Annotated in this window: 45 protein-coding genes and 1 pseudogene (1 of these 46 only partly in view); 24 read left to right on the forward strand and 22 right to left on the reverse strand. The window is 69.0% G+C overall.

All coding sequences use genetic code 11. The features are described from left to right. On the reverse strand, nucleotides 1–1,545 hold the 5' portion of the coding sequence (locus tag OHN74_RS00470; RefSeq protein WP_327692470.1) for an RICIN domain-containing protein. It extends 258 nt beyond the left edge of the window; the window shows 1,545 of its 1,803 coding nt (coding positions 1–1,545); the start codon lies at nucleotides 1,543–1,545; the stop codon falls past the left edge of the window. 477 nt (nucleotides 1,546–2,022) lie between these two features. On the opposite strand from OHN74_RS00470, the gene OHN74_RS00475 reads away from it, so the two are divergent. The 6 genes from OHN74_RS00475 (at nucleotide 2,023) to OHN74_RS00500 (ending at nucleotide 10,491) form a co-directional block, all read left to right on the forward strand. Then, nucleotides 2,023–4,023, forward strand: a complete 2,001-nt coding sequence (locus tag OHN74_RS00475; protein WP_327692471.1) for a DUF4978 domain-containing protein — start codon at nucleotides 2,023–2,025, stop codon at nucleotides 4,021–4,023. 124 nt (nucleotides 4,024–4,147) lie between these two features. Further along, nucleotides 4,148–5,845 carry a substrate-binding domain-containing protein gene (locus OHN74_RS00480; protein WP_327692472.1) on the forward strand — a complete coding sequence of 566 codons (1,698 nt, stop codon included), beginning with the start codon at nucleotides 4,148–4,150 and terminating at the stop codon, nucleotides 5,843–5,845. A 286-nt stretch (nucleotides 5,846–6,131) separates the two neighbouring features. Further along, nucleotides 6,132–7,259, forward strand: a complete 1,128-nt coding sequence (locus tag OHN74_RS00485; RefSeq protein ID WP_327692473.1) for a Gfo/Idh/MocA family protein — start codon at nucleotides 6,132–6,134, stop codon at nucleotides 7,257–7,259. Beyond that, the gene (locus tag OHN74_RS00490; RefSeq protein WP_327692474.1) at nucleotides 7,252–8,175 is read left to right on the forward strand and encodes a PmoA family protein; all 924 of its coding nucleotides are present in this window, start codon (nucleotides 7,252–7,254) and stop codon (nucleotides 8,173–8,175) included. Before OHN74_RS00485 ends, OHN74_RS00490 begins: the two co-directional genes overlap by 8 nt. Before the next feature lie 26 nt (nucleotides 8,176–8,201). Next, nucleotides 8,202–8,906 (forward strand): cupin domain-containing protein, encoded by a 705-nt coding sequence (locus tag OHN74_RS00495; RefSeq protein ID WP_327692475.1) that lies wholly within the window; start codon nucleotides 8,202–8,204, stop codon nucleotides 8,904–8,906. Nucleotides 8,907–9,000: 94 nt separating this feature from the next. Next, nucleotides 9,001–10,491, forward strand: coding sequence for a glycoside hydrolase family 43 protein (locus tag OHN74_RS00500; protein ID WP_327692476.1), 1,491 nt, complete (start codon nucleotides 9,001–9,003; stop codon nucleotides 10,489–10,491). Between the two features lie 471 nt (nucleotides 10,492–10,962). On the opposite strand, the gene OHN74_RS00505 is transcribed toward OHN74_RS00500, so the two are convergent. After that, the gene (locus OHN74_RS00505) at nucleotides 10,963–12,327 is read right to left on the reverse strand and encodes a pyridoxal phosphate-dependent decarboxylase family protein (protein WP_327692477.1); all 1,365 of its coding nucleotides are present in this window, start codon (nucleotides 12,325–12,327) and stop codon (nucleotides 10,963–10,965) included. Between the two features lie 162 nt (nucleotides 12,328–12,489). Here OHN74_RS00505 and OHN74_RS00510 point away from each other — a divergent pair, with 162 nt between their 5' ends. The 4 genes from OHN74_RS00510 to OHN74_RS00525 all read left to right on the forward strand — a co-directional run bounded on the left by OHN74_RS00510 (nucleotide 12,490) and on the right by OHN74_RS00525 (nucleotide 17,509). Then, a complete protein-coding gene (locus OHN74_RS00510; RefSeq protein ID WP_327692478.1) occupies nucleotides 12,490–12,972 on the forward strand; it encodes a MarR family winged helix-turn-helix transcriptional regulator in 483 nt (160 codons plus the stop codon). Between the two features lie 366 nt (nucleotides 12,973–13,338). Next, entirely contained in the window at nucleotides 13,339–15,534 is a 2,196-nt protein-coding gene (locus tag OHN74_RS00515) for an MMPL family transporter (protein WP_327692479.1), read from the forward strand. Nucleotides 15,535–15,624: 90 nt separating this feature from the next. Then, nucleotides 15,625–16,818, forward strand: coding sequence for a sensor histidine kinase (locus OHN74_RS00520; RefSeq protein ID WP_327692480.1), 1,194 nt, complete (start codon nucleotides 15,625–15,627; stop codon nucleotides 16,816–16,818). Nucleotides 16,819–16,831: 13 nt separating this feature from the next. Then, entirely contained in the window at nucleotides 16,832–17,509 is a 678-nt protein-coding gene (locus tag OHN74_RS00525) for a response regulator transcription factor (RefSeq protein ID WP_327692481.1), read from the forward strand. A gap of 117 nt (nucleotides 17,510–17,626) precedes the next feature. Here OHN74_RS00525 and OHN74_RS00530 read toward each other — a convergent pair whose 3' ends face one another. Together OHN74_RS00530 and OHN74_RS00535 are read right to left on the reverse strand one after the other, a co-directional pair. Then, entirely contained in the window at nucleotides 17,627–18,286 is a 660-nt protein-coding gene (locus OHN74_RS00530; RefSeq protein ID WP_327692482.1) for a response regulator transcription factor, read from the reverse strand. Next, the gene (locus OHN74_RS00535) at nucleotides 18,283–19,479 is read right to left on the reverse strand and encodes a sensor histidine kinase (protein WP_327692483.1); all 1,197 of its coding nucleotides are present in this window, start codon (nucleotides 19,477–19,479) and stop codon (nucleotides 18,283–18,285) included. The genes OHN74_RS00530 and OHN74_RS00535 overlap by 4 nt, the downstream gene beginning before the upstream one ends. A 162-nt stretch (nucleotides 19,480–19,641) precedes the next feature. On the opposite strand from OHN74_RS00535, the gene OHN74_RS00540 reads away from it, so the two are divergent. Together OHN74_RS00540 and OHN74_RS00545 are read left to right on the forward strand one after the other, a co-directional pair. After that, nucleotides 19,642–20,361 carry an ABC transporter ATP-binding protein gene (locus OHN74_RS00540; RefSeq protein WP_327692484.1) on the forward strand — a complete coding sequence of 240 codons (720 nt, stop codon included), beginning with the start codon at nucleotides 19,642–19,644 and terminating at the stop codon, nucleotides 20,359–20,361. Then, nucleotides 20,358–22,367: an FtsX-like permease family protein gene (locus tag OHN74_RS00545; RefSeq protein ID WP_327692485.1), complete on the forward strand. Its 2,010-nt coding sequence runs from the start codon at nucleotides 20,358–20,360 to the stop codon at nucleotides 22,365–22,367. The genes OHN74_RS00540 and OHN74_RS00545 overlap by 4 nt, the downstream gene beginning before the upstream one ends. Nucleotides 22,368–22,657: 290 nt before the next feature. Here OHN74_RS00545 and OHN74_RS00550 read toward each other — a convergent pair whose 3' ends face one another. Beyond that, on the reverse strand, nucleotides 22,658–23,209 hold the full coding sequence (locus OHN74_RS00550; RefSeq protein WP_327692486.1) for a snapalysin family zinc-dependent metalloprotease: 552 nt from the start codon (nucleotides 23,207–23,209) through the stop codon (nucleotides 22,658–22,660). A gap of 488 nt (nucleotides 23,210–23,697) precedes the next feature. On the opposite strand from OHN74_RS00550, the gene OHN74_RS00555 reads away from it, so the two are divergent. After that, a complete protein-coding gene (locus tag OHN74_RS00555) occupies nucleotides 23,698–24,456 on the forward strand; it encodes an SDR family NAD(P)-dependent oxidoreductase (RefSeq protein WP_327692487.1) in 759 nt (252 codons plus the stop codon). Nucleotides 24,457–24,758: 302 nt separating this feature from the next. Continuing rightward, entirely contained in the window at nucleotides 24,759–26,324 is a 1,566-nt protein-coding gene (locus tag OHN74_RS00560) for a hypothetical protein (protein WP_327692488.1), read from the forward strand. 223 nt (nucleotides 26,325–26,547) lie between these two features. Here the strand turns inward: OHN74_RS00560 and OHN74_RS00570 are convergent. From OHN74_RS00570 to OHN74_RS00590, 5 genes and pseudogenes are all read right to left on the reverse strand, one after another. Next, a pseudogene (locus OHN74_RS00570) lies at nucleotides 26,548–26,845 on the reverse strand (IS110 family transposase); the annotation flags it as partial. A gap of 53 nt (nucleotides 26,846–26,898) precedes the next feature. Continuing rightward, entirely contained in the window at nucleotides 26,899–27,150 is a 252-nt protein-coding gene (locus tag OHN74_RS00575; protein WP_327692489.1) for a hypothetical protein, read from the reverse strand. A gap of 60 nt (nucleotides 27,151–27,210) precedes the next feature. Beyond that, nucleotides 27,211–28,026 carry an SDR family NAD(P)-dependent oxidoreductase gene (locus tag OHN74_RS00580; protein ID WP_327692490.1) on the reverse strand — a complete coding sequence of 272 codons (816 nt, stop codon included), beginning with the start codon at nucleotides 28,024–28,026 and terminating at the stop codon, nucleotides 27,211–27,213. Next, a complete protein-coding gene (locus OHN74_RS00585; protein ID WP_327692491.1) occupies nucleotides 28,023–29,462 on the reverse strand; it encodes an APC family permease in 1,440 nt (479 codons plus the stop codon). Before OHN74_RS00585 ends, OHN74_RS00580 begins: the two co-directional genes overlap by 4 nt. 763 nt (nucleotides 29,463–30,225) lie before the next feature. Beyond that, nucleotides 30,226–30,405 carry a hypothetical protein gene (locus OHN74_RS00590; RefSeq protein WP_327692492.1) on the reverse strand — a complete coding sequence of 60 codons (180 nt, stop codon included), beginning with the start codon at nucleotides 30,403–30,405 and terminating at the stop codon, nucleotides 30,226–30,228. Nucleotides 30,406–30,568: 163 nt separating this feature from the next. Here OHN74_RS00590 and OHN74_RS00595 point away from each other — a divergent pair, with 163 nt between their 5' ends. Beyond that, nucleotides 30,569–31,954: a glutamine synthetase family protein gene (locus OHN74_RS00595; protein WP_327692493.1), complete on the forward strand. Its 1,386-nt coding sequence runs from the start codon at nucleotides 30,569–30,571 to the stop codon at nucleotides 31,952–31,954. A gap of 1,104 nt (nucleotides 31,955–33,058) precedes the next feature. Further along, on the forward strand, nucleotides 33,059–33,946 hold the full coding sequence (locus OHN74_RS00600; RefSeq protein WP_327692494.1) for a helix-turn-helix domain-containing protein: 888 nt from the start codon (nucleotides 33,059–33,061) through the stop codon (nucleotides 33,944–33,946). A 31-nt stretch (nucleotides 33,947–33,977) separates the two neighbouring features. On the opposite strand, the gene OHN74_RS00605 is transcribed toward OHN74_RS00600, so the two are convergent. The 6 genes from OHN74_RS00605 to OHN74_RS00630 form a co-directional block, all read right to left on the reverse strand. After that, nucleotides 33,978–34,442, reverse strand: a complete 465-nt coding sequence (locus tag OHN74_RS00605; RefSeq protein WP_327692495.1) for a molybdenum cofactor biosynthesis protein MoaE — start codon at nucleotides 34,440–34,442, stop codon at nucleotides 33,978–33,980. 35 nt (nucleotides 34,443–34,477) lie between these two features. Next, the gene (gene moaA, locus OHN74_RS00610; protein ID WP_327692496.1) at nucleotides 34,478–35,467 is read right to left on the reverse strand and encodes a GTP 3',8-cyclase MoaA; all 990 of its coding nucleotides are present in this window, start codon (nucleotides 35,465–35,467) and stop codon (nucleotides 34,478–34,480) included. 8 nt (nucleotides 35,468–35,475) lie between these two features. Continuing rightward, nucleotides 35,476–36,630 carry an XdhC family protein gene (locus tag OHN74_RS00615; protein ID WP_327692497.1) on the reverse strand — a complete coding sequence of 385 codons (1,155 nt, stop codon included), beginning with the start codon at nucleotides 36,628–36,630 and terminating at the stop codon, nucleotides 35,476–35,478. A gap of 143 nt (nucleotides 36,631–36,773) precedes the next feature. Next, entirely contained in the window at nucleotides 36,774–38,981 is a 2,208-nt protein-coding gene (locus OHN74_RS00620) for a xanthine dehydrogenase family protein molybdopterin-binding subunit (RefSeq protein ID WP_327692498.1), read from the reverse strand. Further along, nucleotides 38,978–39,958, reverse strand: a complete 981-nt coding sequence (locus tag OHN74_RS00625) for an FAD binding domain-containing protein (RefSeq protein ID WP_327692499.1) — start codon at nucleotides 39,956–39,958, stop codon at nucleotides 38,978–38,980. Before OHN74_RS00625 ends, OHN74_RS00620 begins: the two co-directional genes overlap by 4 nt. A 6-nt stretch (nucleotides 39,959–39,964) precedes the next feature. Then, nucleotides 39,965–40,618 carry a (2Fe-2S)-binding protein gene (locus OHN74_RS00630; protein WP_327692500.1) on the reverse strand — a complete coding sequence of 218 codons (654 nt, stop codon included), beginning with the start codon at nucleotides 40,616–40,618 and terminating at the stop codon, nucleotides 39,965–39,967. 857 nt (nucleotides 40,619–41,475) lie between these two features. Between OHN74_RS00630 and OHN74_RS00635 the strand changes: the two genes are divergently transcribed. Further along, complete coding sequence (locus OHN74_RS00635) at nucleotides 41,476–43,341, forward strand: amidohydrolase (protein ID WP_327692501.1); 1,866 nt, start codon at nucleotides 41,476–41,478, stop codon at nucleotides 43,339–43,341. A gap of 209 nt (nucleotides 43,342–43,550) precedes the next feature. Here OHN74_RS00635 and OHN74_RS00640 read toward each other — a convergent pair whose 3' ends face one another. The 4 genes from OHN74_RS00640 to OHN74_RS00655 form a co-directional block, all read right to left on the reverse strand. Further along, entirely contained in the window at nucleotides 43,551–44,348 is a 798-nt protein-coding gene (locus OHN74_RS00640) for an alpha/beta fold hydrolase (protein ID WP_327692502.1), read from the reverse strand. A 402-nt stretch (nucleotides 44,349–44,750) separates the two neighbouring features. After that, nucleotides 44,751–46,133, reverse strand: a complete 1,383-nt coding sequence (locus tag OHN74_RS00645; protein WP_327692503.1) for an MFS transporter — start codon at nucleotides 46,131–46,133, stop codon at nucleotides 44,751–44,753. Nucleotides 46,134–46,361: 228 nt separating this feature from the next. Continuing rightward, nucleotides 46,362–46,970, reverse strand: coding sequence for a carboxymuconolactone decarboxylase family protein (locus OHN74_RS00650; RefSeq protein WP_327692504.1), 609 nt, complete (start codon nucleotides 46,968–46,970; stop codon nucleotides 46,362–46,364). After that, complete coding sequence (locus OHN74_RS00655) at nucleotides 46,967–48,232, reverse strand: CaiB/BaiF CoA transferase family protein (protein WP_327692505.1); 1,266 nt, start codon at nucleotides 48,230–48,232, stop codon at nucleotides 46,967–46,969. The genes OHN74_RS00650 and OHN74_RS00655 overlap by 4 nt, the downstream gene beginning before the upstream one ends. A 112-nt stretch (nucleotides 48,233–48,344) precedes the next feature. On the opposite strand from OHN74_RS00655, the gene OHN74_RS00660 reads away from it, so the two are divergent. Beyond that, complete coding sequence (locus tag OHN74_RS00660; RefSeq protein ID WP_327692506.1) at nucleotides 48,345–48,971, forward strand: glutathione S-transferase family protein; 627 nt, start codon at nucleotides 48,345–48,347, stop codon at nucleotides 48,969–48,971. 24 nt (nucleotides 48,972–48,995) lie between these two features. On the opposite strand, the gene OHN74_RS00665 is transcribed toward OHN74_RS00660, so the two are convergent. Further along, complete coding sequence (locus tag OHN74_RS00665) at nucleotides 48,996–49,727, reverse strand: GntR family transcriptional regulator (RefSeq protein WP_327692507.1); 732 nt, start codon at nucleotides 49,725–49,727, stop codon at nucleotides 48,996–48,998. A gap of 180 nt (nucleotides 49,728–49,907) precedes the next feature. On the opposite strand from OHN74_RS00665, the gene gshB reads away from it, so the two are divergent. The 6 genes from gshB to OHN74_RS00695 all read left to right on the forward strand — a co-directional run bounded on the left by gshB (nucleotide 49,908) and on the right by OHN74_RS00695 (nucleotide 55,504). Beyond that, on the forward strand, nucleotides 49,908–50,849 hold the full coding sequence (gene gshB / locus OHN74_RS00670) for a glutathione synthase (protein WP_327692508.1): 942 nt from the start codon (nucleotides 49,908–49,910) through the stop codon (nucleotides 50,847–50,849). 93 nt (nucleotides 50,850–50,942) lie between these two features. Further along, nucleotides 50,943–51,749, forward strand: coding sequence for an enoyl-CoA hydratase-related protein (locus OHN74_RS00675; RefSeq protein WP_327692509.1), 807 nt, complete (start codon nucleotides 50,943–50,945; stop codon nucleotides 51,747–51,749). Between the two features lie 5 nt (nucleotides 51,750–51,754). After that, complete coding sequence (locus OHN74_RS00680) at nucleotides 51,755–52,528, forward strand: dienelactone hydrolase family protein (protein WP_327692510.1); 774 nt, start codon at nucleotides 51,755–51,757, stop codon at nucleotides 52,526–52,528. Next, nucleotides 52,525–53,259 (forward strand): enoyl-CoA hydratase/isomerase family protein, encoded by a 735-nt coding sequence (locus OHN74_RS00685; RefSeq protein WP_327692511.1) that lies wholly within the window; start codon nucleotides 52,525–52,527, stop codon nucleotides 53,257–53,259. The genes OHN74_RS00680 and OHN74_RS00685 overlap by 4 nt, the downstream gene beginning before the upstream one ends. After that, complete coding sequence (locus OHN74_RS00690) at nucleotides 53,256–54,122, forward strand: 3-hydroxyacyl-CoA dehydrogenase family protein (protein WP_327692512.1); 867 nt, start codon at nucleotides 53,256–53,258, stop codon at nucleotides 54,120–54,122. The genes OHN74_RS00685 and OHN74_RS00690 overlap by 4 nt, the downstream gene beginning before the upstream one ends. 164 nt (nucleotides 54,123–54,286) lie before the next feature. Further along, entirely contained in the window at nucleotides 54,287–55,504 is a 1,218-nt protein-coding gene (locus OHN74_RS00695) for a serine hydrolase domain-containing protein (RefSeq protein WP_327692513.1), read from the forward strand. Nucleotides 55,505–56,251: 747 nt separating this feature from the next. Here OHN74_RS00695 and OHN74_RS00700 read toward each other — a convergent pair. Next, entirely contained in the window at nucleotides 56,252–57,364 is a 1,113-nt protein-coding gene (locus OHN74_RS00700; protein WP_327692514.1) for an alkene reductase, read from the reverse strand. Nucleotides 57,365–57,671 lie beyond the last annotated feature (307 nt).

Genomic DNA, 57,671 nt, shown 5'->3' on the forward strand with positions numbered 1-57,671 from the left:
CGAGTGCCGGGAAACGAACCGGTAGTAGCCCGCGCCGAGTTCGTGCTGCCGCCACCGCTGGTCGTCGACGCGCGAGCAGCCCGCCTGTTCGATCTCGGCGCCGGCGGCGGTCGAGGAGGCGACCGCCTCTGCACACTTGCCCGAATGCCGGGCCTCAAGCGTCGTCGTGCCGGCCAACCGGGACAACTCCGACGAGAGCACGGGGGCGTAGAAGTCGGTGATCCCGGCGATGTTCGGATGTGTGCCGCTGCCACCGCTGCCCGGATAGCCGTCCACGAGTCCGTCGAAGGTGTACGCCACCCGTTGAGCGTCGACACGCGTGTCGAGCGCCGCGTCCCCGAACACGTCGGCCACCGCGACGCCCCACTTCTGGGCGGCCTGCAACTGCACCTGGCGCAGGGCGAGCTGGGTGTCCCAGTCACGCGAGCCCATCTTGTGGACGGCCACGTAGACCAGTTGGGCGGTCGGCCACTTCTGCCGCATTGTGTAGATGGTGGTTTCGAGTGCCCCGGCGTAGGTGCCGGGGTCGAGGGTGGCGGGGTCCTGGGAACCGCCGACCGCGCCGAGCTGGTAGGTGTGCGTGTCGTGGATCTCGATCGCGTCGTTCGTGCCGCCGTCGAAGACGACGAAGTCGGGCGCCTGCGAGCTCGCCGCCTTCACCTGGTTCAGGATCTGTCCACCGGTGGCGCTGGGCGCCGGTCCCACCGTCGCTCCGTTGCGTGCGTACTTCGTCAGCGTCATGCCCTCGCGTTCGGCGACGAAGTTCACGAAGCTGCGCGTGTACTGGTGCCCGTGGACGATGCTGTCGCCGAAGGCGTACACGGACGAGCCGGCGAGGGATCCGTGGGCGGGGTGCGCGGGCCGGGTCAGGCGGAAGTTGTCGATCGACTGCGCACCGGTGCCGTAGTAGTTGCAGGCGACGAGCTTCGCCAGGTTCTGTCCGGTGATGCTCCTGGTGGTGGAGACCAGGACCTTCGGCGCGGCTTCCTTGCTGGTGACCGTGTACTGGACCGTGCCGAGGGTGAAGTCCATGTGCAGGTCGACCGTGTACCACTTGGTCCGGTCGAAGCTGATCCTGGTCCAGGCGGGGTTGAGCGCGTCCGGGGCGGAGGCGGAGTCCGAGTCGGGGCCGGTCGCGGCGTGGCGGAACTCCGCGCCGGTCGCGGACATGCCGAAGACCAGGCGTCCGGCGCTGTCACGCAGTTCCAGGCCGGTCTTCATCCCGGTGCTGTTGATGGCCGTCTTCCAGTCGAACCGCAGGTCGAGCGTCTTCTCGTGGGTGATCGAGGACGTGAACGGCCGTACCGACGTGGTGTAGTCGCCCATGCCCTTCGTGACGTCCAGGACGCCGTTGCCGATGGCGGCCCCGACCGGAAACCCGAAGTTCGCGGGGTCCGTCTGAGCGTCGAACGTCTCGTTGACCAGCGTCGCGCCCGGCATCTCCACGGCGGAAGCCGCCGGAGCGGCGAGGAAGGCCGCGAGGAGCAGAATGCCGGCGGTCAGGGAGCCGGCCCGTCTTCGGGGCCCACGACCCGTTCTGCGCATGACCGTATACACGTGATCTCCCTTGATCTCTGGTGGTACCGACCGATGCCCGGCGGGGAGGAGAGGGCCCGGTCGTGACTCGGCCCGAGGACGTACAGAACAGCCACGAAGTACCGGGAGCGATGAGGCGTCCGGCGACAGCAGGGGCAACTTAGTGATCGTTCACCTGAGCGGTCAAGATGTATGCGGGTGATCGTTCACTACGCGAGGTCCCGACGATGCCACCGGATCCGACCTGCGCCGCCCCGCAACGAAACTCGCCCCGTCCACACCATTGACACGCAAGCGTTACAGCCAGTCTTATGTGCGCCATCGTTGGTTTCGGTCACCATCTGAACGCCAGGGCCCGCCGTCACCTGTCGGCTCGATCGCGCTGCGCCCGGCACCCCAGCTCCGAAGGTTCCTGACGGGCGCCGTCGAACCACATCGTGATCGTTCACTGTCCGGCAGGACTCCACCCGCCACGGAGGTAGCGCAATGAAGTCGAACACCAGCCCCTGGTCGCGCCGCAGATTCCTCGCCACGAGCGGGGCCGCGGCCCTCGGAGGCATGGCGCTGAACCTCGCCGGCGGCCTCCCGCGGGCCGCAGCGGCCGGCGGCGTGGTGTCCTACGTCGACACATCGAGAGCCACGTACGACAAGATCGTCCTGATGGTGGACGGCAAGCCCTTCTTCCACAGTGGCGTCCAGTTCCGGTACGAGAAGCACAAGTACACGTTCGGCTGGACGGACGCGCAGTTGAAGCCGGTGCTCGGGATGATCCGCGACGACGGGTTCACCGTGGTGAACATTCCGATCTGGTGGTCGCAGGTCGAGACCTCGAAGGACACCTTCGACTGGACCGAGATCGACCGCTACCTGGCCTGGTGCGGGGAGTACGGCCTCAAACTGGAACTCCTGTGGTTCGGCCACGAGTCGACAGGCGCCTCCCTCGCGCCGCGGATGCCGGCCTACGTGATGAACGACTACCAGTACGTGGTCAGGCCCGACGGCACCAGGCTGTCCCTGAACGGCAACCCCCTCCTGGACAAGACCGATCCGAACCTGCTCGCCAGGGAGAAGTTCGTACTCGGCCGGCTCATGACGCACCTCGCGTCCGCCGACACCGCTCACACCGTCATGGGCATCCAGGTGCTGAACGAACCGAACGTGGCGAACCAGCAGGGCGGTTCGTCCCTCGACCGGAGCTACAGCACCTCCAGCACCGCCCGCTGGAACAGCGGCGGGTACACCGACGCGTCGAAGTTCCGCAAGGACGTACTGCTGGACTACCTGACCCAGCTGGGACAGGTGATCAAGCAGTCTGAGCACTCGGTGTACACGCGGGTCAACATCGCCGGCAGCGGGGACACGGTGCCGGTCGCCGAGAACGAGGCCCTCAGGAGCCAGGGGACGTCGACCATCGACTTCTTCGGCAAGGACCCGTACTCCTCGAACCTCGACACGCTCTACAACTACGGGCAGGACGCCGTCTGGGCCCAGGGGAAGAACTTCCCCATGATCATGGAGAACTTCGGTGGCTCCCCGGCGGCGGACGTCGAGAAGTTCAACGGCATCGCCGGCAACACCGCCTTCAATCTCTATGCCTTCCTGGACCCGGATGCCGCCACGGGCAGCAGCAACCTCGGCCTGTACGACTTCAATCCCACCACCAAGGTCGTCACGCGCAAGGCCGTCTCGGACAAGGTCGCCCGGCTCAACCACGTACTGAACAAGATCCACAGGGACCTCGCCTCCAAGGCACCGGTGGAACGCGGCGGAACCAACCTGCAGACGTTCAACCGGAACGCGACCGCCTCCAGCACCACCACCAAGCCCCTGGGTGGCGTCAACATCACGTTTACGACATCGAGCGGTGCGCAGGCGTTCGGCGTCAGTCGCGGTGCGGCCGAGTTCGCCTTCACCAGCACGACCCAGGCCACGTTCACCCTGCCGGGAACCATCGGTGTCGTACGGTCCGTCGAGACCGGCCGGTACGACGCGAACGACACCTGGGTGAAGTCCGGCACCAAGGCGTACAACACCGTGTCCGGGGACACCGTCATCGCCCTGGCGGCCGGCGAATGCGTGCGGGTCACCCACCTCGTCAGCGGCGCGCGGTACAAGCTGAGGAACACGTCCTCGGGCAAGTACCTCGACACCGATGCGAACGGCGCGGTTGTGCTCGCGTCCGCGACCACCTACGACGACCAGGACTGGATCGTCACGAAGGACCCGTCCGGAGCCTGGACCATCAGGAACGCGCGCACCGGACGCCTCTACCTGGAAGCCGGCGCCGCCGACGACAGCGTCGTCTGGAACTCCGGCACCGTCGCCGACGCCTCGCTCTGGACCCTGGAAGGGGTCGCGGCAGGCGGGCTCCGTGCCAGGAACACCCGCACGGGAAGTGCCTACCTGTACGGGAACTCCGCGGACGAGGCGAAGTGGAACACGGGAACGCAGGACGCGAGCACGGTCTGGGAGTTCCAGCCCAGGTAGATCCCTCCCGCCGCCCCGCACTTCCGCCGCCCCCTCTCCGGCGAGGCCGCAAAGCAATCCGGGCAAGGCAGGCGATACAGGCGGGGCAGGGGACGACCCAAAGTGCTCGTGTAATGATTGCCGCATGACTCAGGCCGACGTATTGCGGGCTCTGGACGCCAGGGCCGCCGGCCAGTGGGGGCTGGTGACCACCACGCAGGTGAAGCCGGACGGCGTGCAGGGCGTGCAGTTGCTGCGGCTGGAGCGGGCCGGGGCACTGGAGAACGTCGGCCACGGGGTGTACCGCCTGGTCTCCTCTCCCCCGCCGGAACACCTCAGGATCAAGGTCGCGTGGCTGCGGCTGGACCCCGGGACCCCGGTACGGGACCGCCTCACCGACGCCCCTGGATCGGGCGTCGTCTCCCACACCTCCGCGTGTGCGGTGCACGGCCTGGGCGGCCTGCCCACAGACCCCGTGGAGCTGACGGTCCCGTCCCGCCGCACCACCCGGGACGAGACCGTCGTGCTGCACCGCGCGGCCATGGACGCCGACGACATCACCGTCGTCGACGGACTGCCGGTGACCACTGTGCCGCGTACCGTCGTCGACCTGCTGGACGACCGTGCCGACGCGGCCCGTACGGGCGTGTTCGTCGCCGAGGCCGCCGCCCGCGGCCTGGTGCGCGTCGACGACCTCGCACCACGGGTCGCGGCCTTCGCCGGTGCCTACGGGCTGCCCTCGGAGGCGACCGGCGCGGATCTGCTGGAGTTCCTGTGCGAGCGGGCGGGGCGTGCGCTGCCGGCGCGGAAAGGCGGTCGGCCCGCCGCCAGGGCCTCCGCTCCGGAGAGGAAGCGGCCGACCATCTGGGAGGTCGCCGAGCGGGCCGGCGTGTCGCACCAGACCGTGTCCCGGTTCCTGAAGAACGACAGCGGCATGAAGCCCGCGACTCGGGCGAGGGTCGAGCAGGCTGTCGCCGAGCTGGACTACCGGCCCAACCTCATGGCGCGGTCGATGCGCACACGGCGGACCCACCGGATCACCATCGTGCTGCCCGAGCTGAGTGGATTCGTTCCGATTCCCCTGCTGAGGGGCGCCTCCGCCGCGGCGCATGAAGCCGGGTACATGACCGACGTCGTCGGGCTGGAAGGCGGCGAGTCACGGCGCGCCAGCAGCGCATTGTCCCTGCTGGAGACCCGGCAGACGGACGGGGTGCTGTCACTGGTTCCGCTGGGGGACCTGGCCGACGGCCCGGCCGACGAGCGGCGGCCCGTGGTGGTGCTGGGCGAGTACGACGACAACCTCCAGTCCCGGGGACGGCTGGCCGACGGACGGCCCTCCGAGGAGATCCTGCGTCACCTCGCGGACCAGGGCCACCGCCGGTTCCTCCACGTCGCCGGATCGCAGGACTGGGCTTCGGCACGCAACCGGCGTGCGGTGTACGTGGAGGCGGTCGAGCGACTGGGCCTTGAGTCCTTCGGCGTCGTCGACGGGGACTGGTCCGTTCGCTCCGGCTACGAGGCCGCTCGGGATCTGCCCGCCGATTCCGGTGTGACGGCCGTGCTGGCAGCGAACGACTACGTCGCCCTGGGCGTGCTGCGCGGCTTCCAGGACCGCGGCGTCCGGGTGCCCGAGGAGATGAGCGTCTTCGGCTGGGACGACGAGGAGTTCACCCGGTACTTCTCACCGAGCATCTCCACCGTGCACGTCAACAAGGAGGAGGTGGGCCGCCAGTCGATGCTGTCGCTGCTCGCCCTTCTGCGCGGCGAGCCCGAGCCGAGGTCCGAGGTGACGGATCTGTTCCACCTCGTGCCGCGAGGGTCGAGCGGCCCGGTCGGCCGCTGAGCCAGGCGGGCGACGGGCGGCGGGCGTTCCAGATAGGGCGCCACACACAATGTGAACGATCACCACGCAACTCTTGACCACGAAGGTGATCGTTCACTACGTTCTGACCGTCGCCCCGGTTCGTCGCGGCGAGCACGAGTTCACCCGACGGAGCAGTCCCCCTCTTCCGCACGGTCACGCGCGTAACGCCGTGGGCCGAACCGATTGAGCCGGCCTCCTCCGTCAGCGGTCGACGAACCCCCGGTGCCGCGCCCAGGCACCGCCGAGCTTCCACGAAAGAGTCTCAATGACCGAGTACAGCCAGCCCGTGCGGGTGGCGATCGTCGGTGCCGGAAACATCGCCGAGGGCTGCCACATGCCGGCCGTCGAGGCCCAGAACGGCGAGGCGACCGTCATCGCCGTGGTCGACGTCGACCTGCCGCGCGCCGAGGCGTTCGCCGCCCGCTGGAGCGTTCCCGCCGCCTACGACAGCCTGGACCGGATGCTCCGGGAACAGCAGCCGGACCTGGTCGTCGTCTGCACGCCCCCGATCGCCCACGGCGAGGCCATCACCGCCTGTCTGGACGCCGGTGCGTCGGTGTGGTGCGAGAAACCCCCCACCCTCTCGGTCGCCGAGTACGACGACGTCGCCGCCCACGAGCGCGAGGGCGGCCCGTACGTCTCCTACGTCTTCCAGCACCGGTTCGGGTCCGGCGCCCGGGCCCTGCGGGAGCACATCCGCACCGGCCGCCTCGGCGCTCCCCTGGTCGGCGTCTGCCACACCCTCTGGTACCGGGACGACGCCTACTTCGAGGTGCCCTGGCGCGGCAGGTGGGAGACCGAGGGCGGCGGTCCCACCATGGGCCACGGCATCCACCAGATGGACCTCATGCTGTCCCTGATGGGCGAGTGGACCGAGGTCCGCGCAGCCATGGGCACGCTGGCCCGCGACGTGGAGACCGAGGACGTGTCCATGGCGATGGTCCGCTTCGCCGGTGGCGCCATGGTGTCCATGGTCAACAGTCTCCTCTCGCCCCGGGAGACCAGCTACCTGCGCTTCGACTTCCCCGAGGCCACCGTCGAGCTGAACCACCTCTACGGCTACGACAACTCCCACTGGACCTGGACCCCCGCGCCCCACCGGGCCGACGCCACGGCCCAGGAACTGGGAGCGCCGCTGGATGACGAACCCAGTTCGCACGCCGCGCAGTTGCGCGCCCTGGTGCGGTCGCTGCGCGCCGGGGAACGCCCCGAAGCCAGTGGTGACGACGGCCGCCGCGTCCTGGCTTTCATCGCAGCCCTGTACGAGTCGGCGGCGACCGGGCGACCCGTCACCCCGGACATGATCACTCCGGACGGTCCCTTCTACCACTCCATGAGCGGTCGCGTCGGCGCCGCCCGGGACAGCGTCGACAAGGAGCCGAGCCGTGTCTGACACCCCCTTCCGCATCGAGCACGACAACGCCGGGACCGAATTCGTGGTGTCCGCCGCGGGCAGGGACCTCGCCACGTACGTCTACCGGCCGGACACACCCCTCGAAGAGTCCCCCAAGCCCTACTTCTACCCGTTGAAGACCCTCTCCGGCGCACCCGTGGGCGTCTACCGGCCCTGGGACCACCGCTGGCACAAGGGCCTGCAGATGACCTGGTCACACCTGTCCGGCGACAACTTCTGGGGCGGGCCCACCTTCGAGGAGGGTGCACCCGGCCACGGCTACGTCTGGCGCGAGAACCACGGCAGTCAGGTGCACCGGGCCTTCGCCTCGCAGGAGGCGAGCGGCAACGAGGTGACGGTCGTCCAGAACCTCGACTGGATCGCCTCGAGCGACGAGGTGTGGCTCGACGAGACCCGCACCCTGCGCTTCCACGGCGCCGATGCCCGCGATGGTGTCTGGGCGCTGGACTTCACCACCGCCCTGACCAACATGCGTCACCAGCCCCTGGAACTGGGCAGTCCCACCACACACGGCCGCCCCAACGCCGGTTACACAGGGCTGTTCTGGCGCGGGCCCCGGTCCTGGACCGGGGCGGACGTCATCGCCGACGGGGGTCATGAGGGCGACGCCGTCATGGGCACGCGGGGCGCCTGGGCAGCCATCAGCGGCGAGCACGACGAGCTGGACGGCGGCGCCACGGTCCTTGCCTACGCCGGCACCACCAGCGCCGCCACCCCGCTGACGTGGTTCGCCCGCAGCAGCGCCTTCGCCTGCCTCAACCCGTCGCCCGCCTTCGACACGGAGATCAAGCTGGAACCCGGTGAGACACTGTCCCTGAGCCACCGCTTCGTGTTCGTCGACCGCGTGCTGGGTCGTCCCGAACTGGAGCCGCTCGCGCGGGAGTTCGCGCTGTGACAGGCCGGTCAGAATTTCCCGGAGCCGTGGGACTCAGCCGGCTCGAGGTGTATCCGTGGCCCACGGCGGACGAGGAGCACGGCGGCTCGCCCCACATGCACCTGGCCTGCGCGGAGTGTTACGTCGTCGTCAGCGGCCACGGCCGGCTGGAGACCCTCGACCACCAGGGGCCCGCGACGACCGAACTGCTCCCCGGTGACGTGGTCTCGTTCACCCCCGGCACGATCCACCGAGCGGTCAACGACGGGGATCTGCGCGTGATCGTCGTCATGCAGAACAGCGGCCTCCCGGAAGCGGGCGACGCGGTCATGACCTTTCCACCCCAGTACCTCTCCCCCGACGCCTATCCGGCCACGGCCTCTCTCCTCGACGCCGACGGCAGCCCCAGCCCCGAGCGCGCACGGGCCCGCAGGGACTTGGCCGTCGAGGGATTCACCGAACTGAAGCGACAGTGGCGGCTCGGCAACCACTCCGCGTACGAGGACTTCTGCGCGGCAGCGGTGCGGCTGGTCCAACCCCGCCTGGACACCTGGGAGAAGACGGTCAACGACGGCGCGCTGACCGCCGCGCGGACAGCGCTGCGGCAGATCGACGCGTTGAGGCACGACGACTTCCACCACCTGTCCGACGCGAAGGTGTCGCGTATCGCCCAACCGCCCCGGCAGACCCTGGGCATGTGTGGCTTCCTGCACGCCTACGTACAGGAAGCCGGGACCGGCACAACGACCTGACTCACATGACCGGCGCACATGGTCGGCCGACGTGGTGGAAGAACGGGCCCCACAAAACTGGCCGCCCGGGGCCGAACGCAGGAAGGTGGACCCGATGAGTTCGATACGGCCGGAAGGCGGTGGGCACGCCGACGCGGCGACCACTCCGATCCTGTCCGGGATGTACCCCGACCCCTCGGTGTGCCGGGTCGGCGAGGAGTACTACCTGGCCAACTCGTCGTTCGAGTACAGCCCCGGTGTGCCGATCTGGCGTTCCCGGAACCTGGTCTCGTGGCGTCAGATCGGCAATGCCCTGACGAGGGACGAGCAGTTTCCTGCGGGCCGTTCGCCGTCGAGCCGTGGCATCTACGCCCCGACACTGCGCCACCACGCGGGACGGTTCTGGCTGATCACCACGAACATCGACGACGCCCGTGGCGGCCATCAGATCTACCACGCGAGCGACCCCGCCGGACCGTGGTCCGCGCCGGTGTGCCTCACCGGACTCGACGGCATCGACCCCGACCTGGCCTGGGACGACGAGGGAACGTGCCTGGTCACGTACTGCTCGTGGTCGGAGTCCGAGATCGGCATCAGACAGGTCGCGGTCGATCCGGAGAAGGGCCACGTCCTCGAAGAGCCGCGGTGGATCTGGCACGGCACCGGCCTGGCCCACTCCGAGGGGCCGCACCTGTACCGGCGCGGCGACCGGTGGTACCTGGTCATCGCCGAAGGCGGCACCGACCGGGGCCACGTGGTGTCGGTCGCACGCTCCGGGAGCCCCCGAGGACCGTTCGAGGCCGCCCCGCGCAATCCGGTCTTCACCCATCGCAGTACGGCTCATCCCGTCCAGAACGTCGGTCACGCCGATCTGGTCGAGCGTCCCGACGGGACGTGGGCGGCGGTGTATCTCGGCACACGGCCACGCGGCCGCAGTCCCCGCTTCCACGTCAACGGGCGGGAGACGTTCCTCGCCGACGTCTCGTGGGTGGACGGCTGGCCCCGGTTCGAGGCGGCGAGACGCCATGTCCCCACGGGACAGCGGGACTTCGAGGACGACTTCTCCGCGCCCGGACCGGATCCCAGGTGGGTCTCCCCGGGGCAGCGTCCCGACCGGTTCGTCCGCGGTACGCCGGAAGGGGTGGTCGTGGGTCACGCACCGAGCGGGACCGGCGAGCCCTCGGGTCTGTTCACGCGGGTCGGCGGAGACCACTGGGAGGCCGACTTCGTCGTCGATCCGGGCGAGGGCGCGTGCACCGTCGCCCTACGGCTCGACGGTTCCCACTGGTACGGCCTGCGCGTCGCCGACGGCGAGGTCACCGCCGTCGCACGGGTCGGACAGGTCCGGTCAGCCCTGGGATCCCGCCCACTGCCCGACTCCCCTGTCACCCTCCGCGTCCGATCCACGGAGCCCACCTGGAACGGGCCCGACGACATCGAACTGGGTCTGGACGGCGCGGGCGGCTTCGACGTCCTCGCCCGCCTCGACGGACGCTATCTCTCCACCGAGGTGGCCGGTGGGTTCACCGGACGCCTGGTCGGTGTGTGGACCGAGTCGGGGGAGGTCCTGGTCCGCCGTGTCCGGTTCACCGAGCGGCGCGCATGACACCACACCGCACCGGAGTCACGCCTGGACCCCGGCCTCGGCCTCAGCCTGTGCGGCGAATTCCGTTCCGGACCCGGGCCGCGTGAAACTGTCCGGGAAACGGGCAGGCGACGGTCCGCGGCGAAGAAAGTCCTGGCGTGCGCCAGCGCGTCGGCATCCTTCAGGATGTCACCTGGTGCGGTGTCGTTGACGTACAGGATGCCACCGGAATTCGTGCATGTACGCGGCCAGGTTGTCGAGGGTGTTTCTGCTCGACCGTCGCGGCCTCCGGCGACGGATCCGCCTGGTCATCGGCGGCCACGAACTCGGTCACGTGTCAGTCGCTTGACGCCTCTTCCATGATCGTCAATTGCACCGGTGAGCGTACAGACCCGGGTGGGCACGCCGAGGTGGGCGATCACCGGCCTCGAAGCTTGGACGATTCGAGGCGAGGGCCTACGGGGCGTTCATCACGCGGTCACGGTGCCCCGGTCAGTCCGACCGGACGAGTTCCTCGACCCGGGCGATGAGTTGCTCCGCATACTGCTCGGACTCCGGCTTCATCAGGACGCTGCGCAGGACGCGAGCGCCGTCGGTGTCCGCGGTGATCTTCGGGTGGCGTGCCGTGAACGCCTCGCGGCCGGCCTTGAGGGTGCTCAGGAAGACGGGGGTGGCGCTTTTCATGCCGTTGGTGAGGGCGCGCGCGGACTCGGCGTCGATCGCGCTCAGCGTGGCCGGGTCGGTCGAAGGGAAGTAGCTGACGATGTCCATCTCGGGCCGCTGGTACAGCTCCAGGAGGTCGGACGCCGTGATCAGGTCGGACCAGTGAAGTGCGGCGCGTCGGCCCGCGGCCAGTACGCGGCCGAGGCCGGCGGGCGTGGGCGGAAGGAGCTGGAAGGTGAGCCACAGGGCCGCGGCGGCGGCACCGGCCCGGGAGCACTCCAGGCTGATCTCGCCGAGGTGGAGTTCGCTGGACGTGAAGTAGGTGTACGGCGAGTCGTGGAGGTAGAAGCGGCCCACCTCGGGGTCGCGGAAAAGAACGGCACCACAGCCGTAGGGCTGGAGTCCGTGCTTGTGCGGGTCGATCACCAGGGAGTCACACTCGGCGATCGCCCGCCAGGGTTCCGCGGGAATCCCTTCAGGACCCTCGGCGCCTGCCAGCAGGGTGAAGAAGCCGCCGTACGCGGCGTCGACGTGCAGCCGGACACCGTACCGCTCCCGCAGGGCCAGGGCGTGGTGTACCGGGTCGACGGCGCCCAGGCCGGTGGTGCCGGCGGTGAGCACCACCGTGCCCACCTCGCCTCCGCGCAGGAGGTCCTCCAGGGCGTCGAGCCTCATCCGGCCGTGGTTGTCGGTGGGGACCGGGTGGCCCTTCAGGCCGAGGACGTGACACATTCGGCCGTGGGTGTAGTGGGCGTCGGCGCTGTATGCGACACCCCGGCCGGGGTGCAGTTCCCGGGCGACGAACAGCGCTTCCAGGTTGGCGATCGTGCCGCTGGTGGTCAGGTGGCCGAGGTGGGTGTCGTATCCGAACATCGCGGCGAGCTGTGCGACGACCTCACGTTCCATCCTGGCGGTGGCGGGTCCGCCGTCGAGGGCGTGGTTGTTGGGGTTGATCAGCATGGCGGTGAGGTAGCCGACCACGGCGGCCGGGTGCGGCGGCTTGAGCATCTGTCCCGCATAGTGCGGATGGAAGAAGGGGTAGTTGTCGCCCAGCCGCCCGGTGAACTCCTGGAAAGCGGCGGCGAAGCGGTCGTCGTCTATGTGGAGTGACGGATGCGGCTGATAGGGGCCGAAACTGTCGGCCCACTCCTGTACCGCTTCGGTGGCTCGGCCCAGCCAGTGCTTCAGGTCCACGGGTCTTCCCTTCTACGAATCCCGCCGGTGGGTGCCCAGCATAGGACTTTGTTGACTGGTCAGCAATTGACTGGTCAGCAATTGAGTAGTTGGTAGGTGAGGACGCAGTAAACTGTCGAGTCGAAGCAGGACGGACCATCAGCACAAGAGAGCGAGGACAGGTTGGATGCCACTACCCGGTGGGGCGCTGAGGCCGCCCGTGCCGCCAACAGCCCGGGCGTGCACGACTTCGGGCTGCTGATCAAGACGGCCACCCGGCTGGAACAGCGGATCGACACCGCCTTGCGGCGTGAGTGCGGGATCAGCCACTCGATGTTCGAGGTCCTCATCCGGCTCTGCCGACAGCCGGGGGAGGAGGTCCCCCAACGCGAACTCGCAGACGACCTGACCCTGACGAGCAGCGGTATCACCCGGCTGGTCGACCGTATGGAAGAAGCGGGTCTGGTACGCCGCACGCCCGCCCCGGGTGACCGTAGAAGCGTCCTGGTGGAGCCCACCGAGCACGGTCACACCGCGTTCCTCCAGGCCGCCGCCGTGCACTCGCAAGCCGTCGAGCGCTACTTCGTCAAGCCGTTGTCCCGCACCGACTACACGCGGCTGACCAGCTCACTGGGCGCGATCCACGAAGCCCTTCGCGAGGGATAGAGCAGCGCCCACAGGGTCACCCTGGACAGGCCAGCCAGACCGGAGCCGCATCCACTCACGGGGCACGCCGATCACACCAGAACCGGGACTGAAGGGTTCCAGCCGCCCGTCGGCCCCTGACTGAACGACCCCACCTCGCCGACAGGAGGCCGGAGTGGTCTGTGAGACAGGTGCGCTCCAGTGATTCGGCCGCCACGACATGCTTCGGCGAGAGCCTCCAAAACGTCCGCACCTCGTCTACTGCGAGCGCAGTAGACACAAGTGTCTGCGATCGCCCAACGACAAGAGATCGCAGGACTGTGAGCGTAGGGGTGGGCCGAAATCACCGGCCCGGTCGCGTGTGTGCATTGCTGGAAAGGCTCGTCCATGTCTCCTCTCGCCCGCTGGTGTCACAGGCACCGGCTCGCCGTCGTCCTGATCTGGGCGGGCTTGTTGATCACCCTCGGCGCGGCTGTCGGCGCGGCCGGCAGCGCGTTCGGCAACAGTCCGACCTCGCAGGACACCGACTCGGCCAGGGCCACGACTCTGCTCCAGAAGGCCTCGAACAGCGCGGCCGGGAAGAGCGGCCGCGTCGTGTGGCAACTGGAGGGCGGCAAGGTCACCGACCCCGCTGCCCAGAAGGCGATGACCGGTGCGCTGGACCGCATCGCCGACGCCCCGGGCGTCGCCGCGGTGAGCAGTCCCTACACGCCGGAGGGCAGGACGCAGGTCAGCAAGGACGGCGAGACGGCGTACGCCACGATCGCCTTCGACCGTGACGTGGCCGATGCCCAGGTCGACCACGTGACGGAGCTCGCCACCGCCCCGGAGTCGGGAAGCCTGCGCATCGCGCTCAACGGACAGGCCTTCACGATCAATCCCGCGCCGAACCCGGTCGCCGACGTGATGGGCATCGCCCTCGCCTTCCTGGTCCTGCTGTTCGTGTTCCGCGCGGTGTGGGTGGCCGCGCTGCCCATCATCACGGCCATCATCGGCGTGGGCACCTCCGCGGTCGCGGTCATCCTGCTCAGCCACGCCATCACCCTGTCCGACACCACACTGACTCTTGGTTCTCTGATCGGCCTCGGCGTGGGCATCGACTACGCCCTGTTCGTCGTCAACCGCCACCGCACCAACCTGATGGCGGGCATGCCCGTCGCCGATTCGGTCGCCAAGTCCCTCAACACCTCGGGCCGCGCCGTGGTGTTCGCCGGGCTGACCGTCGTCGTCGCCCTGCTCGGCATGCTCACCCTGGACGTCGGCATCATCAACGGCATGGCCATCGGCGCGGCCGTCACCGTCGTCCTCACCGTGCTGGCCGCGATCACCCTGCTGCCCGCGCTGCTCGGCATGATCGGGCCACGGGTACTCAGCCGCGCCGAGCGCCGGGAACTGGCCGGAGAGACGTCGCGTCGAGTAGCGCCCCGACCCGGACTGTGGGCCCGGTGGGCCGTACAGGTCCAGTCCCGGCCCAAGGTGCTGGGTGCTGTCGCGCTGGCCATTCTGGCGGCACTCGCCCTGCCCACGCTGTCACTGCGCCTGGGCACCTCCGACGACGGCAACCTGCCCACGACCTCGACCAACCGCCAGGCCTACGACATGATCGCGGACGGTTTCGGCCCCGGATTCAACGGTCCGCTCGTCCTCGCCGTCCAGGCACCCACCGCTGCTGACAGGGCGGCCGAGGCACAGCTCGTCACCACGCTCCGGCAGGTCGACGGAGTCTCCAGTGCCGCCGCGGCCCCCATGAAGGAGGGAGAGACGGTCGGCGTCATTTCCGTCGTGCCCACGACCTCCCCCCAGTCGGCCGCCACCTCCGACCTGATCAGTCACCTGCGGGACAAGGTCATCCCGTCGGCTGAACAGGGCACCTCCATGAAGGTCTACGTCGGCGGAGTCACCGCGAGCAACGACGACTTCGCGTCCGTACTGATGAACAAACTCCCCCTGTTCGTGCTCGTGATCGCCGCACTCGGTTTCCTGCTCCTGACCATCGCCTTCCGCAGCCTGCTCATCCCCGCTGTGGGGGCCGTACTGAACATCCTCAGCATCGGCGTGGCCTTCGGTGCCATCGTCGTCGTCTTCCAGTACGGCTTCGGCGCAGGTCTCCTCGGACTCGGCGCCGGTGGTCCCATCGAGTCGTTCGTGCCGATCCTGGTAGTCGGCATCATGTTCGGCCTGTCCATGGACTACCAGGTCTTCCTCGTCAGCCGGATGCGCGAGGAATGGGCCCACACCGGCGACAGCCGCCGTGCGATCCGTGTCGGCCAGGCCGAGACCGGCAAGGTCATCGCCGTTGCCGCCACCATCATGTTCTGCGTGTTCGGCTCCTTCGTCTTCGGCGGCATGCGGGTCATCGCCGAGTTCGGCGTCAGCCTCTCCCTGGCTGTCGCCGTGGACGCACTGCTGATCCGCATGGTCGTCGTCCCCGCACTCATGCACCTGTGCGGCCAGTCCAACTGGTGGCTGCCCCGACGCCTGGACAAGGCACTGCCGAATGTGTCCGTCGAAGGGCCGACGGACGAGCCGGCACCCACGCAGCGCTGGTTGCGCCAGCCCCAGTCCACCGGTGTGGCCGACTAGGCCACGGCTCGACGGACACAGCGACCCCCGGCTCCGGCGCAGAGCGGGTCCCCCGGTCTGCGCCGGAGCCGCTTTGCCTACAGTGAGGGAATGGACGTGAGGAATGTGTGTCGGCAGTGGCTGGCCCGTCACGACCGGGTCAGGGACATGCTCCCCGCGGTGCCGCTGATCGTGATCACCGCGGCAGCGACCGCCGTCGGCACGTCCGCTTGGCACGAGCCTCACTGGGGCGAGGTGGTGTGGATGGGACTGTCCTGCGCACCGCTGGTCGTCCGCAGCCGCTGGCCACTTCAAGTCGCACTGGTCACCCTGGCGGGCGACCTCACGCTGATGACCATCGCCTCCCACACCTCCCTGACTCCGGCAGCGAGCCTGATCGCCCTGTACACACTCGCCACCCTCGGCACCCGGCGCATCGCCTGGACCGTGGGCCTGGTCGCCGCGCTGGCGATCACCGGTGTCTACGCGGCCACCCATGCCGAGTCCGTGGTGGGCGGGGCGAGTCTGCTGCGACTGGACTTCGCGATCGCGGCAACCGCGCTGGGGCGGGTTGTCCGCAGTCGCCGTGACCACCTCGCAGAGGCCAGGGCACGCGTCGAACTCGCGGAGCGCACACAAGAGCAAGAGGCACGGCGCCGGGTCTCCGAGGAACGCGTACGCATCGCGCGCGACCTGCACGATGTCGTCGCCCATCACATCACCCTGGTCAACGCCCAGGCCGGAGTGGCCCACCACCTCATGCGCACCAACCCCGACCAGGCGTACGAGGCCCTGGCCCACATCAAGGACACCAGCCGGGCCGCCCTCGACGAACTACGCGCCACCGTCGGCTTGCTGCGCCATCCCGACGACGCGCCCGGATCACGAGCGCCCATCCCCCGTCTGGCCGATCTGGACACCCTCGTCAGCGGGTTCCGGGCCAGCGGGCTGGTGGTCTCGGTGGACGTCACCGGCACCGCCGCGCCCCTGGCACCCGCCACCGAGCTGACTGCCTACCGCATCATCCAGGAAGCCCTCACCAACACCCACAAGCACGCCTCCGCGAGCCGGGCCACCATCCTCCTGGACTACGGTCCGCACCTGCTGCGGGTCAGCGTGACGGACGACGGGCGCCCCGGCGCCCCCAAGGGCGCCGGCACCGGGCACGGACTGATCGGCATGCATGAGCGTGCCGTCGCCATCGGCGGAACCGTCACCGCCGGCCCGCGACGCGACGGCGGCTTCCAGGTCCTTGCCGAACTTCCGCTCTCGCTCACCGACACCACTGTCTCGAACGCCTCCTGAGGACACTCCGCTGATGACCATTCGCGTCCTGCTAGCCGACGACCAGGCCCTGCTCCGCGGCACCTTCAAACTGCTCATCGACGCCCAGCCGGACATGGAGGTCGTCGCGGAGGCATCCAACGGCCGTGAGGCGGTTCAGTCGGCACGGTCCGAGCGCGCCGACCTCGTGGTGATGGACATCCGGATGCCCGAGGTCGACGGGATCGAGGCCACGCGGCTGATCGGCCAGGACGAGGACCTGGCCGGGCTCAAGGTCCTCGTCCTGACCACCTTCGAGGAGGACGAGCTCGTCATCGACGCACTCCGAGCCGGGGCCAGCGGTTTCCTCGGCAAGGGCGTCGAACCAGCACAGCTCCTCGACGCGATCCGTCTCATCACCGCGGGAGAGTCCCTGCTCTCCCCCGCCGCCACCAAGGGCCTGATCTCCCGAGTCCTGTCCCAGCCTTCCCCGGGAGACCTCGTCGACCGAGAACGTCTGGCCTCGCTGACACCCCGGGAACGCGAGGTGCTGACGCTGGTGGCCGCGGGCCTGTCCAACGACGAGATCGCCGAACGCATCTTCGTCACCCCGGTCACCGTCAAGACCCACGCCAACCGGGCCATGGCCAAACTCGGCGCCCGCGACCGCGCCCAACTCGTCGTCATCGCCTACGAAAGCGGCCTGGTCCGCACCGGGGAGCGGCGGAGCTGAGCCTCTTTCAGCAGCCTGCGGCGGATGCGAGGGGGACTTGCCAGTCGCACACCTGCTCACAGCCTCACCCGCCTGCTGTGCCAGGGCCGGCCCGGACATTGGTCCGTGCTGCTTCCCCTACCGCTCTCGCACCTTGCCGGACTCCCACGCCCAGGCGGCGATCTCGACCCGGTTGCGGGCATCGATCTTCTGCTGGATGTTCGCCAGGTGCGTCTTGACGGTGGACAGCGAAACCACAAGTTGATCGCAGATCTCTTGATTGGTGCGGCCCACCGCGACGAGGCGGGCCACATCCAGCTCTCGTTCGGTCAACGGGGAGGGAGAATCAGGGTCGGGCCGCGTGGCGGACAGTTCCTTCAGCAGTCGAACGGTGACGGCGGGAGAGACCAGCGCGTCTCCGCGGGCGGCAGCCCGCACCGCTTCCACCAGCAAACTGGGCGGGGCGTCCTTGAGCAGAAAGCCGCAGGCGCCGTTGCGCAGCGCGGTGTGCACGTAGTCGTCCTGGTCGAACGTGGTGATGACGACAACCCGCATCGGATTGGGAACTCCCGGGCCTGCCAGCGCCCGCGTCACGTCCAGGCCGTCCAGTTTCGGCATCTTGATGTCGACCAGGCACACATCCGGCCGCAGCCGACGGGCGAGTTCCACACAGGCCGCGCCGTCGCCCGCCTCCCCTACCACCTCGATGCCGGGCTGGGCGGTGAGGATGAGCCGGAAGCCCATGCGGACCAGCTCCTGGTCGTCCGCGATCAGCACGCGGATCACCGTGTCGTTCACGCCGGTGATCCTGCCACAGCCGCCAGCACCGGAAGGGCAGCGACCACCCGCCAGCCCCCGTCATCGGTGAGGGCGGCGGTCAGCGTGCCTTCCACCGCCTCGACGCGTTCTCGCAGACCGACAAGACCGAAGCCGCCACGCCCACCGACCGGGGCGGGGTGGCGTGCGGCCGGTGCGGTGTTGAGCACCTCGACCCGCAGCCGATGCCGGTCCGCGTCGACTCGTACGGCCACTGCGGCGCCGGGCGCGTGTCGGCGTACGTTGGTCAACGCCTCCTGCACGACGCGGTGCACGGAGGTCTCCACCTCGGGGGCGAGGCGCGCCTCTCGGGCTGCCGCAGCCACGTGCAGTTGAGCTTCCGCCTCGTCCGCGGAGAACGCGGAGACCAGCCGGGCGAGCTCCGCCCACACCTCACCGGGCCGGATACCCGCGTGGGCGTCTTCGCGCAGGACTCGCACCAGACGGCGCATCGAGTCCAATGCTTCCGATCCGGACCGGGTGATGTTCTCCAACAGCGGTGTGATCTGCTCCGGCGCGGTGTGCTGCAGGGTCAGCGCGGCATTGGCCTGCACGATGATGCCGGTCACGTGATGGGCGACGAAGTCGTGCAGGTCGTGAGCGAGTTCCAGGCGCTGGCGCTGGCGTACGGCTGCGATGTCGCGAGCCCGCTGCCTTTCCAGCAGCCGGGTGCGTAGGCCCCAGGCCACCGCGGTGCCTGCGGCGAGCGTCATCAGCAGGGACAAGGTCACGGCGGTATCGCTTCTGTTCACGTAGTCCGGGTCGAACAGGCGCAGCGGAATCGCGATGGCCGCGACAGTCAGTACGGTTGCGACGACCGCCGTGGTTCTCGGACCCGGCACCGCCCCCACCGCCCGGGACAACAGCACCAGCAGAACGATGCTCTCCAGCACCCCCCAGGTTCCGAAGTCGAGCGGGCTTGTGAACACGGCGCTCCCGACCGTGAGGAGCAGTGAACCACCGGCCACGAGCACAGCACGTACCTGCACGCTTGGCCGGTGGCGAGGCCACAACAGGGCCAAGCAGGCCAACGGGCCGGACACGACCGGCAACTCGCTCGTCCAGGAGTAGTCGGGCGGCTTGCCGGCAAACACGTCCACCAGGCCTGCCAGGCCGAGGATGATCCAGCCGGCAACGATCAGCACCCGGCGGACCAGCGGATTTTCGAAGTTCACGCCCCGCAGGATACGGAAGGGGTGCTTTCGGACGCGCTCGGCCGAATGGCTGATGTCCGGCCACAACAACCGGCCGTTCGGCCGAACGCGCCGGGCCTCACGCGCCCCGATCGTGGACGGCATGCACCTGATGACCACCGTCCTCCACGCGGAGTCCCACCGATGAACACATCCACCGTCCTGACCGGCTCCGGCCTGTTCAAGTCCTACGGCATGACCCGCGCCCTGGCAGGAGTCGACATCGACGTGATGGCCGGCGAGTCGCTGGCCGTCATGGGTCCCTCCGGTTCCGGCAAGTCCACCCTGCTGCACTGCCTTGCGGGGATCGAACGACCCGACTCCGGTGAGGTCCTGCTGGGCGGCCAACGGATCGACCAGCTGCGTGAACCGGACCGCAGCGAGCTGCGCCGCACCGCGTTCGGCTTCGTCTTCCAGTCCGGCCAACTGCTGCCGGAACTGCCCGCCGACGAGAACGTGGCCCTGCCGCTGATGCTCGACGGCACGGCGCGCCGGGCGGCCGTCGAGCAGGCCCGGCAGTGGTTCGGTCCGCTGGGCCTGCAGGGCCTGGAGGAAAGGCGTCCCGGGCAGTTGTCCGGAGGCCAGGCGCAGCGGGTGGCCATCGCCCGTGCCCTGGTCGGCCGCCCGAAGGTGATCTTCGCGGACGAGCCGACCGGCGCGCTGGACCAGGCCACCGGAATGGAGGTGATCCGTCTGCTGACGGAGGTCAGTCGCCGCCAGGGCGCCGCCCTGGTCCTGATCACCCACGACACGAACGTGGCCCGCTGGTGCGACCGCACAGTGCACGTCCGCGACGGACGGCTGGGCGGAGAACGAGCTGCGGCAGAGACCGGGATCGGCGCGAAGCAGGGGGACCCGCGATGAGGGCACTGGACCGAACCACCTGGACACTGACGTGGCGGCTCACCCGGGCCGGCGGCCGCACCGGTCTGCTCGCGACCGGGCTCGCGGTAGCGGCGGCGGTCGTGTCCACCACCTTGTTGCTGCTGTGCGTCGCGATGAATCTGGGTTTTCAGCACCGTTCGGATCGTGCCGATTGGCGAAACCCGGTGGAGTCCTCCCACCCAGCGGCCATCGAGGCGGTCGGGACGACGTTCACCCATGGTGTGCCTGTCACTGTCGTGGACGTCGCGCGGCTACCGGGTAGCACGGCTCCCGTCCCGCCCGGACTCGACCGCTTCCCCGCCCCCGGCGACCTGTGGGTCTCCCCCGCGCTCGGCGCCCTGCTCGACAGGCTGCCCGCCGACCGCCATCCGGTCCCCGGTACTCCCACCGGAACGCTGGGCCGAGCGGCACTCGTCCGCCCCGGCGAATTCGTCGCAGTGGTCGGACACCGTTCCACCGATCCGGCGGTCACCGCCGAGCGCGCGCCCGATCCGCGCCGGGAAGGCGACACTGTCTCCCCCACCCGCATCGCGTCCTTCACCGGTGCGCCGCTGACGGACGGCATGGGCGGGACGTACGAGTCCCTGGCCCGGGTCGCCACCATCCTCGTCATCGTTCCGCTGCTCGTACTGGCGGCCTCCGCCGCACGGCTGTCGGTCTCGCGCCGCGACCAACGCCTCGCCGCGCTGCGTCTGATCGGTGCCACGCCGGGCCGAGTCGCCGGGCTGACGGCTGCCGAGGCGCTGCTGACCGGAACGGCCGGTGCGCTGCTCGGTGCTGTGGGTTACGCCGTGCTGCTGCCGGCGGCGGCGAGCCTGCCGCTCGCAGGCGGCTCCTGGTACCCGGCCGACCTGTGGATCGGCGCACGATCGCTGCTCGCGGTGACTGCCGGAGTGATCGCGCTGGTCGTCATCAGCGCGCTCGCGGGACTCCGGCAGGTGGTCGTCGGCCCTCTGGGAGTGGCACGCCGCTCACGCAGCCGCAGGGCAAGCGCCGTGCGGGGCCTGGTCTTCGTGTCCGTCATCGCTGGATACGCCTTGATCAGCAAGAAGTACGGCAGCGACGACTCGATGGCGTTGTACGCGTTCGCCGCGGTCTTTCTGGCGCTGGCCGTGATCGGGCCCTGGGTGGTCCACCTGCTCGGCAGACTCGTCACCGCCCTGGCCAAGCGGCCGGCGACGCTGCTGGCGGGGCGACGGCTCCTGGACGACCCCAAGGCGGCCTGGCGGATCGTCTCCGGTCTCACCCTGGCCGGTTTCGTCGCCGGATTCTTCGCCCTGCTCGGCATGGACACCGCCACGCCGTGGGGAGGACGTCCCGACCAGCTCGCCATCGCGGCCCCGGTGCACAAGGCGGCGCAGGTGCGGGCTCAGGCCGAGCGGCGCTTGCACGCCGCCGGGGTGAGCGCCGTGGTCGGCGTGGACGACGGCTTCGTGGCCACGTCCCCCTACGACAGCCGTCAGGTCACCGCCACCGTCTCCGGCGGCCCGACCGAACTGGACCGTGCCCGCACCGCGTTGACCGGACTGACGCCTGACCAGTACCCGATCACCACCATCGATGTGAACTGGTCCGAGACCCAGCTCACCCGTGACTTCACCACCATCACCCGCGTAGTACTCGTGGTGACGTTCACGATCGCCATCACCTCGGCCGGCATCACCGCGGCCGCCGCCGTCCTGGACCGTCGCCGCACCTACGCCCTGTTGCATCTGGCGGGCACTCCGCTGCGGGTCCTGGACGCCGCCCGCAGCCGGGAGACACTCATCCCGGTCACGGTCCTGGCCGGAGGAGCCGTCGCGACAGGGCTGGTGTTCGGGGGATCAACGATGCTGACGGGCGGCAGCTCGTCGTTCGACACACATAGCATGATCGTTCTCGCCGTGTGCTGTGCCGCAGGGGTCGGCGGAATTCTCGCGGCCGGCGGCCTGAGCCGTCCCCTGCTTCGGGCGGTCACACGGCAGGCGGGAGCACGGGGAGAGTGAGTAGTACGGGGCTGAGCCCGACGACCTGGCGTCGTCCAACTCGGCACCGGTCCTCGTGCGCACGGTGTCCACCCGCGCACGTTCCGAGAGATTCCCCGTGAACCATCGGTGGGGCCAGGCGTGTGGTGCCTGGCCCCACCGATGGTTCTGCTTCAGCGAACGCACGACATCTGTGCTCGTGCGGGACTGCTCCGCGCGAGGGGCAGCCACGGGGCGACGAGGGAACGTTCTCCGGCTGCCCCGTCGTCGGGGCGGCCCAACCGCGTTCGTCGGCCCGCCGACGACAGGCTCTACCGTGCGGCGAGCCCTGACCCCCACCACGGGACCGGGTCGCCGACGTCATTGACGGCAAAGAAGTCCCTGACGCCGGCTCTCTCGGCGGCGTCAGGCTGCACGTTGAGGCAGTCGGATCCGCCCCAGGCGCCTGACATCACCTTGGAGCACGGGCTGCCCGGGCCCAGGTCGGGAAGCGACAGAATGTGGCCCAACTCGTGGACGACGATGCGAGACGGCTTGTACAACTGCGCGTCACCGACCTCCAGGTACACCCAACCGCGCCCCGCACCCTTGATGTTGACGTGGGATTGGACCCCCCTGGCCGTCTTGTACTCCATGACCCGCAGCGGCGCTGGGGTGTCCTGTTCAACAAATCTGATCGAAGGAACAGATGTGTTCCAGATCGTGATCGCCTCGCGGGCCGCGTCGGTGTAGGAGCCGGCCAGCAGAAGGTCGATGGGGATGATCTCGGGTGCCGGGTCGGCCGCGTTGACCGGCGCGCTCACTCCCAGCAGGACACCGGACGTCAGGATCGCCGTCGACAACAGGTTCAGTGCTCGGGCCATTGAGATGCCTCCATTCCATTGCCAACGGAGGCTAGAGATCTTGTGTGTGGTCCTCAACGCACCTTCCGGCCGCTTCGTTCGACGAATGGCCGGTATCAGTGATCCGCCCCTCAGGTCCGTGGCCGCCGCTCGACAAATGCGCGGAGCTGATCGCATCTGTCGGTACATCAGGCCGATCAGGCAGATGGTTCGCCCCGCGCGGCGGGAACACCGCAACCCGGTCAGCGTCGCGCAGAGGCCGGCGTGGTGGCGATCCGTCAGACCATCGCCCGAGCCCCGAATCACCCCTTGTCCGATCGGTCTCCGTTCTTGTGATGTGCGCGTCACAGCGCGCTGCGCCGGCGTCTTGAACCAGCCCGGTCTCCGGCGTATTTTTGAACGAGATTGCCATTCTCAAACTTGAGAATGGCAATTCGACGATGCCGCGATGGCACTCGAGACGGGTGTCGGCGCGGCCTGGAACTGCACAGTGAGTGGAGGCGAACAGTGTGCGGAAGCTGCAGAACAAGGTGGTCTTCGTGGCAGGTGCCGCCACCGGGCCGGGTGCCGCCTCGGCGCGGCGGCTGGCACAGGAGGACGCCAGAGCAGTCCTGGGTGACCTGAATGCCGACGGCGCCGAGGAGACCGTCGCCGACATCCGCGCCGGAGGCGATGACGCGGTCGCGCTCGAGTTCGACACCTCCGACAACGCCTCCGTCGGGCGCCTGGTCCCGACCGCGGTGGGGACGTACGGAGGACTGGACGCCGTTCATGCCAACGCAGGGGACATGGGAGCGGTACAGAAGGACACCGACGTGACCGACATCGACCTCGCGATCCGGGACCGCACCATCGCGGTCAACCTGCGCGGCCACATGCCGGTCTCCCGCCATGCCGTGCCCGAACTCATCGCCCGCGGCGACGCGATCGCCTACACCTCGTCCATTGCCTCGTTCACAGGCGATCCCCAGCGCCCGGCGAACGCCGTGACCGAGGCGGGCATCAACGCGCTCGCACGCCATGTGGCGTCACGCTGGAGCAAGGAGGGCATCCGGGCCAACGCGGTCGCGCCCGGCCCGATCCTGACACCCGAGATCGAGGAGGGCGCACCGCCGGAGACACTGCGGGCCATGCTCGCCAGAAACCGCGGCACTCGCCACGGTCGCGCCGAGGATGCGGCCGGGATGGTGACCTGCCTGGTCTCCGACGAGGGAGCACGGATCAACGGACAGGTCCTCACCGTCGACGGCGGCACCGTACTGCGCTGACACCCACACCATGTACGAGCCCACCGAGCAGTCGGCCACACCTCTCAAAGGGCCAGGCCCGCCCGGACCGATCGAGACGCTCACGGCAACATGCCTGCTCGTCTCCCACATCGAGACCGCAGTCGTCGCGAGGCTACGGCCAGTTGCATCGCGCCCACCCTCGCGAGAATTAGATTCTCCAATATCGCAATGATCATTCTCTCGCGCAAGGATCCCAAGCCTGTACCCACCGTAGGCCATCCATCCCCGCACACACCCGCGGCAAGCTGCCGCCATAGCTTCATGGACGCGAGGTTCTTCCCATGCGCACGAGCACGAGATTCCCCACCCGGCGGAGGTCACTGGCCGGAGCAGCCGCCACGCTGCTGACAGTGACAGCCGTCCAGGCCGTCGGGGCTCAGGCGGCCGAGCCCTCCGTGACGCTCTCCCCGGCCGTGGTCTCGGTCGACTTCGGCTCCAGCGAGGGCCGGCTCCCGCGCCCGGAGCGCCTGAACAACTTCGGCAATGTGACCGCGTGGCCCGACCAGCGCGCCGGCGACGCGAAGTTCCTCAACAAGCAGGGCCTGCACGGCGACATCTACCGCATCTGGCTCAGCAGCCCGAACGCACCGGACAGCATGGATGTGTTCAACGCGTGCGATCTCAGCAGCCGGCGGTGCGACCTTTCCGAGTTGGACGCCTACCTCACCGAGGCGAGTACGGTGTCCGACTCGGTGCTGATCAACCTCAACCCGACGGACTTCGTCGAGGGTAGGCGCCCGATGAAGGACCTTGAGCCGATGCTCGAACTGATCGTGCGGAGCGTCAAGGCGAAGTACCCCCGCGTCAAATACGTGGAGGCGTTCAACGAACCGGACTGGCAGTTCTACGGCCTGCAGCGCAGGCAGGGAATCCCACCGGACAGAACAACACTGCAGCCGGGTGACCTGTACCGCTTCTACGAGCCCTATTACGAGGCAGTCAGCAAGGTCAACAGGGGCCTCAGACACGCGGATCGGATCGAGCTCGGCGGGCCGGCGCTGTCCTGGCTGGACCCGAAGTGGATGAAGCCCTTCCTCGACGACTTCGCCGCCGACCGCAACCCGCGCAAGCGTCTGGACTTCCTCGCCTACCACGCGTACCTCGCCTGGGACAACGACACCTATCAGACCCCGACGATGTACAAGAGCGACCTGAGAGTGGTGGCGTCGCAGCGCACGACCCTGCTCGGCTGGCTGAAGGAGCGCCGCATCCACCAGCGCATCCCGAGCTATGTCACCGAGACGGGCATCTACCCAGGGCCGGCCTACGACGACACCGACCCGAAGCAGGACTACATCAGGCAGGCGGCCGGCATGGCCACCTACTCCTACTACTTCGCGAACCAGCCGGACACCTACATGTTCAACTGGTGCGTCCGGCACCGGGCCGAGGAGCGCAAGGACCAGCTGGTGACCCGCACCCCGAACGGGCCGCTCAACGACACCTTCACGCCCTACGGCAACACAATGCTGATGCAGTCCCGGATGAAGGACACCAGGGTGTCCGCCTCCGTATCGGGAGCGCTCGAAGGGGACAACGGCGTCTACGCGATGGCGTCGAAGGACCGGACCGGCGCCTCGCTGATGGTCTGGAACTGGCAGCACGTGGGCGACCGCAGCTACCGGGCCACCATCGACATGGCCCGGATGCCTGCGGAACTCAGGAACCGCCACGTCCGCCAACTCACCTACCGGATCGACCAGAACACCAGCAACTACTTCTCCGACCCCGCCAAGGCCGGACTCCAACTGGTCAGCAAGCAGATCGTCAGGCCCGGCAGGGCCCACACCGCCACCATCGATCTCGCGCCCAACGCGATCTACCTGATCGTCCTGGAACGCATCTGAGTCCGAAAGGCCTCTTTGCCCTGTTGGACGTCCCGCTTACCGAATGCGAGAAGGGCGGCGACAGTCGGGCCCGGCCATTCCCACAAGCGCCGTCGGCAAGGCGTGAACGCGCCGACGGCGACCGCCCCCGGCCGGGGGGCCGCTGCGAATCTCGCCTGCACCACCCGGCCGCGCTCAGGGCCTGACTGCGGGCCGCACCCACCGAATCATCCGGATCTGTGCCGAAGGCCCACTCCGGTGCGGGGCAGATGCCGACCAGCAGGTCGCGGAGCCGGTTGATCAGGCGAACCCGGGGGGGCGATCAGGTCGGCCCGGTAGTCGGTCAGGATCCGGTGGGTGGTGACCGGCTCTGGGGGCGTGTCCAGGTACTGGAAGTCCCGGGGACGCATGCGGGCCTGGTCGGCAATGACGCGGGCGTCGGTCTTGCTCTCACCCTGGTAGGCGCCGGACATGCGGTTGACCGTCCGGCCGGGCACGTAGACGACCTGCCGGCCGCGGGCGATCAGCAACGCCAGCAACAGCAATCAGTGGTCGGAGCGTCCCGGAGGACCGGACGGCCATTCTCCTTGAGCCATCAACGGCAACTCCGCATCAGCCACACCCGGTTCGCCCGGACCGCCAACATTCTTACGGACCCCGCATGGGAGATGTCGGCGGGTCCCTTGCCCATAGGCCCGGAGACACCCGCACAGCCCGCGGCGATGTTGAGGGCACCACAGCCGCGCACAGCGTCCGCGACCGCCTCCTCGTCGGTGACGTCCGCGGTGCGCCGGCGCACGACGTCGGGGAGGTGGCCCGGGACCGGCGTCCGGTCGAGCACGGTCACGCCGACGCCCTCCGTGAGGAGAGCGACGAGGGCTTTCGGCCACTGAGCCGCAGATCCATGTCAGTCCTGGTTCTCGCGGGGCCGGAGGGCGAAGTCGAAGGGCACAGCTCCCGGGTCGATCATCGTGGTGCCGCCGTCGACGGTGAGGGTGCTCCCGTTGACGTACGACGACCGGGGACCGAGCAGCCACAGCACGGCGTCGGCGATCTCCTCCGCGAGCGCGGGGCGCCGCTGTGGTACGAGGGCGGTGACCGCCTCGTACGCCTCGTCGACACCCAGGCCGAGAGGCTCGCCGAACTCGCGCATCTCCTGGTCGGCCATCTCTGTGCGGGTCCAGCCCGGGCACACCGTGTTGGCCCGTACTCCCAGTGGCCCGAACTCGGTGGCGATGGACGCCGTCAGCATCGCCGCCCCCGCCTTGGAAGCGGCGTACGCGGCCATGCCCGACGGGGCTCGCAGCCCGGCGATGGAGCCGACAGTGACGAACGCGCCACGGGAGCGGGCGAGTTCGGGAACCGCGGCGCGGGCGAGGAGGAACACTGAGGTGAGGTTGGTGCGCAGGGTGGCGTCCCAGTCCTCGTCGGAGAGGTCGAGGACACCACCGGGGCGCATGATCCCGGCGTTGGCCACGACTCCGTCGAGCCGCCCGTACTCGGCCACGACGGCGGCGACCAGGTTCTCGACGTCCGCGCGGACGGTGACGTCGGCGACGTGTGCGGTGCCTCCGCAGCCGTCGGCCACCTTCGCGAGGGCCTCGCGTCGCCTTCCGCAGACGGCGACGCGGGCTCCGGCCTCCGCCGCGCGGGCCGCGACGGCGGCACCGATGCCACTGCTTGCTCCCGCGATCAGGTACACCGGCCCCGAGTTCCCGGTCACGGCGCCTCCACCGTGCGGGACCGGACGGAGAACGCGGCGACGACCGCGATCACCGTGAAGGCGATGGCGCCGTACGTGGCGTAGATCGACGGTGCGGGCACCTTGTAGACGGCGCCGAACAGCGCGCCTCCGGTGATCACCACGCCCACGGCGGTCGCGGTCCATGCCTTGGCGGGGCTCACGTGACCCTTGAGCCCGCGCGGTGCGCCGAGGCACATCGCGAGGTAGATCGCGGCGAGACAGAAGATGCCGAAGGCGGACAGCCAGGCGTACCAGCTGAAGTAGTCGGGCAGGCCCGGGACCTCCACACTCTTGGGGAGGACCTGACTGACGAGGACGGTGAGGAGGTAGACGGCGGCCACGATCACGGTGCCGCCGATCGGGGTGCCGCGCCGTGCGCTGACCCGGGTCAGGGACTTGGGCAGCCAGCCGTCACGGGCCATGGTCAGGACACCGCGGGTCACCGCGACGGAGATACCGATGTACACGGCCAGCATGTCGAGCAGGATGACCAGTTCGACCAGACGGGCGACCCAGGTGGCGCCGAAGGCGCCCGGCGAGGCGAGGGCGACGAGCGGGGCCCCGGCGTTCTTGGCGACGGCGTCGACGCTGAAGTGGAAGCCTGCGATCTGGGCGTAGCAGCCCAGCAGGAAGAAGACCGCGGACGCGATCAGGGAGATCATGACGGCCCGCGGGATGGAGCGCTTCGGCTCGGCCGTCTCCTCGGCGAGGTTGGCGGCGGACTCGAAACCGGTGAAGAGCAGAACGCCGTAGATGACGGAGAAGGCGATGCCGCTCCACCCCTGTGCGGAGCTGGACGGTTTGAAGGCCGTCAGGCTGTTGTCCCCGCCCACTTTGACGATCAGGTAGACGAAGAACACCGTCAGAACGGCCACGGAGACGAGCGCGAGGGCGAGCTGGACTTTGACGGAGACCTGGACACCGATGTGCACGATGGCGGTGACCACGGCCAGGACGACTAGCTGCCATGCCCACACCGGCACGGCGTCGAAGCCGAACTCGGCCTTGAGGTCGTCGTAGACGGTTCCACCGATCAGCACGGCGATGCCTGCGCCGAGGACCAGGACTCCCGCGTAGTAGACGTATCCAGCGGCAGCACCAAGGCGGGCGCCGAGCCCCTCGGTCACGTAGTTGTAGAGGGAGCCGGCGGCCCGGATGCGGCGGGCGTATGCGGCGACGATCCAGCCGATGGCCAGCATGCCCACGGTGCCGAGCAGTACGGAGAGCGGAGCCGCGGCGCCCGCGCCGTTGCCGGTCGCGGTGGTGATGCCGACCAGCATCGGCAGCAGGACGGACACGGAGAAGACGGGGCCCATGAATCCGACGGACTGGGCCACGACATCGGTGAGGGACAGCGAGCCGGAGGACGCGGGCGCCTCGGATTCGGTTCTGGGCGGTGCGGTCTGGCGCGACATGGACGCTCCATCCGGGAGGGTGCGCCGACGCAGGCGTACGGCGCAGGGGACGGGAAGACAGCCAGCAGGGCCGCTTATCGTTTGGGTCCGTACAATATGGATCACGAGGCGCACAGGCAAGACGTCAGGCCACGATTGATGAATCCGCAATCGGCTTGCAGGGCAGGCTTCGACGCCTCTACTGTTTGGCCCCGAACGAACTATTCCGACGGGGCGGATCGACCAAGAGTGAAGGATCACCCGCCGCACACCGGCGAAGAGCCGCGTAAGCGGAAGGAGAGAGCCCTGACGCGGGCCCTTGCCATGACACATGACCACACCGCCCGGCCCCGCCGACGACCGCCAGCCCCAGCACGGCGTCACACTCGACGAACGCACCGTCGTCCCGGCGGAACGGCACCACGATCCGGCCGTGGAGTTCACACTTCCGGCGCCCCCCGAGTACCACCTGGCCCTGACACTCGGCCCGCCCTGGTCCGTCCACGACAGGACGACCGTCGAGCCGTGGATCGACGGCGAGTTGGAGCAGCAGCGCCTGGCGTACGCCCTGGACCTGTCCATCCTCGGGATCCGCTTCGGAGCCCCAGGCCCTGGCCGCCCTCGGCGACACCGTCGAGCGCGTCCCGCGTGCGGAGATCGACTGGATGACCGTCGAGTCCGACGCGCCGGACCTCATCCCGGCGGGGCCGTGGTTCCAGTGGCACACCGACCGGTTCACCGTCCCACCCCAGGCCGTGGAGCTCACACGGAGCCCGGCCGACCCTCAGGCGTCCCGGAGCGGGCGGGCGCTCGGCGTGCGGTCCACCCCGAGCTCACCGAGGAGACCCTCGGTCAGTGACTCAACCTCGGCGGCGCACGTCAGGCCTAGGAACACGGCCTCGACCCCGCGCAGTTGCTCGCCGAGGCCCGTGCCCGCCGGGAGGAGCCCCGACGGCGCACGCACAGCCCGGTGGACACGTTTCTGCGCTCCGCGCGATCCGTCACCCCAGAACACCCGGAGTGCACGCACGGCTGTGAACGCCCCAACGCCCGGGGAGTTCCCGACGCCCCACCCGCTTGCGCGCCGCACCACCCCATCATATTATTTGACCTCAAACGATATCTGGATGGACCGGAGGCCCCCGGTGTCCGACCGCACTCCCCCCTCTTCCGCCGAACGGATCACATACCTCGCCGCCGAGCTCTCCGACCGGGGCATCGACCTGGTCCGCGTGCTCTGGAGCGACCTGCACGGCGTGGCACGCGGCAAGGAGATTCCGACCGACGAACTCCCCCGGTTCGCCGACCACGGCGTCGCCTTCTGCCAGGCGCTGATGGTGACCGACCTCGCGGGCAACCCCCTGCACGTCCCCGAGTCGGCGGGCAGCGGCTGGCCCGACGCGGACGCCCGCATCGACCCCGACACGCTCGCCCTGCCCGGCTACGCGCCCGGAATCGCCTATCTGCTCGCCGAGGTCACGGACCCGGCGGCCCACGGGGCGCCGCTGCGCTTCGACCCGCGATCCCTCCTGCGCGGCCAGGTCGACCGGCTGACGACCCGAGGACTTCATCCGGTCGCCGCCCCCGAGCTGGAGTTCTACCTCCTACGCGAGGACCGCACCGCACCGCACGGCTGGCGACGGTATCTGGAGCGGGACACGGCCGGTTACGTCGTCGGCACCGCCTACGACCCGGACGACATGCTTCCGCTGCTCATCCGGGAATGCCGTGCCCTCGGTCTCGGCGTGCTCGCCGGCATCCAGGAGTTCAGCGGCGGGCAGTACGAGATCAACCAGGGGCACGGCCCGGCGCTGGCCGCCGCGGACAAGGCATTCCTCTTCAAGTACGCCGTGAAGGAGATCGCAGCCCGAAACGGGATGCGGGCCACCTTCATGGGCAAGCCCTTCGCCGACCGGTCGGGCAGCGGAAACCACGTGCACCTGTCGCTCACCGACGCTCAGGGCCGCAACCTGTTCGCCGACGACACCGCCGCCGACGGGCTCTCGCCGCTCGCCAAAGCCTTCCTTGCCGGGCTGTTGGAACACGCCCCCGCCCTGATGGCGGTGCTCAACCCGACCGTCAACGCCTACAAGCGCCTGGCCGCCTCCGGTTCACTGGCGCCCACCGCGGCCAACTGGGGCTACGACAACCGGCTCGCCTACGCCAGGATCCCTCCCGAACGTGGTCCCGGCGCCCGAGTCGAGGTCCGTATCGGCGACGGCGCGGGCAACCCGTACCTGACGATCGCGGCCCTCCTGGCGGCCGGGCTCGACGGCGTGGAAAACGGTCTCGTACCCCCGCCTCCCATCAGCGGCGACCGCGGAGACGAGGGAGCCCCGCTGCCGACCTCGTTCGGTGAGGCGCTGACGGCCCTCGAACAGGACAAGGTGCTCGGCGAGGCATTGGGCGACCGATTCGTGCAGGTGTTCACCGAACTGAAGCGCATGGAGCTCGCCCGCTTCGCGCAGGCCGTCACCGACTGGGAGTTCAACGAGTACTCCTGGATGCTGTGAGGACCCGAGCCGTCCAGAGACACCCACTCTCCGCATGCGACTGGTGCTCGGTGAGAACTGGACGATGACCGGCGGCCGGGCCGACCTTCACCTGCTGGTGCGTTGGGCGCACGAGGTCGAGGACGTCGGCTTGGACTCGGTGATGCTCAGCGGCACATCGCCCTGGGGCCGGACGCCGGAGCGGGCGGCGTCATGGGCAACCCCCGGGACTACGCCCTGCCGGCCAACCAGGCCCCGTACACCCCCTGGCCCAACTCCCTGATGCCGCTGCGAGGGGCCGTGCCCGGGCTTCGATCCATCACCGAAGCGGAGCAGCGCGCCTCGGCCAAGCTCGGCGGCGTTGCGATCCTGCAGATCGCGGCGGATTCGAGCCTGGTCTGCGATGACGTCGGCGTGCACAAGCGGAAGAAGCGTGAAAGCCACACCCGACGCCTCTGGCGGGTCAACCATACAAAGGGCTCACCGCGTTCCGCAGAACAACGCAGGGAAGCGATGTCCGAGAATGAAATGTCTCATTCGCTGCCTCCAGAAACATTGGCTCCGGGCCCTGGCCCGCGACAAAACTCTTGGGATCCCAGATTCCTCTTCATGGCGGCGAGTTCCAGACGAGTTGCGCGAAAGGACCGGAGCCAACACCGGGTCGGTTGGGATGTGCTCGCGCAAGGCGCGGCGGGGGAAATTCAGTTACTCATCCGACACAGGCTCAGGCTGCCCGGACCAGGCACCCTCCGCAGGCGACACGGACCCCAACTCCACGGTGGTGTAAGCTACTTGGCGTCTCCCCCAGGACGTCTGATCCGCCGTTGGATTTACACTCCCAGTCAGGGTCAGGCAACCTTCGCCAGCTTCCACTGCCGGTCGGCACCCGCCTGAGTCGAACTTCTGGATGACAAACGTGCCGTCGGCAGAACCGCCCCCCAAGGAGCCGGCGAGGAACCATATCCCGCTCACGCGAAACACTCCCGTTCGAGGTGAATTCATATTGGAGATTTCACCTCTCCACAATGCTCCATCGCTACCTGAAATTGGGCACAAAAAGAATCCCGAAGTCGATGCGGTACGCTCCGACATCAACAAGACGCGTATGACAACTGGAGGGCAGAGATGTCTTCATATGTGGCGCTTGGTGAACAAGTGGCGTCCGGACTCGACCGGCGTACCGAGTTGAAGGAGTTCCTGCGATCGCGCAGGGCCCGGCTCAGGCCAGAGGACGTGGGCCTGCCCTCGCACGGACGGCGGCGGGTTCCCGGGCTGCGGCGCGAGGAGCTGGCGCAGCTCGCGGGGGTGTCGTTCGCGTATTACACACTCCTGGAGCAGGGTTACGGCGAGACCATGTCGGCCGAGGTACTGGACTCCATCGCCCGCGCCCTGCGCCTGACCGAGGAGGAACGTGAGCATCTGATCCGGCTGGCCCAGCCCGAACGGCACAGGGCGACGCAGGCAGCATCCACGGAACAGCCACTGCGGCCCAGCCTGCAGCATCTGGTCGACACGCTCGGGGTGCCCGCCTACGTCATTGACCGGCGCCTGAACATTCTGGGGTGGAACCGACTCGCCACCGCCGTCTTCGGGGACTGGGGCAGGCTGGCGCCCGACGAGCGCAATGCGGCCAAGCTGGCCTTTCTCTCGCCCGAGGCACGCGAGAGGTTCGCCGATCCGGACAGCATTGCTCTGAGCATCGGGAAAGCCTTGCGCATGAACGCCGGCAAAAGCCCCGAGGACCCACACTTCTCCACGCTGATCCAGGAGTTGTCGCAGAAGAGCGAGGAATTCCGGGAGCTGTGGGCACGGCACGAGGTGAGCTGCGGGACCATCGGCGATGTCGTACGGATGCGGCACCCGCTGGTGGGCGAGTTCGACCTCGTCCACGAACCGATGGCCCTGCCCGGAGGCGCCCCCATGCGGCTGGCCACGTACCACGCCGAGCCTGACTCTCCCTCGGAGAAAGCCCTGCGCGTGCTGGCCAGTTGCGAGCCGGAGCCGCTGCGCTGAGGTGTGGGTCCCGCCAGGGGCTGTGCCGGCATCACGCGCTGACCCATTCATCGGTCCCGTCCGAGAACTTCTGGTGTTTCCAGATGGGCACCTCGCGCTTGAGGTCGTCGATCAGTTGCCGGCAGGCTGCGAAGGCATCCTGTCGGTGAGGACATGCGACAGCGACCACGACCGCCGTGTCTCCCACCGCGAGTTCACCGACCCGGTGCACCGCGGCGAGGGCACGCACCGGGTGGTTCGCCACGCCCTTCTCCGCGATCCGTCGCATCTCGGCGCCCGCCGTCGGATGGCACGAATAACCCAGTGCGTCAACGCCCACGCCCCCGTCATGGTTGCGTACTGTTCCGACGAACAGCGCGATTCCACCAGCCGCTTCGTCACCGACAGCCTGGAACACCTCGTCCAGGGAAAGCGGTGTCCGCCGTATCGCGAGCAGCGTGATCGGTTGCGGGTGCGGCCGCTCACCGGGGTGCTCGTGCGGTCCGTCGGCTGCCATGTCTTTGTACCTCCCTGACCTGGTCGGTCACTCGGTCAGCCCCCGATGGCTGACATGGGCCGCTCCGGCTGGACGAACGACGGGTCGTCCAGGCCCGCGCCCCTCTTCTTGCCCCACATCGCCAGCCGCCAGATGCGGGCGATCTCCTCGTCCGGCGCGCCCGAGCGCAGCGCCGCTCGCAGGTCCGTCTCCTCGGTGGCGAACAGGCAGGTGCGGACCTGGCCGTCGGCGGTCAGGCGGGTGCGGTCGCAGGCCGAACAGAACGGGCGGGTGACGGAGGCGATGACGCCGACCACATGGGGGCCGCCGTCGACCAGCCAGCGCTCCGCGGGGGCTGAGCCGCGCTTCGCCGCACCCTCGGGGGTCAGCTCGAAGCGGGTACGCAGGGAGGTGAGGATGTCTCCGGAAGTGATCATGCCGTCGCGCTTCCAGCCGTGCTGGGCGTCCAGGGGCATCTGCTCGATGAAACGCAGCTCGTAGTCGTGCTCGACCGCCCAGGCCAGCAGGTCCGGAGCTTCGTCGTCGTTGAGGCCCGGCATCAGGACCGAGTTGACCTTGACCGGGGTCAGACCCGCCTCGCGCGCGGCGTGCAGGCCCTCGACGACGTCCTGGTGACGGTCGCGGCGGGTGAGGGTCTTGAAGACCTCCGGGCGGAGGGTGTCCAGGGAGACGTTGACCCGGTCCAGGCCCGCCGCTTTCAGTGCGGACGCGGTGCGCTTGAGGCCGATGCCGTTCGTCGTCAGGGACATCCGGGGGCGGGAGGCGAGGGCGGCGACCCGCGCGACCATGCCGACGAGGCCGGGGCGCAGCAGGGGCTCGCCGCCGGTGAACCGGACCTCCGTGATGCCCAGAGCCCTGACCGCGATGTCGATCAGGCGGACGATCTCGTCGTCGTTGAGCAGGTCGGGCTTGGCCAGCCACTGCAGGCCTTCTTCGGGCATGCAGTAGGTGCAGCGCAGGTTGCAGCGGTCGGTCAGCGAGACCCTCAGGTCGGTGGCCGCCCGGCCGTATGTGTCGATGAGCACGTGCGGCCTCACACACTCAGGAGTTCGGCCGGTGATGTCATCAGGGCTGTGGGGACGGCATGGTGGATGGGACCGCGGACGCGGGACAGGGGCAGGCAGGTCCCCTTGTTGATGTGGGCGACGATCTCCGCGGTGATGGAGATCGCCGTCTCCTCGGGGGTGTGGGCACCGAGGTCCAGGCCGATCGGTGAACGCAGACGGGCGAGATGCTCCTCGGGTACGCCGGCCTCGCGCAGACGTTCCAGGCGGTGTTCGTGGGTGCGGCGGGAGCCCATCGCGCCGATGTAGCCGACCGGGAGGTCGAGAGCCGCGCGGAGCAGGGGGATGTCGAACTTGGCGTCGTGGGTGAGGACGCAGATCACGGTGCGCGCGTCGGTCTCGGTTCGTCCCAGGTAGCGGTGCGGCCAGTCGACGACGACCTCGTCCGCGTACGGAAAGCGTTCCGGGGTGGCGAAGACGGGCCGGGCGTCGCAGACGGTGACCTGGTAGCCCAGGAAGTGGCCGACCCGGCTGAGGGCCGCGGTGAAGTCGACGGCGCCGAAGATCAGCATGCGGGGCGGGGCCGCATGGGTGTGGACCAGAAGGGTCAGTTTCTCCGGGCAGGTGTCGGCGTCCCCGCCGACCTCGACGCGGCCGGTCCGTCCTGCCCGCAGCAGCGCGCTGACCTGGCCGACCACCGTCTGGTCCGTCTGCCGGGTGCCCAGTGTCCCCGTGTACGCGCTGCCGCCCCCGAGGACGGACAGGGTGCGGCCGAGGAGGCGCAGTGGCCCGTCGATCACCTGAGCCACGGCGACGGGCACGCCGGTCAGTACCTGTTCCAGGGTGGTGGTGAGGTGGGGATGCTCAGCGGGGTCGATCCGCTGGACCAGGACCTCCAGTTCGCCGCCGCAGGTGAGCCCGACGGCGAAGGCGTCGCTGTCGGAGTAGCCGAAGGAGACCCGGACGGGGGGTTCGCCGGATTCCAGGACCTGCGTGCACAGTTCGTAGACGGCGCCTTCGACGCATCCTCCGGAGATGCTGCCGACCGCGTTGCCGTCGGTGTCCACGGCAAGGGCGGTGCCGGGGGGCAGGGGTGCGCTGCCGCTGACCTGGATGATGGTGGCCAGCGCGAACGGGCGGTCCTGGCGGCACCAGCCGTACAGCGTGTCCGCGATGTTCAGCATGAGTGGCACTCCTGGGGGTGTGAGGCGCCCGCCGCCGCGCCGGCACAGGGGGGACCGGTGGCGCGGCGGCGGGCCGTTCGACGGGACGGTGCTCAGGGCTCCCCGGCCGGGGGACCGGAGAGGTTCCTTTTCTGTCCCGGGGTTCAGAACAGGGCTTCGGCGGTGATGGGCAGTTCGCGGACCCGCTTTCCGGTGGCGTGGAAGACCGCGTTGGCGATGGCAGGTGCCACGCCGACCTGCACGAGTTCCCCGAGGCTCTTCACACCGATGGGGCCGGCGTCGTAGTCCTCCCCGTCGAGGTAGACGGCCTTGAGATCGGGGATGTCGGCGTTGACGGGCACGAGGTAGTCGGCGAGGTTGGCGTTGACGATCCGCCCGTCGCGATGGTCGGTCACCGTGTGCTCCAGCAGGGCCGCACCGATACCGCCCACCATGCCGCCGACGGCCTGGCTCTCGGCGAGCTTCGGATTGATGATCCGGCCCGCGTCGTACACCCCGAGCATCCGCCGCACCCGCACCAGCCCGAGCCGGGCGTCGACAGCGACCTCGGCGAACATCGCGGCGTAGCCGTACATCGAGAACCGGCTCTCCTCCTCGGGCGTGTACGACCCGCGCGACTCCAGGTAGGCATGGTTGTTGCGGGCCAGAAGCTGCCGGTAGGTCTCCCCGCGCGTGGGGTCGCCCGTGACGTGCAGCCGACCGCCCCGGACCACGATGTCACCGGGCGCGACTCCGTGCAGCGGCGAGCCGTCGTCCGCCACCGCGAGGGCGACGGCCTGCTCACGCAGCTTGTCGCAGGTGTCCTGAACGGCGGATCCCACACTGAGCATGGTCTGCGAGGCGCCCTGAGCCGGGGCCGGCGGCATCGCGGAGTCACCCAGCTGGAAAGTGATGTCGCGTACCGCCAGGCCGAGGGCGTCTGCGGCGACCTGGGTCATGGACGTGTACGTGCCCGTGCCGATGTCATGGGTCGCGGACTGGACGACCACCGTGCCGTCCGCATCCAGCCGGGCATGCGCCTGGGCCCGTCCACGGAACACGTCGTAGCAGCCGGTGGCCACCCCGGTGCCGGTCAGCCAGTCCCCGTCACGGGTCGAGCGCGGCCTGGGATTGCGCCGCTGCCAGCCAAAGGCACGGGATCCGACACGGAAGCACTCGCGCAACCGCCGTGTCGAGAAGGGCTGCTGCGTCGAGGGATCCTCACCGGGTTCGTTGCGCAGCCGCAGCTCGATCGGGTCGACACCCAGCTTGTAAGCGAGTTCGTCCACCGCGGTCTCGATGACGAAGGCGGAACTGCTGTAACCAGGACCACGCATCCACAACGGGGTACTCACATCGAGCGGCACGATCTGGGGGTTCTGGCTGACGTTGGGCACGGCGTACAGCATCCGCCCGAGCGCCAGGTTGGCCTCCCAGAACTGCTCGTAGCGGGAGGTCTCGTACTTGAAGTCGTGGGTCATCGCGGTCAGTCGTCCCCGCCCGGTGCTCCCGACACGCAGCTTGTACTCGTAGGCGGGCCGGTAACCCACCATGAAGTACATCTGCCGGCGGGTCAGCGCGAGCTTCACCGGGCGGCCGGTCTCGCGTGCGGCGAGCGCCGCGATGGTGACATGCGGCCACGTCTTCAGGCCGCTGCCGAACGCGCCGCCGACGAACGGCGACAGGACACGCACATTCTCCAACGGGATCCCGAAGACCGCCGCGAGCTCGTTCTGCGCGCCGATCACATACTGGGTCTTGTCCCACGCGGTCAGTTTGTCGCCCTCCCATCGGGCGATGGTGGCGGGCGTCTCCATCGGATTGTGGTGGTTGCGCGCGAGCCGGTAGGTCATCTCCAACCGGACGTCCGCGGCGCCCAAAGCCGCCTGGGCGTCGCCCCGCGCGTATGGCAGGGCGAAGGGAGCGGGTCCGGCCTGGGCCGGACTGCGGGTCAGATCGGTCGACGGCCGCTCCGCGTCGTAGGAGACCCTCACCAGGCTCGCGGCGTGCTGCGCGACCTCCAGCGTGGTGGCCACCACGACCGCGACCGGCTGGCCGAAGAACCGGACGGTGTCGTCCTGGAAAACGTGCAGCCGCTCCCCCGGGAAAGCGTTGCCGATCGGGTTCCGGCGGTAGGTCAGGCTGGGCTTGTCGAGATGGCTGATGACGCCCAGGACCCCGGGGTGGGCAACGGCGGCGCGCGTGTCGATGCCGGTGATACGGCCGCGCGCGATGCTGCTGTCGACGATGACGGCGTGCACGACGCCCTCGATGTCGTGGTCGGCGGTGTACTTGGCCTGGCCGGTGACCTTCAGCCGTCCGTCCACCCGGGACAGCGGCGCTCCGACGGCTGCCTGTGGTTGCGGGCTCATTTGCCACCTCCTACGACGCGCAGCTGGCGCTCGACGGTCCGTTTCAGCAACTCGACCTTGAAACCGTTGTGTTGGAGAGGGCGTGCCCCCTCCGCCGCCTGCTCGGCGGCCTTGGTCCACAGCGCCTCGGACGGCCGCTTCCCGATGAGCTGCCGCTCCACGGCGTGCAGCTTCCACGGCACGGTGCCCACACCTCCTGCCGCCACCTTCGCCTCGCGGATCACCCCGCCGCTGACGTGCAGGGCGACGGCCGCCGAGGTGAGCGCGAACTCGTAGGACTGCCGGTCGCGCACCTTCAGATATCCCGACCTCAGCGGGCGCGGAAGGGGAGGTATCTCCACCGCTGTGATCAACTCGCCCCGGCGCAGGGCCTGTTCGCGGTTCGGTGTGCTGCCCGGCTTGAGCAGGAAGTCGGCGAAGGGCACGATGCGCTCGCCGCCCGGCCCCAGCAGGTGCACGGTCGCCTCCAGCGCCATGAAGGCCACGGCGACGTCGGAGGGGTGGGTGGCCACACATGTGTCGGAGGTGCCGAGGATCGCGTGGGCACGGTTCACACCGTGCAGAGCCGCGCAACCCGAGCCCGGCTCACGCTTGTTGCAGGCGGCGGTCACATCACGGAAGTAGGTGCACCGGGTGCGCTGCATGATGTTGCCACCGATGGTCGCCATGTTGCGCAACTGCGCCGACGCGCTCAGTTCCAGCGCCTCCGAGACGACGGGGTACAGGACGCGCACACTGCGGTGGGCGGCGGCCTCGGACATCCGTACCAGCGCACCGATGCGCAGACCGCCCCGCCGGGTGGCCGTGATCTCCCTCAGCGGCAGGCCACTGATGTCGATCAGTACCTCGGGGCGTTCGACGGTCTCACGCATCAGGTCGACCAGCGTGGTGCCACCGGCGATGTAACGCCCGCCGTCACCGCCCGCGGCAAGAGCCTCACGCGTGGTCGCGGCCTTCGTGTAGGAAAAGGGATACATCGGTCCTCACTTCCGGCCGGCGGCTTGCTCGACCGCCTGCACGATCTTCACGTAGGCGCCACAGCGGCAGATGTTGCCGCTCATGAACTCCCGGATCTCCTCCGGTGAGCCGGCGTGGCCCTCGTCGATGCAGCCGACGCCGGACATGATCTGGCCGGAGGTGCAGTAGCCGCACTGGAAGGCGTCGTGGTCGATGAACGCCTGCTGCAACGGGTGCAGTCGGTCGCCCTCGGCCAGGCCCTCGATGGTGGTGACCTCGGCGCCTTCCAGCCGGACCGCCAGGGTCAGACAGGAGTTGACCCGGCGGCCGTCGACGAGCACCGTGCACGCGCCACAGGCACCGGCGTTGCAGCCCTTCTTCGAACCGGTCAGGTCGAGGTGTTCCCGCAGCAGGTCCAGCAGAGAGGTGCGGTTGTCGACCGTGACAGTGCGGCTCCGGCCGTTGACGGTCAGGGTGACACGGCTGCTGGGCGACGCCGCGGCGGCGACGGCGGGCTCGGCGTCGAACACGGCCGGTCCCGCTGTCAGGCCGCCCGCGACCACCGCACCGCCCACGACGGTGGTCGTCGCGATGAACGCGCGTCGGGAGGGGGCCGCCGAAGACGCCTCGGGGGATCCCTCGGGGGGAACAATCGTTGACTCGGGGAGTTCGATGGACATGCCCACTCTCTCGGTCGCGCGATGGACGGGGGGGAAGTAGCAAGTCGTGCCGCGAGTGGTTGCGCCACGGAGTACGTGCAGGACCCGGGCCCCGGGGTTGCCGCCCCGGAAACGGGCAAGCGCGTCCCGGGCGGAGAACATGTCGGCGTGCGCCGGCACGTCGGTGTCCCTCAGGACGCCACCGGTCCGGTGCCGTTGCCTCGCAGGTCCCCACCGGGGTTCATCTGCGGGTACGCGGCCCAGTTGCTGATCGTGGTGACCAGCGGTTCGGCCGGCCGGGGCAGGTCACCCGCGGAACCTGGTGTCCCCTTGACCGTCGCTCTACCGGATCATCGGTGCGGCTTGGCATCCACTGTGCGGCACTCGGCGCCGGACAACGAGCGGACAGTTTTAGGACGACTCGGTTACGCACCAACGCTGTTGGTACTTACGGCAGTAGCAGGCAGAGCGGGCCGACCGTGGCCACAGGTCGTGCCACCATGGTGGCCGCACGGTTCGAGTACGGCCACCAAGTCCCACGTCGAGGACGACCGGACTGCCGTATTCGGCGCGAGTGACGCATGCCGGGGACCCAAGCAGCTTGGGGACCCCGGCATCCGCGAGAGCCTCGGCCACTCTGCCGGGAGTGCATGGCGTGCATGCCCCGCCAGCTCTCGATCAAAGTCAACAGCACGTCCACGCCGCGCGGTCCTGTCAGCAGTCGACCGGACAGCGGTCGGATGCGGGACGGACCGAACTCAGCAGCCGTGCCTACCACTTGACATATAGTTTGGGTCCAAACAATATTCGCAGTCACGAATACCGACCCGAGCACCTGTGTCCGAAACACGGGCACCGAGACGGGCTAGGAGACCGACATGAGGCACGAAGTGAACCGCCGTCAGGCGTTGCGCGGAGCAGTGGCGGCGGCCACGGGAGTGGCGGCGGCCGGAGTGCTGCCGGCAGGGGTCGCCCAGGCGGCAGGGACGGCAGGGACAAGCGCCGACCTTGTCATCCACAACGGACGCGTCCTGGTCATGGACGGCAAGAACCGCGTGGCGGAGGCGCTGGCGGTGCGTGGTGGGCGGGTGGTGGCGGTCGGCCGGGCCCGCGACGTACGGCGTCTGGTCGGCCGTCGGACGCAGGTGCTCGACGCCGCCGGCGGGACGGTGCTGCCCGGGATCAACGATTCACACCTGCACCTCAACTCGTTCGCCCTGGCCATGCCGCCGTTCACGTACGACGTGGACACAGCGACGATCGAGGACCTGGTGACCGTGGTGCGTACGGCCACCCAGGCGGCGCCGGCGCCCGGCACATGGATCCGCGGCAGGGGGTGGAACGACAACCGCCTGCCCCGCGCACCGCGGCGAACCGATCTCGACGCGGTCTCGGGCGACCACCCGGTCGTCCTCACGGACTTCTCCTTCCACGCGATGGCCGTCAACTCGGCCGCCCTGCGGCTGGCCGGCATCACTCGCGACACGGTGGCGCCGACCGGCGGCGTCATCGAGAGGGACGCCGACGGTGAGCCCACCGGTGTGCTGCGCGAGACCGCGCAGGCCCTGGTGCGCGCGGTGGTGCCCGCGTTCACCCGGGACGAGGTCTCGCGTGCCATCGACTCCGGCATCGGGCTGCTGCACGCCCAGGGGATCACCAGCCTCACCGACCCGGGCATCGACCTGGCCACGCTGGCGATCTACGCGGAGAAGGCACGGGCCGGCTCGCTCGACGTCCGACTCAACACGCTGTTGTCGGGCGGCACCGCGCCACAGCAGGTTCGCGACATCCTGGGCGCGTACCGCCCGCTGAAGGGGGTCGACGCGCGGACGCTGCGGGTCGCGGGCGTCAAAATATTCGCCGATGGCATCCCGACCGCGGCGAGGACCGCGTGGATGCATGAGCCGTACCTCGACGGAACCAACGGTGGCCTGGTCATCGAAGGCGCGACACACGCCGAACAGCTCGCGAACCTGCACGAGATGATCAGGATGGTCGTCCGCGCCGGGTTCCAGGTCGGCACACACGCGACCGGCGACGCGACGTCCGACGCGGTCGTCGACGGCTACCTGAAGGCGATGGGGACCAACTGGCGCCGCATCGACCTGCGCCACTACGTCATCCACGGCGACTTCACACCCCGGGCGACGCTGCGGACGATGGCGCGCCACGACATCGGCGCGAACATGAACGCGACCATCAAGTACCTGCTCGGCCGCACACTGGATCCCGTGATCGGCCCTGCTCGTACGGACTACGAGTTCCCGTACCGCAGCGCTCTGGACATGGGGGTGCGGGTGTCCAGCTCGTCCGACGCGCCGGTGACGTACCCGAACTGGCTCCAGGGCGTGATGGCCGCCGTGCTGCGTGAGGGCATGTTCGGTGGCATCGCGGGCGAGGCGGAACGCATCACCGTGCCCGAGGCACTGGCCACCTACACCCGTACGCCCGCATGGCAGGACAAGGCGAACAGTTGGAAGGGCACGCTGGCCGAGGGCATGGCCGCGGACGTCTGCGTGGTGGGTGGCGACGTACTGGGCGTCGACCCTCATGAGCTGATCGACCTTCCGATCACCACGACGATCGTCGGTGGTCGTGTGGTCTACGAGCGTACGGCGAGCGCCACGGCCACAGCCGCCGCGGCGGCGGCGAAAGCATCGGGGAACGAGCGTGGGCATTCCTGCCTGCAGGACGGCAAGTGCTGCTGCCGGCTGACGGAGGAGATGCGGGCCGGTCAGGTGTAGAGCCCGCCCTCTGAAACGTCGATGGTCCGCCTGTCCAGAGACAGGCGGACCATCGACGTTTCAGAGGGCGGCCCCGCGCGCTGCCCAGGGCCCAGCTGCGGACTGTCCTTGCCCAAAGTGACGCGTCGGGCGTGAGAGGGACTCACGCCCGAACCCGTGAGAGCCGGGAGGCAGGATCCTCCCGGCTCTGGGTGGGAAAGCCTGTCCGGTCAGCAGCGGGCGCCCTCGGGGAACCGCGCGCCTGCCAGGAACTGCAGCAGCTTCCGGTTGTAGACGTCGGGCTGCTCCCAGTGCGGGGAATGCCCGGCTTCGGAGAACGTGAGCAAGCAGGCGTTGGGCAGGTGCTTCAGCACCTGCCTGGTCAGCGGCGGAGGCATGTACTGATCCGCGCCGCCCGCCGTGAGCAGGGTCCTGACCCGGATGGTCTCCACCATGTCCCAGGTGATCCTGTGCGCCAGCTTCGGCGCCGGGGACCCAGTGCCGGGATGCGACCGTTTGAGGATCTCCTCCCAGTCACGGACGCCTTGCGGGTTGGCCGCGCGGTAGCTCACGCCGAGTTCCTTGAAGGAATCCGGAAGCTGGTTGAACGGGTCCGGGTGTATCCGGTTGAGGGTGTCGATAAATGCGGGTTCCTGAATGCCCATCTGACTGTTGGCGGCGACAAGGCTGAGCAGTCGCTCAGGGTAGGAGAGTGCGAAGTCCGTGGCGACGAAGCCTCCGAACGCCGTACCGACCAGGTGGAACCTGTCCAGCCCGAGGTGGTCCGCCAGCATCCGCAGATCCTCTGCCGACGGCGGGTCCTCGGGGGTCGCGGCCGAGGACTGGTAGTACCCGCGGCGGGAGTAGGCGATCACCCGGTAACCGGCCCCGGCAAGTGCGGGCTGCTGGTACTGCCATGCCAGTGCGCTGCCGCTGCCCGCGTGGTCGAGGATGACCGCCGTACCCCTACCGCCGGTGTCCCAGTACCACAGGACTCCACCGGGTACCTCGACAAAACCCTCGGTCACCGGTCGCTGCTTCGGGAGGGGCGCGGAAAGCGGATCACCGGAACCGCCTGTCGCAGCGGCGGCCGGCGTCGCCCCCAGAGCCACTTCTCCGGCCGACACGGCGACCGCGGTCGCCAACATCGCATGCTTGAGAACGGCACGTCGGGACGTGCCGTTCGTGGATTCAGCTTCTGACATCGTTTCTCACTCTTTCGGAGATGCCTTGCAGGGAGTTCGATCACGGCTGACTGGACGCCGCTCACGGGTTTGTGCGTATCTGCGGTGGCCGGCGGCGAGGCCGTCACCGCACTTCCCGGTCGTAGAGCGGTCCCGGGGCACCCTCACGCACGGCCGTCCTGCGCCCGGGGGCACCAGCTGCTGGTGCCCCCGGGCGCTCTGGCTCGACGGCCTTTCGAGGGTTGATCAGGTGAGTTCGGCCGCGGCATGCGCGGGCGTGGTCGGTTCCGTACCGGAGTCGACCGGCTTGCGGCCCAGTTGGTCGGAGGCCGTCCGGTGCGTCTCGCGCACGCCCAGCAGTACGACCAGGGCGGAGACCAGGCACGCGCCCGCGCAGGCGGTGGCGACCCAGATCCATCCGCCGTCGGCTGCCACCACCAGACTGGCGGCGATGGCCGGGGCGAAGCCGGTGAGGACCTGCGCCAGCTGGGTGGAGACCGCGATGCCCGTGTAGCGGACGTTGATGTCGAACATCTCCGCCGTCATCGTGTACGCGACGCAGTTGGACAGTGCGTACCCGACCGCGATCACCAGGAAGTGGCCGAGGAAGACCAGCGGCACCGACTCCACACCGATCGCGCCGAACAGCAGGAAGATCGCGACCATGTCGATCAGCGCACCGGTCACGAAGACCGGCTTGCGGCCGAAACGGTCGGCGTAGCGGGCCCCCACGATCTGGACACCCACGGCCGCTGTGGTGGACACGAGCTTCACACTGAGCATGGTGCTGGCGGATATGCCCGCGTTGAGCGTGCCGTAGGAGAGGGCGAAGACGCCGCCGATGGTGGCAAGCACCGAGTAGAGCTGGAGGCCGACGACGCGCAGGATGGCCAGCGGGTAGCGGGTCAGCACCGTGACGATCGGCAGCCGGGCCTTCTGGTCCTTTTCGGCGACGGCGCTCTTGGCGGATTCGAAGGTGGGGGGCTCGGGGAGCCTCGCTCGCAGGACGAGTCCGGTGATCACCAGACACGCGCTGAGCATGAACGGGATGCGCCATCCCCAGGACATGAACTGGTCATCGGGGAGCATCGAGAAGACGAGGAAGACCACGGTGGCCAGAGCAGACCCGGCCAGCATGCCGCTCGGCGTCCAGCTGGCGAAGAACGCCCGGCGGCCCTCCGGCGCATGCTCGAGACTGAGCGAGACGGCGCCGGCGGTCTCGCCGGCCGCGGAGGCTCCCTGCAACAGTCGCAGCACGGTGAGGGCGATCGGGGCCCAGATGCCGATGGAGGCGTACGTCGGCAGCAGGCCGACCGCGAAGCTGGCCACGCCCATGAGGAACAGGGTCAGCACCAACATTGACTTGCGGCTGATCCGGTCGCCGAAGTGGCCGAAGAGCGCGGCCGCGAAGGGCCTCACGACGTAGCCGGCACCGAAGGTCGTGAGTGAGGCCAGGGTGGCCATGGCCGGGTCCGAGGCCGGGAAGAACAGCCTCGGGAAGACCAGCGCCGCCGCGCTTCCGTAGAGGTAGAAGTCGTAGTACTCCACCATGCTTCCGATGAAACTGGCCTGGCCGGCGAGTTTGGCGTTGCGCTCGGTGGTCTGCGGTGTTTCAGGCGTCGTTGCCATGGGCGTGCTCCTGAGCGGGGTGAGTCACTTGGGCGCTCGGCGGTGGGGGGAAGGCGCTGCGGGCGCGGGGCGCGGAGGCGGGGAGCGGGAGTTGCCTCCGCGCCGAGGCTACATACAGTTGACGAACACGTCGAGAGGTTCTGTAGACAGATTCAATCGCGTATCGCCCACTTATGCGGCTATTCACCCAGAAGAAACCCTCCAGGCAGCAGGAGCCTACCCGGCGACTCACATTTCTGTATCCAGGTTTGTGTGAGGTGGAGGGAAGGGATCTTCTGTGGTTCCACCGTCCGGGAGCGGGATGCGGTGGACGTTCAGGGTCATGGCGACCATGGAGTAGTAGCCGACCAGGGCGGTGAGCTCCACCACTCCCGGGACCCCGAAAGACCGGAGTACGCCGCCGTAGACCTCGTCCGAGACGTCGTGCGCCCGCAGCAGACCCGCGACGAACTCGTACACGGCGCGGTCGCTCGGATCGTCGAAGTCCGGTATCCGGTTCTGACGCACCGCCTCGGCGAGCCCGGACGGGACGCCCGCGTTCGCCGCGTGCGTCGTGTGCAGGATCCATTCCAGGCGACTGTCCCAGTGGCGGGCGGTGACGAGGATCGCCAGTTCCTTCACGCGCGGGGAGAGCGAGGTGCCGTATCTGAGGAGTGCCCCGAGGTGCTGCCAGCGTTCAGCGAGTTCCGGGTTGTGGATCGCCGCCCTGATGGGGCCCACCACCCTGCCGCGCGGGCCGCTGATCATCGTGTCGAAGACGGCACGCTGGGCCGGGTCGAGCTCGTCGCCCGCCGGGAGCGGGATCCGGGGCGGCGGCCAGGTGTCCGCGGCGGTCATACGACGCCCTCCTCACGCAAGGCCCTGATCTCGTCCTTCGCGACGCCGAGGTCGCGCAGCACCTCGTCGGTGTGCTGGCCCAGCAGCGGTGGGGGCTGCTCGTGACTCAGGGGGTTGTTCGCGAAGCGCAACGGGCTGGCCACGAGCCGGACGCTGCCGGCGAGGGGGTGCGCGACGTCGACGACCATGCCGCGGTGCCGGACCTGTTCGTCCGCGAGGACTTCGTCGACCGTGTTGACGGTGCCGCAGGGTACGCCGGCCCGGTCCAGGCGCTCGATCCAGTGACGGCGTGACCCATCGGCCAGGACCGCGGCGATCAGCGGGCGCAGCTCGGCAACGTTGCGGACGCGGGCGCGGTTGGTGGCGAACCGTTCGTCCTCGGCAAGGTCGTCGCGGCCGAGCGCCTCACAGAACCGGCCGAACTGCCCGTCGTTGCCGACGGCGACCGCGAGGCCGCCGTCCTCGCAGGCATAGACGTCCTGGGGCTGGATGTTGGGGTGCGAGTTGCCGGTACGAGCCGGGATCCTGTTGTCGACAAGATGGTTCATGGCCTGGTTGGCCAGTGTCGCGACCTGGACGTCGAGCATGGCCAGGTCGATGTGGTCGCCCAGGCCCGTCCGGCCGCGGTGGGCCAGTGCGGCCAGCACGGCGACGGCGGCGTACGTCCCGGTGGTCAGGTCGACGATGGGGATGCCGACCTTCTGCGGACCACCGCCAGGCCGGTCGTCCCGTTCGCCGGTGACGCTCATCAGGCCGCCCATGGCCTGGATCGCGAAGTCGTACGCGGGCTGCGCGCGGCGGGGTCCGGTCTGGCCGAAGCCGGTGATGGAGCAGTAGATCAGGCCCGGGTTGATCTCTCGCAAATCCTCGTAGCCGAGGCCCAGCCGGGCGAGGGTTCCGTACTTGAAGTTCTCCAGCAGGATGTCGGACTGCGCCGCCAGCTCCCGGATGATCTCCTGCCCCCGTGGCTTGGACAGGTCGACGGTAATGGAGCGCTTGGCGCGGTTGGCGCCGAGGTAGTACGCCGACTCGTGGGTCGGAGTGCCGTTGGTGTCGGTGAGGAACGGCGGGCCCCACGAGCGGGTGTCGTCACCGCTGCCGGGACGTTCGACCTTGACGACGTCGGCGCCCATGTCGGCGAGGAGTTGCCCGGCCCAGGGACCGGCCAGCACCCGGCTGAGGTCCAGGACCCGTATGTGGGACAGCGGACCGGAGCGGGAGGGAGGAGGAGAAGGCGGAGGGATGGAATGTGTGTTGGTCATGGAGCCCAATCTGAAGACAGAAGTAGATACTTTTAGAGCCCTCTTGTATCCAGAACCTGGATTCAGTTAACTACAGCGAGCCTGTGGAACCAACACTCTCCGGAGACATCCCATGAAGCTCTACTGGTCCCCGAAGTCCCCGTTCGTCCGCAAAGTCATGGTCTTCGCCCACGAGACGGGCCTCGTCGACCGGCTGGAACTGGAACGCACGGTGGTGGCGCTCACCAGGCCCAACCTCCCGCATGTGCGGGAGCACAACCCGCTCGGCCGGATCCCCACCCTGCTCACCGACGACGGGATGTATCTGCCCGAATCGGTCCTGATCTGCGAATACCTCGACTCGCTGCACGACGGCCGGCCGTTCTTCCCCCGGGCACCGCAGCAGCGCTGGGCTTCACTGCGCCGCCACGCGCTGGGCAGCGGACTGCTGGAGACCCAGATCCTGTGGCGCAACGAGGCGCTGCGCGAGGAGCGCTACCGGCTCCCCGCGATGCTCTCCGCCTGCGAAACCAAGGCCGAGGCGACCCTGGACCTGCTGGAACGCCAGGTCGAGGACCTGGAGAAGGCGCCCTTCGACATCGGGCACATCGGCGTCGGCTGCGCGCTGGGCTACCTCGACTACCGCTCGGCCGACTTCACCGATCGCCGGTGGCGCACCGGCCGCGACCGGCTCGCAACCTGGTACGAGACCTTCCGCGCCCGGCCGTCGGCGCGGGCGACCGAGCCGTACGACGGCTGAGCCGAGCACTCGGGCAGATGGGCCTTATTCGGCCCCTTCCAGTACGAATCGCAGCGATTCGCGGATCATCTTCGGGTCGTGCGCGCCGGCCACCGAGGCGATCACCGTCAGGGCGGTACGAGCGAGATGCTCGGCCACCAGGTTCGAGGCCGCGCGAGCCCGCCCTTCACGAGCCGCCGCGTAGATCTCGTCGTGTCCCGTGCGGCCCATGGTGATCAGGGCGAGGCGGTAGCTGGGCGCGTTGTGGTAAAGCCGCAGGTAGCGCACAGAGTGGTCCCACATGCTCTCGACCTGCGTCCGCAGCCGGTCTTCGGTATGCGACAGGAGCAAGAAGTGGAACCGGCGGTGGTGGGCGATCGCGCCCTCCTCGTCCCCTGTCTCGGCCGCCGTGTTCATGGCCGACATCTCGGCCTCCAGATCCTCCAGTTCAGCCGACGTCAGCTGAGGTACGGACAGGAGCACCGCGAGCGGCTCGCTGACCAGCCGCATCGAGTAAAGCGTCTCCAGGTCCGGGATCGACAGCGGCGCGACCCGGATCCGGCGGTTGAAGTCCAGCTGCACCAGTCCCTCGGTCTGCAGCCGTCGCAGCGCCTCACGCAACGGTGTACGGCTGACCTGCAGGTCTGCTGCCAGCTGCACCTGCGAGACCCAGGCACCCGGCTTGAGGCGGCCCTGCAGAATCGCGTCGCGCACATGCTCGTACGCGAGTCCCATGGCATCGGTCTGAGCGGCGGGCGAAGACGGAGTAGTGGACACAGGCTCCACAGTAGTGGCTTCCTCCCTGATCGGATCGATCTGTAGCCATGAACAAATTCTGGATACAGAATGGGCAGCGGTTGTTGAGTTGATCGCCGCAGCCACTGCGGCGGCCGGCGATCCCGGACGGACCGTCGGGTACAGGGTCAGGTGCTGGATCGGGTACAGGAGAGCCGTCGCATGCTCGTCTTCGTCATGGATCCCGTCGAGGCGCTCGCGCCGGAGCACGACACCTCGCTCGCGTTGATGAACGCCGCCTGGCAGCGGGGCCACCAGGTCTGGCACTGCCTGCCGTCCGGTCTGTCCCTGCGCGACGGCAGGGTACGGGCACGCGCACGGGCGGCGGATTTCACCTCGGGGCTGTCACTCGGCGCACCGGAAAGCCTCAGCCTGCACGAGGCCGACGCCGTCCTGGTCCGCACGGATCCGCCTTTCGACGCCGAGTACCTCGCGACCACGCTCCTGCTCGAGCACCTGCGCGGCGACACCCTCCTGGTCAACGACCCGCGCGGTCTGCGCGAGGCCAACGAGAAGCTCTACGCCTGCCGCTTCCCGGACCTGATGCCGGCGACCCTGGTGACCGCCGAACCGGCACTGCTGCTCGCCTTCGCCGGGCAGCAGCGGCACGGCGCGGTACTCAAGCCGCTCTTCGGGCACGGCGGACGGGGCGTCCTCCGGCTCGACCCCGGGGACGGCAACGCCCGCGCCATCGCGGAGACCATGACCGAGCGGGGCCGTGTCGTCGTCATGGCACAGGAATTCCTGCCCGAGGTCGCCGAGGGCGACAAGCGAATCCTGCTGCTCGACGGGTACCCGCTCGGCGCGGTACTGCGGCGGCCACCCACAAACGACTTCCGCGCGAACCTCGCGCTCGGCGGTGAGGCGAGAGCGGCCGAGCTGGACGCGTACGACCTGCGGATCGTCGAGCGCATCGCACCCGCCCTCCGTACCGACGGGCTCTACCTCACCGGCATCGACGTCATCGGCGGGCGCCTGAGCGAGGTCAACGTCACCAGCCCGACGGGTCTGGTCCAGCTGAGGGAGCTGGCCCGTGTGCGGCACGATCTGGCAGTCATCAGGTGGATAGAGACGACCATTCCTGTATCCAGGTTGGCGACGTAATGCGCTGAATTTACTGAAAACTCCAGGCCTTTTAGCAAACCTGGATACAGATTCTCTTGGAGAGCTTGACTTCTGTGTGTAGAGTCCACTGACATGACCCCACCTCTACTGACGGCACACGGTGTCCGCGTGGAGATCCGCGAGGCAGTGGCCGAGGTTGTCCTCGACCGCCCGCCGGTCAACGCGGTCACCGTCGAGATGTACGAAACCCTTGTCACCGCCTTCCGAGAGCTGTCGGTACGTACCGATGTCCACGCCGTGATCCTCCGCTCCGACGGACGCCTGTTCAGCGCGGGCGCCGACATCAAGCAGCCGGTCGAGGCGGTCAGCGCCTCCGAGAGCGCGGCCGAACGCCGCCAGCGCATGGCCCGTACCGCGTACGAGGCGATCCTGGACTGCGCCCTGCCGACGATCGCCGTCGTCAACAGAGCCGCACTCGGCGCCGGCGCGGTACTCGCCGCCTGCTGCGACATCCGGTACGCCGCCACCGACGCCCGGATCGGACTCCCCGAGATCAACGCCGGACGCTGCGGCGGCGGCAGCCACCTCATGCGGCTGCTGCCGCAGGGCCAGGTACGGCTCATGTACTTCACCGGCGACCCGGTCGACGCCGAGGAGGCGTATCGCATCGGTCTCGTCCAGAAGGTCTTCGGGCCCGAGGCCGTACTCGGCGAAGCCCGTGCGCTCGCCGCGCGGATCGCCGCCAAGAGCCCACTGGGGCTGCGGCTGGCCAAGCAGGCCCTCAACGAGGCCGAAGACCTTCCCGTCCGCCCCGGCTACGCCGCCGAGCAGGTGTACACCCTGCGGCTGGGTGCCCACCCGGACGCCGCCGAAGCGGCGAAGGCCGTCCTCGAAAAGCGCGCCCCTGTCTGGTCCTGGCCGGACGTGGCAGAGAGCTGAACACCATGTGCGAGTTCATCACCAGGACCATCGACGTCGTCACGCCCGGCGGCTCGATGCCGACCCTGCTCACCGCCCCCGCCACCGGTGGCCGACACCCCGCCGTCGTCATCTACATGGACGCCCTCGGCGTACGCGAGGCCCTGCGCGACATCGGACGCCAGATCGCCGCCCGTGGTTACACCGCCGTCCTCCCGGACCTTTACCACCGCATGGGCACCGGCCTGAACTGGACCACCGAGCAACTCCTGAACGACCCGGCCGCGAAAGAGGAGATCCAGCGCGTCACGCGCAGCCTGCCCGACGCGCACGTCGTCGAGGACACCACCGCGCTGGTGGCCGCCCTCGCCGCCGAACCGCTCGTCGCCGACGGCGCCATGGGATGCGTCGGCTTCTGCATGGGCGGACGGCACGTCTTCCGCGCCATGGCTGCCCTGCCCCGGACGCTCACGGCCGGCTCCGCCCTTCACCCGTCCGGTCTCATGGACGAGCGCTACGGCCACCCCCTCGCGTACGAGGACACCGCACGCATCACCGGCGACATCTACGTCGGCCTCGGCGACGCCGACCATCTCTCCCCGCTGGAGGCCATGCGTCCGCTGCGCGACACCCTGCGGGAGCACGGCGTACGAGCGACCGTCGACGTCCACGCCGACGCGGAGCACGGCTACATGTTCCCCGGCCCCCGTTACAGCGAGCGTGGCGCCCGCCGCTCCTGGGAGGAGACGTACGCGCTGTTCGCCCGGGTCCTCGGAGAGAAGAAGGACGAGGGCGTATGAGCACGATCATCGTCGAGGAACGGGACGACACCACGATCGTCACGCTCCATCGCCCCGACGCACGCAACGCCCTCAACGCTCAGATGGTCGGCGAACTGCACGCCGTCTGCGCGCAGTTGGAGACATCACCGAAGCCACTGCTGCTCACCGGAAGCGGCGGAGTCTTCGCGGGGGGCGCCGACATCGCCGAACTCCTCGACCGCGGCCGCGACGAGGCCCTCCTGGGCATCAACAGCCGCCTGTTCGACCGCATCGCACGCCTCCCGCTGCCCACCGTGGCCGCCGTCGACGGCTACGCACTGGGCGGCGGCGCGGAGTTGGCATACGCCTGCGACCTGAGAATCGCCTCCGAGAGCGCCGTGTTCGGCAACCCGGAACCGGGCCTCGGCATCATCGCCGCGGCCGGGGGCTGCTGGCGCCTTGCCGAACTGGTGGGCAAGTCCGTGGCCAAGCAGGTACTGCTGGGCGGAAAACACCTGGACGCCTGGCGGGCTTACACCCTCGGCCTGGTCTGCGACGTGGTGCCCGCGGATCAGCTGAGCGAGCGGGCGCACGCACTGGTCGAGCGCATCACCCGCTCCTCCCCCACCGCGCTGCGGCTGACCAAGCTCGTCGTCGACGCGCCCGGCGGCCACCCGTGCATCGACGACCTCGCTCAGGCAGTGCTGTTCGAGTCGAGCGACAAAGCGGACCGGATGAGCCGGTTTCTGAGCGGTGGGAGGACCAGGTGACATCCCTTCCTCATGTTCCCCGGACTGTGGGCGTGATCGGCGGCGGCCGGATGGGGGCGGGCATCGCCCAGGTCTTCGCCACCGCCGGCAGCGAGGTCGTGGTCGTCGAAGGTTCAGCCGCCGCGGCCGACGCCGCCCGCTCACGCATCGCGGACAGCCTCGACCGGGCCGCCGCACGCGACAAGCTGCCGGTACCGCCCAGCGACGTGCTCAGCAGACTGCACTTCGTCACCGACGCCGTCGAACTGCCCCTGGAGTCCGACCTCGTGATCGAGGCCGTACCCGAGAACCCCGAACTCAAGGTGTCCGTACTGACCGCCGCCGAGCGTGCCGTCTCGGAACACACCGTGCTGGCCAGCAATACCAGCTCCCTCTCCGTCACCGAGCTGTCCGCAGCCCTCCAGCGCCCGGAACGCTTTCTCGGGATGCACTTCTTCAACCCCGTACCGGGCTCTCGGCTGGTAGAGGTCGTCCTCGGCCCCGCGACCGCGGTGACCTCTCAAGTCCTCGGTTATGTAAGGGCGTTGGGCAAGACAGACATCGTCGTACGCGACTCCCCGGGCTTCGCCACCAGCCGCCTCGGCGTCCTCCTCGGCCTGGAGGCGATCCGCATGCTGCAGGAGGGCGTCGCCGACGCCACCGCCATCGACACCGCGATGGAACTCGGCTACGGCCACCCCATGGGCCCGCTGCGCTCCACCGACCTGGTCGGCCTCGACGTACGCCTGGCCATCGCGGACCATCTGCACCGCACCCTCGGCGACCGCTTCGCCCCGCCCTCGCTCCTGCGCGACAAGGTCGCGGCGGGCGAGCTGGGACGGAAGACGGGCCGAGGATTCCACTCCTGGACGAGCGGGGTCTGACCGTCACTCCGACGCCCACGCAGGCGGAGGACGAGAACGGCGCCCCGCCCTCGGGTGACCCCGACGCCGACCGACCGGGTGCCGTTTTCCTCCGCCATCACCAGCCGGGACAGGCGCAGACATCCACTTCGAGTATCCGAGTATGTGACCGAGGAGCCAATCAAATGACGCGTGTGAGTCGAAGGGCAGCGCTGGGCATGGCCGGCGCCATGGCGGTCGGGGGGCCGCTGTGGGCGGCCGACACCGCCTCCGCGGCGCCGCTCCAGGCAGCCGACAGCCCCTCACCGGTGCCGGCGGCGCTGCTGGAGGCCCGGCGGCAGAAGTCCAATCCGTCGTTCAGCCTGCTGACGTATCGCCACATGGACGAACTTTTTGCCACTGCCCCGGTGCAGACAGGACACTGGACCCATACGCTGCAGCGTTCCCCGTTGCGCCTGCCCCCCGACCTGCAGGTGCGGATCGGCGACCGGACCGCAGGCCTGGAAGACACGCTGGAAGATCTGCGCGTCAATGCGATGCTGGTCATGCGCGACGGCAAGCTGGTCAGCGAGATCCACCGCAACGGCGGCAGCGAGCAGACACGCTACATCGGCTTCTCGATGTCAAAGTCGTGGATCTCCATCCTGTTCGGCATCATCCAGAGCCAGGGCCACATCGGCAGCAGCGATACGCCAGTCGTCCACTACCTGCCCGAACTGCGCGGCACCGCATATGACAACGTGACGCTCAAGAACCTGCTGACCATGCGTGCCGGCACCTCGTGGATCGAGGACTACGCCCCGGGCAGCGCCCTCGACGCGGTCCGCGACGGATCCACCAATGCCGAAACGATGTTCTACGAGGACTACGCCAAGGAGTTGAAGGCGGTCGCGCCGCCCGGTACGAAGTTCAACTATTCGACCCTGGACACTGAACTGGTCGGCAAGATACTGGCGCGGGTCACCGGCAAGTCGATCGCGGAGCTGATGACCGAGCTAATCTGGCAGCCGGCGGGCATGGAATCCCCCGGGTATTGGGTCATGCAGGGCCCGCACGGCCGCCAGCACGAATGGTACGGCGCGGGGTATGCCGCGACGATGCGCGATTTCGGACGTCTGGGCCAGTTGATGCTGGACGGCGGGTCGGTGCGCGGTCGCCAGGTGGTGCCGCGGGCATGGGTGGAGGAATCGACCACCACGCCGTTGCCGGACAAGACCTACTTCTATTTCTGGTGGGGCTTGCCCGGCATCGATGGTTTTGCCGCGAACGGATTCGGCGGTCAGCATGTCTATGTCGATCGAAAGACCCGCACAGTCATGGTCATCGCCTGTTATGGAGGCCCTCCCGGCACGCAAGATTTGTTCAAGCAGGTGATTGCGGCCTTGGGGCACGCCCGGCCGTGAACCGGGTCTTCGCCTTCGGTGAGGCTGCGCCAAAGGGGCCTTGTCCCAAGGCCGGATGGTTTGCGTTTTCGCAGGTCACACAAGCGATTTGAAGGTTTCTCGACGCAGAGCAGGGCAACGGAGCTCGTTGGTACAGGCGGTCGACCAAGTCCGAAACGATCCGCACAGATCCAGCAGCAGCATGCGGACTTCGTCCTCGCCCCAGGTGTACTCGCGCTGGTAGTAGTCGATCTCATAGGCCACATCACGGAACAGTTCCCTTCAGGCTGAAGCCCTGGGACCTGATCTCGTCCGAACCCATGACACCACTCCCCCACCTGCCCGGCGTATCGCCTCACGCTCCCAACTCCCCCCTGGTTGCGTACAGATAGCGTGCGACTGGCCGGGGGGCGAAAGCGAGAGTGGGTCGGGGGGAAGAGGCAAGCGGCAGCACGGTCCTGCGGGCTGCCGGGGACTTGTGATCGGCAAGGCCAGGGGTGCCGCCGCTGGAGAACAGTCGTAGGCGTCAGCTCTGGCCGAAGGCCGCCGCGGTGGCCACGCACGAGAGCGATGTGCTCGCCGAGGTCACCGGACGCAGGCTGCTGACCAGGCACTTGCGGACCGTCAGCGCCCTGGCGGACCCGACGGTCCTCGAGCCGGTGATCGCCGCTGTGGCCGAGGGCTCAAAGGGGCGGGCGCTGTGTCGCCGGTCGGGCGCCTGTCCATGGGTGAGTGGGACTGCCGCATGGACAGGCGTGACCGTGGGCCTCAAGCCGCTTCGAGGAAGGGGTAGTCGGTGTAGCCCTCGGCCCCCGGCCCGTAGAACAGTTCCGGCCGCGGCTCGTTCTCCGGGTGGCCGCCCTGCCAGCGCGCGACCAGGTCGGGGTTGGCGATGAGGGCCCGGCCCACGACCACGGCATCGGCGTGGTCGGCCTCGATGTGCTGGAGCGCCTGCTCGCGGGTGGTCTGGCCCCCGAAGGGGCCGCTGTTGACGATCAGCTTGCCGTCGAAGCGCCGCCGCAGCTCCTGTACAAGGTCGCCGCCCGGCTCGGCGTGCAGTACGGAGAGGTAGGCCAGGCCCAGCGGGCGCAGTCTGTCCATCAGGGTGCCGTAGGTGGCCAGGACGTCGTCCCGGTCGGTCTCGAAGACGTCCCCGAGGTCGACCTCCGGCGAGATCCGCAGCCCGACCCGCTCGGCGCCGACGGCCTGGGCGACCGCCGTGACGACCTCGACGACGAAGCGGGCGCGGTTGTGCGGCGAGCCGCCGTACTCGTCGGTGCGCTGGTTGGCTGCCGGGGAGAGGAACTCCTGGAGCAGGTAGCCGTTGGCGCCGTGGATCTCCACGCCGTCCGCTCCCGCCTGGATGGCCCGGCGGGCCGCGGCGACGAAGTTCTCCAGGGCTGCCCGGATCTCCGCGGTGGTCATCGCTTCCGGTACGGGGTAGGGCTGCTCGCCCTTCTCGGTGAACGTCTTGTTGTCGATGGCGATCGCGCTGGGGGCGAGGATGCGGCGACCGCCGTTGATGTCGGGGTGGGTGCCACGGCCGGCGTGCATGATCTGCAGGACGATGCGGCCGCCCTCGGCGTGCACCGCCTCGAACACCCGCTGCCAGCCGGCTGCCTGCTCGTCGGTGGCGATGCCCGGCTCGCCGACGTACCCCTGCGACGCGTGGTCGGGGTAGGTGCCCTCGGTGATGATCATTCCGGTGCTCGCCCGCTGCCGGTAGTACTCGACCATCAGGTCCCCGGGGATGCCGGAGGAGCCGGCCCGGACCCGGGTTATCGGTGCCATGACGATGCGGTTGGCGAGCTCGATCTTCCCGAGGGAGACGGGGGAGAAAAGCGACTGGACGGGCGAAGCTGCTGAGGTGTTGACGGTCATGGGTTTCTTTCTGCGATACGGAGGGGAACGGGATGAAGGCCTGCGGCGCAGGGGGGCCACGCTGTCCCGGCGCAGGCGCGGTTGCGGTCCTCGGGCAGGCGCGGGCCCCCTGACGGTGACGCGTTTGCATGACCGCGACCGGGGTGTGGACGGCGAACGCTGTGAGAGCCGCCTACCGCCGGCGCCGGTCAAGCGCAACTGCCCGCCGGAGTGGGGGCGTTCGCTGCTTGCGCACGATCGGCAGTCAGCCAGGTGACGGAGTCACGGGTGCCGGAGTCGGTACGGGTCGGTGTCTGCAGGCCGTGCC

The sequence above is a fragment of the Streptomyces sp. NBC_00459 genome, from assembly GCF_036013955.1.
In the GTDB taxonomy this organism is placed as follows: domain Bacteria; phylum Actinomycetota; class Actinomycetes; order Streptomycetales; family Streptomycetaceae; genus Streptomyces.

What these genes read in the sequence shown, in the direction of transcription:
- OHN74_RS00475 (WP_327692471.1), top strand. Translation starts at nt 2,023, where the DNA reads ATGAAGTCGAACACCAGCCCCTGGTCGCGCCGCAGATTCCTCGCCACG.
- OHN74_RS00480 (WP_327692472.1), top strand. Translation starts at nt 4,148, where the DNA reads ATGACTCAGGCCGACGTATTGCGGGCTCTGGACGCCAGGGCCGCCGGC.
- OHN74_RS00485 (WP_327692473.1), top strand. Translation starts at nt 6,132, where the DNA reads ATGACCGAGTACAGCCAGCCCGTGCGGGTGGCGATCGTCGGTGCCGGA.
- OHN74_RS00500 (WP_327692476.1), top strand. Translation starts at nt 9,001, where the DNA reads ATGAGTTCGATACGGCCGGAAGGCGGTGGGCACGCCGACGCGGCGACC.
- OHN74_RS00515 (WP_327692479.1), top strand. Translation starts at nt 13,339, where the DNA reads ATGTCTCCTCTCGCCCGCTGGTGTCACAGGCACCGGCTCGCCGTCGTC.
- OHN74_RS00520 (WP_327692480.1), top strand. Translation starts at nt 15,625, where the DNA reads ATGGACGTGAGGAATGTGTGTCGGCAGTGGCTGGCCCGTCACGACCGG.
- OHN74_RS00525 (WP_327692481.1), top strand. Translation starts at nt 16,832, where the DNA reads ATGACCATTCGCGTCCTGCTAGCCGACGACCAGGCCCTGCTCCGCGGC.
- OHN74_RS00540 (WP_327692484.1), top strand. Translation starts at nt 19,642, where the DNA reads ATGAACACATCCACCGTCCTGACCGGCTCCGGCCTGTTCAAGTCCTAC.
- OHN74_RS00545 (WP_327692485.1), top strand. Translation starts at nt 20,358, where the DNA reads ATGAGGGCACTGGACCGAACCACCTGGACACTGACGTGGCGGCTCACC.
- OHN74_RS00550 (WP_327692486.1), bottom strand. Translation starts at nt 23,209, where the DNA reads ATGGCCCGAGCACTGAACCTGTTGTCGACGGCGATCCTGACGTCCGGT.
- OHN74_RS00560 (WP_327692488.1), top strand. Translation starts at nt 24,759, where the DNA reads ATGCGCACGAGCACGAGATTCCCCACCCGGCGGAGGTCACTGGCCGGA.
- OHN74_RS00585 (WP_327692491.1), bottom strand. Translation starts at nt 29,462, where the DNA reads ATGTCGCGCCAGACCGCACCGCCCAGAACCGAATCCGAGGCGCCCGCG.
- OHN74_RS00595 (WP_327692493.1), top strand. Translation starts at nt 30,569, where the DNA reads ATGGACCGGAGGCCCCCGGTGTCCGACCGCACTCCCCCCTCTTCCGCC.
- OHN74_RS00600 (WP_327692494.1), top strand. Translation starts at nt 33,059, where the DNA reads ATGTCTTCATATGTGGCGCTTGGTGAACAAGTGGCGTCCGGACTCGAC.
- OHN74_RS00605 (WP_327692495.1), bottom strand. Translation starts at nt 34,442, where the DNA reads ATGGCAGCCGACGGACCGCACGAGCACCCCGGTGAGCGGCCGCACCCG.
- OHN74_RS00615 (WP_327692497.1), bottom strand. Translation starts at nt 36,630, where the DNA reads ATGCTGAACATCGCGGACACGCTGTACGGCTGGTGCCGCCAGGACCGC.
- OHN74_RS00620 (WP_327692498.1), bottom strand. Translation starts at nt 38,981, where the DNA reads ATGAGCCCGCAACCACAGGCAGCCGTCGGAGCGCCGCTGTCCCGGGTG.
- OHN74_RS00625 (WP_327692499.1), bottom strand. Translation starts at nt 39,958, where the DNA reads ATGTATCCCTTTTCCTACACGAAGGCCGCGACCACGCGTGAGGCTCTT.
- OHN74_RS00630 (WP_327692500.1), bottom strand. Translation starts at nt 40,618, where the DNA reads ATGTCCATCGAACTCCCCGAGTCAACGATTGTTCCCCCCGAGGGATCC.
- OHN74_RS00635 (WP_327692501.1), top strand. Translation starts at nt 41,476, where the DNA reads ATGAGGCACGAAGTGAACCGCCGTCAGGCGTTGCGCGGAGCAGTGGCG.
- OHN74_RS00645 (WP_327692503.1), bottom strand. Translation starts at nt 46,133, where the DNA reads ATGGCAACGACGCCTGAAACACCGCAGACCACCGAGCGCAACGCCAAA.
- OHN74_RS00650 (WP_327692504.1), bottom strand. Translation starts at nt 46,970, where the DNA reads ATGACCGCCGCGGACACCTGGCCGCCGCCCCGGATCCCGCTCCCGGCG.
- OHN74_RS00655 (WP_327692505.1), bottom strand. Translation starts at nt 48,232, where the DNA reads ATGACCAACACACATTCCATCCCTCCGCCTTCTCCTCCTCCCTCCCGC.
- OHN74_RS00660 (WP_327692506.1), top strand. Translation starts at nt 48,345, where the DNA reads ATGAAGCTCTACTGGTCCCCGAAGTCCCCGTTCGTCCGCAAAGTCATG.
- gshB (WP_327692508.1), top strand. Translation starts at nt 49,908, where the DNA reads ATGCTCGTCTTCGTCATGGATCCCGTCGAGGCGCTCGCGCCGGAGCAC.
- OHN74_RS00675 (WP_327692509.1), top strand. Translation starts at nt 50,943, where the DNA reads ATGACCCCACCTCTACTGACGGCACACGGTGTCCGCGTGGAGATCCGC.
- OHN74_RS00680 (WP_327692510.1), top strand. Translation starts at nt 51,755, where the DNA reads ATGTGCGAGTTCATCACCAGGACCATCGACGTCGTCACGCCCGGCGGC.
- OHN74_RS00685 (WP_327692511.1), top strand. Translation starts at nt 52,525, where the DNA reads ATGAGCACGATCATCGTCGAGGAACGGGACGACACCACGATCGTCACG.
- OHN74_RS00695 (WP_327692513.1), top strand. Translation starts at nt 54,287, where the DNA reads ATGACGCGTGTGAGTCGAAGGGCAGCGCTGGGCATGGCCGGCGCCATG.
- OHN74_RS00700 (WP_327692514.1), bottom strand. Translation starts at nt 57,364, where the DNA reads ATGACCGTCAACACCTCAGCAGCTTCGCCCGTCCAGTCGCTTTTCTCC.